The sequence below is a fragment of the Acinetobacter legionensis genome, from assembly GCF_057165765.1.
Window position 1 is genome coordinate 4,210,015 of sequence record NZ_CM169896.1, and the last position, 56,998, is coordinate 4,267,012.

Genomic DNA, 56,998 nt, shown 5'->3' on the forward strand with positions numbered 1-56,998 from the left:
ATTTGATTAAATTAGAAAGTATGCAAGGGATTGTTGAAACCTAATCGTAAAAAAGCAGATCTTCAATCCACTTTTTTTTCTGCTATTTCACTTCAATTTGATAAGACTTGTTCTGATGAGGATCAATCATGTCACCATATTCATCAAAGTTTGATTTTTCTGCACATTGTGTATCGATCAGTAAGCCTTGTTTTAATTCACAAGTCCAAGCTTTATTATAATTCTTTTGGCTAAGTTTTTTACCTGTTAAATCAAATTGCGTCACCTCAATGAGCGACTGGGCAAGCGTTCTAGCAGGATGGCTCTGTGATACGGACAATACGTAGTATCTGCCACCATGCAACTGACAGTCTTCAATTCGACTTGAAAAATAATCTGGATCGACAATAAATTTTTTAAATGGCTGAGCACCCAATTTTATATAGGAAATGTCGGCTGGGATAGTGTCATCAAATTCAGATTTAAACTGACAAGACACATCTTTACTGATCACAGTGACTAGCTTTGCAGAAACTTGTGCCGTTGACAAGCAGACTAGTATGCTGATCCCAGCTAAATTTATTTTATGATTTATGATTTTTCTTGATTTATACATCAATGAAGTTTATTTGAAAAAAAGGGCCAGTTTAGACTGGCTCTTGATGTTTTAAATTAGTACTTTCTAAACAACTGCCACAGACTGATCAATGCTAATACACTAAAAAACAATAATGACCAAACGGGTAAAGATTGTCCTAAAAAAGTCCAATCGACCATAGCACATTCGCCAGAACCCTTAAGGACATTTTCAAACACCGCTTTTAAAGGCAATGTATTTACCCAATAGTCTAGACCTGGCCCACAACTTGGAACCTGATCTTTAGGTAAGTTCTGTAGCCACACGTGGCGAGCGGCAACACCAACTGACCAAGAAATTGCAGCGAAACCCAAGAAGCTATAAATGCGTTTAAATACATTTGTTTTTGGGTTATGCAAAAAGGCAATCAGTGAAATTAGCCCTAGGCCAATCAATCCAATACGTTGAAATACGCATAGTGGACATGGCTCAAGCCCTTGTACATGCTCTAAATAGAGCGCAAATGACATACCAATCACACTTGCCAAAAATAAAAGACCACTTACGAAGCGATAACTACGCCATTGCATGGAACTTCCTCATTATCTAATCAATGCTTTATCTAAATTTACTCAGATAATCCTCGAAACTTATACTTGTATTTTGTTCAAGTTGCTGTTGTTCTGCGAGAGATGTTCGAGTAAGCCCCTCAAAATACGCTAAAGTTTCTGGACTTAATACATGTTGTTCGTAACTTTGGATATGCTGATTGGCCATATAGCCACCAAAATTCCATGTGCCACCTTGCTCTACAGTATCGGCAATCACATGCGCAGATAGTGTTTCATCCACATCATCAATACGTGTTTGCATCACTATCATCGCTTGGCGATATAAATCCGTTGAATAGGATTGATTTAATAAATCTGCAAGGGGTTGCATGGCGGTGACATGCTGTTGAATCCACTCAAGTAATGGATATTCAACACCGGCATCAATGATTTTCGCATTTGGTGCACGACCACGATTGACCACTTCAGCTTGGTTTTGCTCAATAATATCTTGTTCTTCATCCCATAGATCAGGGCTTTCTTTCAGTAAACAATACAACGCAACCACTTCCAAGAAGCCTGCTGTATCTTCATCAATACCTATTGCACTGTATGGATTTACATCTACCGCGCGTAATTCGACATAGCCGATCCCACGATTTGACAAGGCCTGAGAAGGAGTTTCCCCTTCTTGTGGCACTTGTTTTGGACGTACTAAGCTATAGTATTCATTTTCAATTTGTAAGACGTGATCATTAATTTGAATCGGCTTACCATTGGCATCGTTTAAACCTAAATGACTAAACTGTGCATAAGGGGAATTAACCGCTTTTTGTAATTCAGCCACATAACTTTCTAAATTGTTGTAATGAATACCCAATTGTTTTTGTGCGGAATTTTGATAACCAAAACGCCCCATGCGCAATGCTGTTGCATAAGGTAGAAATAATGTGCCTTTAATTAAAGGCAACAATTGATGTTCACGCCCTGTCATAAAGCATTTACAGACTGAAGGGCTTGCACCTACTAAATACATCACTAGAGGAGTTAAACGAATAAAGTTACGGATTAACCCAAGATAACGATGACTGCGATAATCTTGCAGGCTTAATGCTTTAAGTGCTTCATTGCTTTCGTGTTGTTGTAATTGTTCAAATAACGCATCTGGAAAAGACACATTATAGTGCACACCCGAGATTGTCTGCATACGGCGACCATAACGAATGCCTAGGCCATGACGATATAAGGTTTTAAATTGACCAATATTAGATGTGCCATATTGCGCCAAACGAATATTTTCTTCTTTGTCATCCAACATACATGGCATGGACAAAGTCCACAACTTTTCACCATTTTCTAAATGACGATGCACAACAGCATGTACATCTGTTAAAAAGTTTAAGGCTTCAGGAATGCTTTCTTTGGGAGGGGTAATAAACTCCATCAAAGCTTCTGAATAATCTGTGGTGATATGCGGATGTGTTAGGGCTGAGCCTAAAGACTGAGGATGATCAGCCTGTGATAAAAAGCCATTACTTTGCATACGCAGGCTTTCACGTTCGATGCCACGTAACATGCCTCTGAATAAGGTAGAATCCACCCAATTTGGTACTAATGATTGGGAAATCGTTTCGGGTTGACTCATACTTACTCGCTTATCTTAAAGAATTTTTTAAAATAAAATGTTTTGATGCCCGCAGTATAACGTTATTTATCGATATACACGTATAAGCATCGTTGTTTTAAATCAATTATTCATTTTATTTCGGAAAAGTTTTTAACACAAACTACCTCTACAAGACATTTAAAATTTGTGATTTTATAGAAAAATCATCACTAAAGAATTGTAACTACTATGAATTATCAAGAAATTATCGATTTTTGGTTTAGTGAAGAAACTCAGCCATTTTGGTTCGCAAAAAGTGACGCATTCGATCAAACTTTGCACCAGCGATTTGCACATACCTTGGATCAAGCCAAACATTGTGAACTATGGACTTGGCGCGCCACAGCAGAAGGTCGCTTGGCTGAAATTATTGTTTTGGATCAATTCTCGCGTAATTTGTATAGAGATCATGCTGAATCTTTTGCACAAGATGCCTTGGCACTTGCGTTATCACAAGAAGCCATTCAGCTAAATTTAGATCAGCAATTAAGCCCTGAACAGCGTTCATTCCTGTATATGCCATTTATGCACAGTGAATCAAAAATTATCCATATTCAAGCTTTACAACTTTTTGAAGAGTTGGGCAATCCACTCAATCTAGATTTTGAGAAAAAGCATAAAGTGATTATTGATCGTTTTGGGCGTTATCCTCACCGTAATCAAATTTTAGGGCGAAGCTCAACGGTAGAAGAAATTGAATTTTTAAAACAGCCAAATAGTCATTTTTAATCCTATTCATTTTCATCTAAACAGCTTATGCAGAAATATTTTGCATAATCTGTTTTAGTACCTTATCTAAATCATAATGACCCACAACAATCATCAACTTTTAGAAAACATAGCTGTGTTTAATAATGGTATTTTCAATCATTTCAGCATGTATGGACTTTAACTGCTGTTCACGCGAGTCAAAACTTGGAAAGAGCGGTATGCCCTTTCCAAGAAGAACAGGCATGATAAAAACTTCTAAGGTATTGAGTAGCTTCTGTTCAATAAAGGTATTCTGCAATTGTGTTCCACCGACAATCCAGACATTACCGTTATAATTCTGTTTAAGGTGCTCAACAAGTTCATCCACACCTAAGTTCCACCGCGAAAGCGAGGCATGAGTTAAAGCTAAATCAGGATTAGAAGTGACGATAAATCCTTTCTGGTCTGGATAAGGCCACGCCTCACCAAAAGAACAAATCACTTCATAGGTTTTACGCCCCATAATCACAATATCGATATCTTGGATAAAATCATCATATCCACAATCAATACTTTGAAATGGCGCTAAAAAATCTACAGAACCATCTAGTGTTGCAATATAGCCATCTGCGCTTGTTGCAATATAGCCTTTGATTTGAATACTCATTAATTTCTCTATAAACAAGGTCCATTTTTATTATGGATCAAATACGCATAATACTGGGCTTACTGTTTAAACTTTATGTGAACCACCATTTTCCATGATCGATATCATCTTGAATTAACAAAATTCTTCTTGAAATTCATTGTCAGTCCATCAATTTAGAACAATATACAGAGGATTAAAAATTCATTAAATTCCATCCAGAAGAATGGAAAGGAGAGACACATGAACAAAGTACTCATTGGTCTGGTTATTGCAGTGGCACTCACCTTCACAGGTTGTGCAACGACCCCTAGCAAACCGCGTACCTTTGACCAGCTTGGACAATACACCACGGTACCTCTCAATGATCATAGCTATCGCATCAGTTTCCAAGGTAATAGCAATATGAGTTTTGGAACAGCTGAAGAAATTAATCTTGTCAAAGCTGCACAAACAACGCTTTTAAATGGATTTACTTACTTCAAGGTTTTAGATGACCCAAGCAATCGAACTCAGCAACCGCCTCGTAAAGCAGTAGTTTATCCGTCATCAAACTACTATCCATATGGCTGGGGCTATCGTCGTCATCCTGTGTTCTGGAATGACCCATTTTATGATATGCCACAAGTCGTGACCATTGACCCTGTTCAAATTTCCTATACGATAGAATGTTATAAAGATAAAAAATCATCGCCGAATGATGCATTTGACGCTCGTCTGATTTTGCAATCTTTAGGACAAAAATATGGTGTTAGTCCGACAGGACAAGTACTGCAACCACAGCCTGATGCTGTAACATCAACGAAATAAAAATGCAGAAATCTATTTAGGAAAATGAATGAGCGGAATTGAACAAAGTGAAGTTCTTAATGAAATTCCAAACTTAGATCGAAGCAAACGCTTTGCGACCATCGCCTTGGTGGTGGCTGTTGTCGCATGGTTTGCTTTGATCATTTCCGCCAAACTGATGCCTGAGTACGCTTGGTTTATTCATATTCTCATGCTGGGCGCTGAAGCTGGCGTGGTCGGTGGCTTAGCCGATTGGTATGCGATTACCGTATTGTTCCGTAATCCCTTTGGGAAAATTCCCATTCCTAAATTTCTAAAAGATCACACCGAAATCATTCCACGTAATAAAGCACGTATTGCGGAATCGATGGGTAAATTTGTCCAAGAGAATTTTCTATCTCCACAAATTGTTGAACGTAGTTTAAAAAGTATTGATCTTAGTTTTGCTGTCGGTCAATGGCTGGCCAATCCTAAAAATAACGGTCAAGTGGTGGACGTAATTCAGCAAACGGTTCCGAAAATTTTTGAATTTGTGGGGCAAGACCAAATTGGACGCTTTATTCAAAACAACAGTGTTCAATGGGTTCGAAATACTCGAATGAACCAATTGGCAAGTGAAATGTTGCGCGCAGTTTTAGAAAATGATTTTCATCAAGATGTATTACAACGTGGACTGGATATTGCCCATGAATGGATGATGACCCATCCTGAAAAAACCCGTGAAATCACTCAAACTATGTTTAAAGAGCTTGGTGTTTCCCGTCTTGCTAAAGGTGCCAGCTGGATTGGGATTGATGTTGAGCAACGGACCATTGATTCAGTGATTGAAAAAGTGGAATCCATGCTTGCTGATCACGAGCATCCTATTCGTCAAAAAATTGAAGAAGCTGCACATGAGCTTATGTTGCAATTGGCGGATAACAATAGTCATGCCAGCATAAGTTTAAATGAAACCAAGAATGCTCTTTTAGACAGCGAACCGGTACTCAACTTTATTACTGGTGCCGTGGTGATTTTATGTGATGCGGTTAAATCTGACTTGCTTAAAGCAGACTCGGGTATTGCCATGAATTTACGTATCGCCATTCAACAGCTTGGTGAAAACTTGATGCAAAATCAGTCTGTACGAGAATTATTGAATGATCGAATCAGCGGAATTGCCATCAATTTAAGTGACCAATATAGTGAGAAAGTGATTAAATTTATTAGTCAACGTATCCATGAATGGGACTCTACCGAAATGATCGCCAAGATTGAAAATGAGGTAGGTGGTGATTTACATATGATCCGTGTCAATGGTGTTGTAGTAGGCGCATTTATTGGTCTAAGTTTAGGTGTGATTCGTGCTGTGATTGATTTTGCGATTTAAGAATACAATAAAATGGATTCTATCTTAGGTATTTGGCTAATCGTGATGAATCATATTTAAATCATAAAAAAATGGGAGTCTAGCTCCCATTTTTTAGCACTGGACTTTTTATCAACTGTATCAATCAATCGCATAATTGATGGTCACGACAACACGCGCAATTTTATTAATGGTGGCTTTGTCATAAGCACCGCCATAATCGCTATCATCATCAGAACCACTTTCAGGTAAAATATAAAACGCTCCCTGACTTGCAGAACGCATCGCACCGACTTTTACCCCTCCGACCTTTGCAAACTCATTGGCGCGACTATGCGCATTTTTAGTTGCATTGGCGATCAATGACATTTTTATTTCTTCTAGATTTGACACTAAATACTGCGGTTTCTGCTCGATGGATATGCCTTTTTCATCTAATAAATAAGCATCTTTTGCTGCTTTTTCAATCTTTTGAATATCACGACTATCAATCACCAACGACTGCATCGCAGTATAACCTCTAAACTCACGAGTAACTTTCCCATCTCCCTGATTAACTTCCTCATAATAGGGTTGAGAGCTTTTATTACCCAATTTCATTTCTGTTGCCTTAAATCCACGCTCAACAAAGAAATCTTGTAACGCTTTTATTTCTTGATCCAACAATTGATAGGCGGCTGAAACACTGTCTGAAGCATGACTGGTTTGCAGATGAATTTCCCAGCGTGCTAAATCCGCTTGTATGGGTTTTTCAGCCAACCCTTTGACGACTATTGAATTTTTTTCTCCATTAAACTGCTTAAGTGCATAGCCCAAGACACTTGCGGAGATAATGAATCCTAAACTTAGAATGAGTGCAAAGACCCATAAAGTTTTATATGTGATTGATTTATTTTCCATTATTGTAGTATCGCTAAAATTATTATAAATAAGTTATAGTCAGGATCCTACCGCAAGTCAACTTACTTTGACTCTAGAACAACATCGCTTTAATGAACTTCACCCAACATACTCTGTAACAACATATTACCCCTCTCAAATCTAATTTCTCTATCTTAAATTCCTACAGCACCTCTCCCCCTAACCAATAGATTACTTAATCCTATTCAGCTCCTTAAAACGACCTGCTAAACTGCCACTAATACATTTATAAAATCAGTCTGGTCATGATCGAAATCCACTCCAAACTCCCTGCTCAAGGTGTCACCATTTTTAGCATCATGACCGCTATGGCACATCGTCTTAACGCCCTTAACCTGTCACAAGGTTTTCCAGACTTTGATGCACCACCAGCGTTGCTACAAGCACTCAGCCAAGCTACATTAGATGGTTTTAACCAATACGCAGCAGGTGATGGTTTATTAGCCCTAAGAGAACAACTGGCTCAACTGTTTTTAAAACGTGATCAATTACAACTTGATCCAGTCACCGAAATCACCATCACTCCTGGGGCAACGATCGGGATTTTTAGTGCCATACAAGCTATCATTCATCAAGACGATGAAGTGATTATTTTTGATCCAAGCTATGACAGCTATGCTCCGAGCGTGCAATTGGTCGGTGGTAAAGCCATTCATATTCCACTCAATGCGCCTGAGTTTTCTGTGGATTGGAATCAAGTCAAATCTGCAATTACAGATAAAACCCGTATGGTCATTGTAAATACCCCACACAATCCAACTGGCGCGATTTGGTCTAAACAAGACTGGCTAAATTTAATTGAATTAATCCAAGATAAAAATATTATTGTGCTTTCAGACGAAGTCTATGAGCATTTGATTTATGACGGCGAAAAACATTATTCAGCATTGTCATTTCCTGAACTCAGAGAACGTAGTTTTGTGGTCGGTTCTTTTGGTAAAACTTTCCATGTAACAGGTTGGAAAACAGGTTATTGCATTGCGACACCCGAGCTCATGAAAGTATTCCGTCAAATTTATCAATTTGCCAACTTCTGTGGGGTAACACCCGTACAAATGGCGCTTGCCAATTTTATGCAACAGCATCCTGAACATATTGACGATCTATCAAGCTTCTATCAGCAAAAACGTGACCTGTTTATTTCAGGTATTGCGAATTCAAAATTCAGTTTAATTCCCTCTCAAGGCACATTCTTTCAAAATGTTGATTACAGCCAAATTCGCCCAGATTTAAATGATATCGATATGTGTAAATTCTTAGCGGAAGAACATAAAATTGTGGCGATTCCAGTTTCTGTTTTTTATAAGCAAGCCCCTGAAAATTTACGTTTAGTGCGTTTTTGTTTTGCCAAAAAGGAGCAAACTTTGATTCAGGCCTGTGAAATTTTAACCCAAATTTAATCCCAACCCATACAGATCATCTCTGTAAAATTAAAGCCTGAGTTACTCAAATACTCAGGCTTTTTTCTCAGCGTTTGTTATATTATCAATAAGATAAAGATACTCGAAATAGACAGTAGAATAAAAGATGCCAGCTCGTCCCGATATGCTTCACCAACCCAAATTCTGGAAGGTTTTTTTAATCTTCCTTGGTCCATTGATTCTAACCAATATTCTGCAAAACCTGTCTGGAACAATTAATACCATTTTTGTTGGGCAAATGCTGGGAGTAGAAGCGATTGCCGCAATTTCAGTATTTTTTCCGATCCTATTTTTATTGCTGGCTTTTGTGATTGGTCTATCTACAGGTGCGACTGTTCTAGTTGGACAAGCTTGGGGTGCTAAAGATATCGAAAAAGTGCGTACCATTGTTGGCGCATTGTTATTTATGACCCTCATTGGTGGATCAATCATTGCCTTTTTAGGGGTGTTTTTTGCCAAACAGATTCTATTGCTTTTGGGGATAGATCCCAAAATCATGCATCTTGCCCTGCCCTATGTTCAATGGATGTTAATGAGTAGTCCTTTTCTATTCATCTACATCACCTATACGTCTATTTTACGTGGTGTGGGTGACAGTACCACACCATTGATGGCTTCAAGTCTAACGATCATTGTTGGCGTCATTGTAACTCCAGCGTTGATTGGCGGTTATTTTGGGCTACCTAAGCTCGGCATTATTGCTCCAGCAATTGCCAGTGGCCTAGGCTTTATTTCAACTTTAGTTTTCCTTTATGTCTATTTGAATAAAAAAGATCATGCTTTAAGACCTGATGCAGCGTTAATCCAACATATCCGCTATCACCCTCAATTTAGTCGCAGTATCTTGCGCTTGGGTGTGCCGACAGGTATTCAAATGGTGACCAACTCGGTCGCAGGACTGGTGGTGATTGGACTGGTCAATCAACATGGCGCTCACGCAACAGCAGCATATGGTGCAGTCAACCAAGTCCTGAACTATATCCAATTCCCTGCTTTGTCGATTGCCATTGCTGGTTCTATCTTCGCAGCTCAAGCTATTGGTGCTGGGAAATCTGAACTACTGGCAAAAGTGACGCGAACAGCGCTGTTGAGTAATATCGTGATTACAGGTTCATTGGTACTCTTGGCCTATATTTGTTCAAAATATTTGATGGCATTGTTTATTACAGATCCGTCTGTAATTGAGTTGGGTCAGCAATTACTATTTATCGTGTTGTGGTCAATTATATTTTTTGGAGCAAGTGCAATTTTTGCTTCGATCATGCGGGCCAGCGGAACTGTGACTGTGCCTATGATTTTTAATATTTTATCCATTCTGCTCATTGAAGTTCCGTGTGCCTACTTATTTAGTCAATGGTTTGGTTTACAAGGCATTTGGTATGCGCTTGCCCTGACCTTTTTCAGTCTATGTCTTATGCAAGGTCTTTATTACCAATTTATCTGGAAAAAGAAAACCATTGAGATCTTAATTTAAACGAATGGATATTAAGTTGTTATTCAACCCATTATTTCTCAAAGTCTAAAATGAAAAAAACCGTCAGCTTGACGGTTTTTTAATATCAATCAACTATTTTGGTTCTAACTTTTTACTAAACTTAGTCGCAAAACCTGTAATTTTTTGATATCCAGTCGGTAAAATACGCTGAATTAAATCTAAGGTTTTTGCATCATTCCCAATAAGTAAACGGCGCTTGTCTTTCAATACAGCATCCAACATTTGTTGAGCAGCATCTTCTGGAGGCATACGCAATAATTTATTAAATGCTTTTGCTGATTTCTCAGGGTTCATCCCCAAAGAACGTAAGCTGTCATTCATACGCGCATCATTTGCAATATTGGTACGAATACCGCCAGGATGAACACATAGAGCAGATACGCCACACTTTTCAATGTCTAATTCTTGACGTAATGATTCAGTAAAACCACGTACCGCAAATTTAGATGCATTGTATGCAGACTGGGTCGGCTGAGCCGTTAAACCAAATAAGCTCGAAATGTTGATGATATGTCCATCACCTGTTTTCTTGATATAAGGCAAAAATTCTTTTGTTCCATAGACAACGCCCCAGAAATTGATATTCATAATCCATTCAAGTTCGTCATAAGATGCACCTTCTACGGTAGATCCTAAAGCTACACCAGCATTGTTAAAAATCATGTTTACAGAACCATGATTTTGCACAGTATCCTCAGCCCAAGCTCGCATTTCTTCAACTTTGGCAACATTCACTTTTTTTGAGGTCACACGGACATTATATGGTTTGACCAGTTCAACGGTTTCAGATAAACCTTTTTCATTCACATCACTAATGGATAAATGACAACCTGCTTTTGCCAATAAAATAGCAAGTTGTTGTCCCATACCAGAGCCAGCACCAGTAATTGCAGCGACTTTGTTTTTAAAATTTTTCATTGTCTATCCTTTTTTAAACCCGCACAAAGCATTCAGAGTGATGTGCAGCTCACTTGCTCAATATAATTTTGACAATCATTATTGTCAATATTATATTGTGATTTAACCGATGTTTTTTTATACAAAAATTCTAGAATAGGTTTCAATGGCTTTTATTGCTAAAATAAGCGCTTCTTTGTGACAATCAAATATGACACGAGTAATTTTTTACAATGAATGAACCACTTTCAACTGAAAAGAAAACTATAAATAAAGCAGTCAAAGAACGTCAATTTAAGGGTATGTCCTTATCTGAGCGAAAACTTGCACGTCGAGAAAAGTTGATCGAAGCAGGGATTGAAGCCTACGGCACGCATGGTTTTTTTTCTGTCACCGTTAAAGATATTTGTAATGAAGCGAAACTGACTGAACGTTATTTTTATGAGTCCTTCAAAAAAAGTGAAGAACTGTTCCAAGTCATCTTTCTACAACTGATTGAACAATTACAACAAACCGTGATGCAAGGGGTCATGCAAGCAGCACCTGATCCTAAAAATATGATCCGTGGTGGCTTAACTGCAATCTTTACCATGTTAAAAAATGATCCACGTGTGGCGCGTATTATTTATATTGACGCCATGCTGGTTCAAGAACTGCATAATCATGCCACAATCCATGAAACGATGGGCCGTTTTGACCGATTAATTCACTCCTTTGTTACCCTAATGATGCCGCATATTGAACGCAGTGAACAAGAAATTTCCTTGGTTGCCACAGGTTTAAATGGCTATGTGACTCAAATTGCGGTTCGCTGGGTCATGGGTGGATTTAAACAATCGCTTGAAGAAATTGTCTCAGCATGTGAAATTGTATTTGTATCGCTGATTGATTCATTTTCATCTCAATAAGATTGTTAGCTTAAATATTTTTGTCATCAAATCGTCATAAAAATGTCAAATATCTCATTTTTATTTTCAATTTAAATAAATTTCTTTTCATAAAATGGAAGATTTATTTAAAAATTTCATGGATTATTCATCATATCGACGATTATTTGTCACATTTTTTTGCAAAAATTCGTCAACATCTTCTTTTTGCAATGATACTGTCATAATTAATCTTTGTAATAAGCCTGTCATAAATAAAAGACGGTACACCGTTCATACATAGGATATTGCGTTGTGAAAGATGACTATATATTAATCGTCGATGACGAACTTCCGATTCGAGAAATGATTCATACCTCATTGGATATGGCAGGCTTTCAATGCTTGCAAGCTGAAGATGCAAAACAAGCCCATCAAATGATTGTTGACCAACGACCATCTTTGATTTTACTCGATTGGATGATGCCTGGCGGTGTGAGCGGTGTAGACTTATGTCGTCGCTTAAAACGTGATGAAAATTTGGCAGAAATTCCCGTCATCATGTTGACAGCACGCGGTGAAGAAGACCATAAAGTTCAAGGTCTTGATGCTGGTGCAGATGACTATATGACCAAACCATTCTCTACTCGTGAATTGGTTTCTCGTATCAAAGCAGTACTTCGTCGTGCCAATGCCCTGAGTGGCGAAAAAACCATTGATGCCAATGGATTAATTCTTGATCCAGTGAGCCAACGCGTCAGTTTTAGTGATAATATTTTGGAAATGGGTCCAACAGAATACCGATTATTGGCATTTTTTATGACTCATCCTGAACGTGCTTATACACGTGCCCAGTTACTCGATCAGGTCTGGGGTGGCAACGTGTATATTGAAGACCGTACGATTGACGTACACATCCGCCGCTTACGTAAAGTGCTTGAACCATATGGCGCCGATCGCTACGTACAAACTGTACGTGGAACGGGTTATCGTTTCTCTACCCGTGCAGATGTTGCCTTAGGTTAAGCATTCTCAAGGTAAATAATTTTCTATGTATGAACCCTACCCCGTCCCAGATCTTGCGCGAGAACATAAAAAATTTCGTTACAGTAGCTTGTGGGAATTTGCAAAACAAGATTTACGCCTGCTTGGTTTTTTACTCATCATTGGTGGATTTATTGGTTTAGGGATAGGGTATTTTTGGATTACTATTTCCATCGGTTTTGCGGTTTTTTTCCTATTTCAATTACGCTCTTTATACTTGGTGAATGAATGGATTTCGAATCGTCCTTACGATTCTCCGCCCAATTTAGAGGGTATTTGGGGAGCGCTATTGTTTAATGTTTATCGCGCACAACGCCAAGAACGTGTGGTTCAGGCTGAAATGGTCGGCTTGATTGACCGTGCCCAATCTTCACTGATTGCTTTGGCCGAAGCTGTTGTTTTAACGGATGAATTACATCAGATTGAATGGTGGAATCCTGCGGCAGAAAGACTGTTGGGCATTCAACCTCTAGATCGTGGGCGTAATATCTTGACCATTATCCGCCAGCCGAGCTTTATTGAATATTTTAATAATATCGACCAATCTCCAGATGGCATTAAAATAAAATCTTCTGTTTATGAAGAGCATTATGTACAGATTAAACTCACACGTTTTGGCAGTGAAAGCCGTTTGCTCGTCGCTTACGATGTGACACGTGTACATAATCTAGAACAGATGCGCAAAGACTTTGTCGACAATATTTCACATGAACTGCGTACACCACTCACTGTACTCAGTGGTTATATCGAAACATTTACCGACCAAGAGGATTTAAATCCGCGCTGGAAACGAGCATTTGAACAGATGCAATCGCAAACACGTCGTATGAATGCGTTGGTCAATGACTTACTCTTGCTTTCACGTTTGGAAGGTAATAAACAAGTCGCAAAAAATCAAATCATCGATATGCCGAATTTGATGAATCAGCTTTTTGATGATGCACAAGCCTACAATGTTGATTACGGACATACTTTAAACTTAGATATCGACAGCCATTGTGACCTGATTGGTTCCGATGCAGAACTTGCCAGTGCGTTTAGTAATTTAATTACCAATGCGATTAAATACACTCCAAAAGGTGGCACCGTTACAATCGGCTGGCATGATGACAGTGAACATGGTTATTTTACCGTTGAAGATACCGGGATCGGGATTGACCCAAAACATATTCCACGTTTAACTGAACGCTTTTATCGCGTAGACAGTGCACGAAGCCGTCAAACGGGTGGAACAGGTTTAGGGCTAGCTATTGTGAAGCATGTTTTAATGCAACATAATGCTTACTTAGAAATTGATTCTAAAGAAAATCAAGGGTCTATTTTTAGAGTGGTTTTTCCCAAAGAGCGCCTTGATTTTGCAGGTTAATATTTGTTTTTTGATTAATTCTAATGAAACTATTTTTAGATTGTGAATTTAATGGCTTTGGCGGTGAATTAATTTCACTGGCATTGGTTGACGAGAATAATCAGCATTTTTATGAAGTTTTAGAATGCTTAGACCCAATTACTTGGGTTAAAGACCATGTCATGCCTCGTTTAAATCGAAAACCGATTCCCTTAGCGCAATTTCAAAGTCGCTTACAGATTCATTTATCTCGATATACAAGTCTTGAAATTGTGGCAGATTGGCCTGAAGACTTTGCCTTATTTACCCGTAGTCTTATGCTTTCAGCTGGGAAATGTATCCAAACACCTCCGCTCACCATGCAGTTATGGATGCAGGATCCAATCGAAACCCATGTTGCCTCTGAAAATCCACACAATGCATTAGCAGATGCACACGCTTTAAAGCTGTCTTATTTCAATGCCTATCATCTTTGATTTATTCTAAAAATAAAACCAATTTATATAACGGGCTCTTTAAATTGCGACTTATACCGGAATTCTTACATTAATTTTCTAAGAAATTCTTCATTATATCGTTATATTCATGCACTTATTTAAGATGCTATAAGGCTTTAGACTCGGTGACTCTCTACAACAGAAAGTACACCTCATGATAGAATAAGCAAATTAAACGGTATGCCCTAAAGCTTCACCCATCACTACAATAGAATTAGCTTTAAACTGTTCATCCCAAGTAATTTTATTCTGTTCAAACAATATAACTGCGGTTGAACCTAAATAAAAACGTCCAAGCTCAGCACCCTTTTCTAAGGCCAAATCGTGCTGGTTTAACTCTAAACGCCCTGTTGGTTTTACTTTACCAGTTGCCACAGTTTCAATTCCTGCAACAATCATTGCCCCCACTAGAACAACGGCCATACGTCCTAATTCGGTATCAAACAAACATACCATACGCTCATTACGCGCAAATAAACCTGGAATATTCTCTGCTGTAGTTTGGTTTACAGAAAATAATTCACCGGGGATATACAAAGTTTCTGTCAACGTTCCTGCAAATGGCATATGAACACGGTGATAATCACGTGGTGATAAATAAACCGTGGCAAATTCACCATTGATAAATGGTGTAGCCAATTGTGGGTCGCCAATCAGTTTGTCTACAGAAAAACTTTGGCCTTTGGCCTGAAATACATCACCATCTTTAATTTTACCCAACTGAGAAATTGCACCATCTGCTGGAGAGACAATACTGGTCTGATCTACATCTATCTCTCGCACACCATCTTTTAAAGCACGGGTAAAAAATTCATTGAATGATTTATATTTTAAAGCATCACTTTGCTCAGCAATAGAAAGGTCTATCCCATACTGGGCTTTAAATGCTTGAATCGCTATATTTTTAACAATTGGATTTTCACTGGCTGCAACTTTACCAACAACTCGACTGAGTTGTTGTTGTGGAATGACTTTTTGTGCTTGGATAAAAATTTGTTTTTTTAACGCTGATGTAAGACTCACGCAGGTGATTCTCCAGTAATAATTGGACTATCGAGGCGATTGCCCCACTCGCTCCACGCACCATCATAGGCTTGAATATTCCAATTCAATAACCGCCCCAAGATATAAGCCAAACCAGAACGATGATGTGACTGACAGTACACCACCACAGGCTGGTCAAATTGAAAGCCTAATTGTTCTAGACGTTGTTGCGTGCGTTCAAGAGGATGCAATTTTAAATGATTTTGACGATTAATTGCAGTACTCCATTCAAAATGTTGTGCATTTGGAATGTGACCGCCGCGTCGCGCTGCCAACCGCTGTCCCGTATACTCTTCTGAAGTTCGACAATCCCAAACTTGAATCGCTTGCTGCTCAACCTTTTGCAACAATTGAGCATATTCAATCCGGTGCTGATCAAGATGTTGTAAATTGACCGTAACCAAGGCTTCAACTTTGCTAAAGCTTTCCGCTTCCGCCGAAGTCGGATAGCCTGCTGCTAGCCACGCATGAATTCCACCATTGAGTAAGCTGGTATTATAAAAACCAAGGCAATGTAAATTCCAGATCAAACGCCCAGCCCAAGCACCACCTTCATCATCATAGACCACGACATGATGTTCTGGAGAGATGTTCAAATAGCCAATCAGCGCTTTTAAACCATCCTCATCAGGCAATAACCCTGAAGCTTGTTCTTCCTGTCGCACCAGCAGTTGCGGTTTAACATGCAATGCATGTGGAATATGTAATTGATCATACACAGAGCTACGACTTAGATCGACAATACGAATTTTGTCATGCCCTAAAAATGGCACAAGTTGTTCTGCTTCTATGAGTAATTCGAAGTTAAAGGCTGATGTAGTCATACGTTTTTCTATTTTAAGACCTTGAGCACAAATGATCTTAGCACAGTGTTTTTTACCAATATGCTGATTTTTCACATTCTTTTAGCAAAAATTCAGATATCAATTTTCACTGCTTCGACAACTTCAGGTATTTCAAAGACCTGTCGTAAGTATGCTAAGAAAGTATCGTTGTCTGTCATGGTTTTTCCGGGACTATCTGAAATTTTTGCCACTGATTGACCGTTACATTCCACCAGTTTTAACACGATATTGAGTGGGGTTTGCCCCATATCATTGGTCAAATTCGTACCAATACCAAAACTGACTTGAAAGCGATCTTTAAAGTATTGATACAACGCCCACGCACGCTCTATATCTAATCCATCACTAAACGTCAGCATCTTGGTTTTGGTATCAATTTTTAGTTTTCGGTAGTGTTGATAAGCTTTATCACCCCATTCAAATGGGTCACCACTGTCATGACGTAAGCCATCAAATAGCTTGGCAAAATACAAATCAAAATCTTGTAAGAATGCATCCATACCAACCACATCGGTCAAGGCAATGCCCAAATCGCCACGATACTCTTGTACCCATGTTTCTAAAGCAGCTTTTTGAAAATCTCTTAAGCGGACATCTAGCGCTTGGAATGCTTGTAGAAACTCATGTGCCATGGTTCCAATTGGATGAATATTTAATTCTTTTGCCAAGAGGACATTACTGGTACCTCTAAATACATTGGGTACAGCTGCATGGAAGGTCTGGATCACATGTCTTTGCCAATCTAGACTATAGCGACGGCGAGTACCAAAATCTGAAACTAAAAAGGGAGGAGCTTGTGTGCCTTGTTGTTGTTCAAATTTCTTTAATAATTCAACTTTGGCTTGTAGACGACGTTCACCTTCAACATAAATGTCATCATTACGAATCCGGCTAAAATAAAGTTCATTGACAATCGCCAGAACAAAAATTTCAAACATCATCGCCTGAACCATTGGGCCTTCAACCCAAATGTCTAAACGACCTTGTTCATCAATACCCGCTTTAATAAAACGACGTTTCAGTTGGAATAATTCTAAATAGTCGACAAAATCACTTTTGATAAAACGCATACTGCGTAAATATTGCAATTCATCTTCTTGGAATTTGAGTAAGCAGAGATGATCGAGTTGCTCGTTCAAATCATCCAGAATATCCGTCAAGGGATAAACCGTAGCATCTAAATTACGACAGCGAAAATGATACACACTGTGCGTTTGTGGAAATTTATGTAGCACCACTTGTAACATGGTAAATTTATATAAATCTGTATCGAGCAAGGATTGGATGATTGGCGCCATATCTATTTTAATTTCGCTATGCTGTTTTTATTAAAGCATATTTTTCACTGAGATAACGTAATCATTTATAAGTGATGAACTATATTTTCAGTTAGGCTCAACATAAATCTCGGCATATTTGTTTTTTTAATTTATCTATTTATATTAGAATGCCATAAATTCTATTTTTATTCAAAAGCTTACCAATAGATTCAGCTCTACATCAATGACTTACTCACATCATCTTACTGAGTTTTCCCTGTTAGAATAGGCTTATCATATTTTAGTCTTATTGTTTATATGCGCGCATTATTACAAAGAGTGTTAGAAGCCAAAGTCGTTGTTGAGGGTGAAACCACTGGAGAAATTCAAAAAGGAATTTTGGTTTTTCTAGGCTTAGCTAAGGATGACAATTTTGAAAAAGGTCGAAAATTAATTGATAAAATTTTGAAATATCGTTTTTTTGATGATGAGCAAGGCAAAATGGGGTGGAACGTCAGCCAAGCCAATGGCGAGATTTTATTGGTTTCTCAATTCACATTAATGGCACAAACGCAAAAAGGCTTGCGTCCAGACTTTGGACCAGCCATGCCGCCCACTGAAGCTCAAGCGCTTTATCAACAATTGGTTGATTATGCTCGATCACAATTTAAAAACGTTGAAACAGGTATTTTCGCAGCAGATATGAAAGTTCATTTGGTCAATGATGGACCAGTGACCTTTAACTTGGAAGTTGAATAATCAAAATCTTGATCTTAATGGCAATGTTTAAATCTTAAAAAGCCCGATCAGATCGGACTTTTTAAGATTATCGATTCGCTTAGCGTCCAGTCTTCTCTTTTAAGAATTGACGTGCCAATTTAATTTTGTCTTTTACTGGTTTGGGAACTTTTGGTGGAATCAGCTTAGCAACTTGGTTAAACCAGACTAGCAAACTGAAATCTCCTTCCATTTTGATGCTGCCGTTTTGCATACCCGTCATAAAAGCTGTTGGATCGCCTTTTACTAAAGTTTTTACACCTTGCTCACTGTCAGCAAACTGTAAAACAAAATCAGCTTTTTGTTCAGCACCTGAAACGGTATCAATTTGACCATTGTTCACAATAATTTGGCGTGCCACGCCCAAGTCGGTACCAATCTGAATACGGAACTGACGATCATGAGTCAATTCAATAAATTTTGGACTGGTACGAGCCAATTGTTTCATACGAAGTGCTAAACCCAATACAAGCAAATCCAGTGGATCTGTACTTGCATCAACGATTGGTAACTTCACAACTGGAATTGCAGAAAGTTTCATGACATTTAAGCCTGTTGTTTTTTAAATTAGATTCGAATTTGCTCATCCTAACATAACTGTCATTGCGTAGACATGGCTTTCAGAGCAAAGTATAAACTGAAAAAAAGGTATACCATTATGATATACCTTGGAATGTCTAAATTGATTTTTTTCGTGTAATTAAAGTCACTATTGTTATCTTAGCGTTCATATTGACTGAAGTTTTCACTCAAAACTTATTCATCTTCATAGACTGGTGTATGTTCAATATATTGACGATTTGCCAATGCTTTTTGTGCACGGCTATCTTCACGTAATAAAAGTGCAATCAATGCAGACATCGCCAACATAATCGCGGTTAAATAGCTATATGCGACCGAAATATCAAAGATGTTCTGTACACTATAACGCATTGCTTCCAAGATGCCCCAGAAGATCATGCCTGCAAACATAAACCCTAACCAATGACGATAAGGGGAAAAGAAAACGGTAGCCAACGCTGCAGCAATTAGACCGAATCCAATCAATGTTGCAAATGTTGTTGATACCATAACAACCTCCGTCAAAATGATGCCTTTTAAAAAAACCGTTTAAATAGGTGTTTCACAACAATTTCAAGCTTTATAATTTTTCTTAAATCACCTTATAGAAGCTTATGCATTGCATTATGTATAGTTTTTATGAGAAGGAAAGAGCTGTTTTCTGGTTAAACGACACACTTTGTCGCCACATTCATTTGTCATTACATTTTTTAAGAATCCTGTTTTTCTCACAATCTAATTACCATCAATCATGCAGTGTCATTACAAAAAAATACATACAGCTTTTAATACTAGAAAATCTTTTTTTAAGTTCTAAAACCAATAGTTTGATCAAGTTGTTTTATTGACCACTAATCACAGCAAAGTAATTCATTTTCAAATAAAAAATAGCGACTTAAAGTCGCTATTTGTCATGATTCTGCAATATAATCCAAGTCATTTAAGCACGTGATAAATCTTTATCATGCACACCTAAAAGATAAAGCACACCATCTAGACCTACGCTTGAAATGGCTTGATTGGCATTTTGACGAACCACAGGTTTAGCACGGAAAGCCACACCGAGCCCAGCAATTGAAAGCATTGGTAAATCATTTGCACCATCTCCAACCGCAATCGCTTGCTCAGGTGAAATCCCCATTTTCCCAACCAACTCAGTCAATAAATACGCTTTGCGTGCACCATCAACGATATGCCCTTTAACCTCACCTGTCACAACACCATTTTCAACATCAAGAATATTGGCATGCACTTCATCAATGTCCAGTTTTTCTTGAAGAAATTCAGCAAAGTACTGAAATCCCCCAGATAAAATCGCAGTTTTATAACCCAATGATTTTAGTGTCGAGATTAAACGCTCAGCACCTTCTGTCACGGTTAATCGCTCAGCAATTTGTGGCAATACTTTGGCATCAAGGCCTTTCAGTAATGCAACCCGTGCACGGAAACTTTGTTGAAAATCTAACTCCCCTTGCATTGCACGTTCAGTGATTTCAGCGACTTTATCGCCCACCCCTGCTTCTTTGGCAAGTTCGTCAATTACTTCTTGCTCAATCAAAGTCGAGTCCATATCGAAACAAACTAAGCGGCGATTACGGCGATAGGCATTGTCTTCTTGTACAGCAACATCAATATTTAATTCAGCAGAAAGCCGTAAACATGCGGCACGCATCGCCTGTGCATCAAGCATTTGCCCACTCAAGCCAAATTGAACACATGAACGCTTCAGTCCATCTTGGTCTCCGTTACGCTCGGGACGACCCGATAAACGAGTTACGGTTTCAATGTTAAAACCTTGACTTGAAACAATATTGGTCACCGCTTGCAGATGTTCGGCTGTGAGCTCTGGTGCTAAAGCGGTCACGATATAACGTGTACGCCCACCCTCACTCACCCATTGGTCATATTCTGCGCCTGAAATCGGCTTAAAACGAACTGTTAAACCAATATCATGTGCTAAAATAAGGATGTCTTTCATGGCTAAAGCTGTTGCAGTTTGATCGTTGGACGACACTACAATACCTAAAGTCAATTGATTATGGATGACCGCCTGCCCTACATCTAATATTTGCAAAGAATGTACGGACAACACTTGCATTAATCGAGTAAACTGATTGGGTTGGTCAGGTCCTAAAAATGAAATAAGAATGATTTCTCGCATGAATTGACTCGGGTCTGAGCTACAACAATTGGAAGAATCATAATCGAAATCGAAATTTTTTGCTTTGGAAGTTTACGTTGAATGCGCCAAGACAAGGGCTATTTGCTAGCCTACTTATTGTAAGTTTTGCATTTCATACCTTTTTATTGGTAGTTGCAACAACACATCAATTAAATGAAAACCGTGCCAGCCAAGGCCAACTCATGACCAGTCAATTGGTCACGGACAGCCTGTCTGAACTCGAACCCGCAAATACTGTGTCATTGGCGCTGTTGGCAAATCGCTATGCGACCAATCCAAGTGTGGCTTCGATTCGAATACTTGATGCGAAAAAACAAGTGTTGGCAACCAGTGGTATGGCAAAAACTCGTCAAGGTGAAGTGTTTGTTCGTGATGCATTACAGAACGAGAAAAAAGTTGGCACAATTGAAATTACCTTGATCAAGCCAAGTATTGGTGAAATTTTACGTACCCAATGGCTGGCTATTTTAGTGTCATTATTGATTCATGCCTTTTTATGGCTGGCCTATCGTGCCATTGCTCGCCCAACACGTAGTGAATATTTGGCTCGTATCAACAATGAAGCCCGTTTAAAACACGAAATTCAACAATTGACAGAAGCTCTTGAAGCTGAGAAAGCCAATCGCACGATTGCGATTGCGCAAGCTCAACAACAAGCACAAGCCAAAGCAAAACCTGAACCCAAAACACCTGTAACCACGACACTGGAAAATGACCAAGAGATTTTGGCGCTGAATATTCAGTACTATGATCCAAAGCAACTGATGAATACGGTCAACCAATCGGTTTCACTGCCTTATTTTAATTTATGTCAGATTTTTCTTAATAAAAGTATTGAACTTTGCGCACAGCATTTCAAATTGAATGCAAAAGATTTCACCATTCATCAAGAATTTAATCAGAATGGTGCAATCCTGAGTATTGATGCTGAAAAACCCAATGCAGCACAATCTATATTAATGGTTGGTTCGGTATTTCAATTATTGTCAGAAGTTCTGTATAAACGTTACCGTGAAGATAAGCGCTTTGTTTTACAGACGCGTTGTGCGGTCACCACCTCAGTAGAGGCGATGCAACTTGATGCGTCTCAAGCGGCTGAGCGCTTGGTGAACCATTTAATTGCCAAAGAAATGGCATTGTATTTAAGTAATGATCAGCTCAAGCATATTGGTGATTGTTATCAATTGGTTGCCTTACCAAATCCAACCAATGTGTTGACTCGTCATTCATTTATGATCAATGGTATGAATAATGACTGTGCTGAAATTGCACAAAATATTCGTACTGAGATTTTAAAAGGAAAGAAAAATACACCAAACTCTGAAGTAATCTCAGAGAATTAAGTATTTACCATCTATCAAACCCTCCTCTTTTTTAAAGTGTGAGGGTTTTTCTTTTATTACGCTCAATTTCCGATAAGTTCATCTTATTTTTTTCGAAATGAGTGTCTGATCTTTATACTAAATCACGATAAATCATTTTTCTTCTCTTTTCATTGCCCTACAAGCTTGTGTATAACTATCTATCTCAAAGGAAGATGATAAGCATAGGCAAAATACGTAAAAACACGTTAGACTATGCTCCGAATATATTCAATGAAAATGTCATACGACAGAACAAAAAGGTGAAGGTTGATGCCGCTCAATACTGTTGAAGAGCTTGTAGCAGATATCCGTGCAGGTAAAATGGTTATCCTCATGGATGACGAGGATCGTGAAAATGAAGGCGATTTAGTCATTGCTGCAACACACGTACGCCCTGAAGACATCAACTTTATGATCACCCATGCTCGTGGTCTTGTATGCCTAACACTAAGTCGTGACCGCTGTAAGCAACTCGATCTACCATTAATGGTCGACCATAATGGCGCACAACACAGTACAAATTTCACGCTTTCTATTGAAGCTGCAAATGGTATTACCACGGGTATTTCTGCCGCAGAACGTGCCCATACCATACAAACTGCAGTTGCTGCTCATGCCAAACCTGCTGATATAGTACAACCTGGGCATATCTTCCCATTGATGGCACAACCAGGTGGTGTATTACACCGTGCTGGACATACTGAAGCTGGCTGTGACTTATCTCGTTTAGCGGGTTTAGAGCCGGCATCTGTGATTTGTGAAATTATCAATGAAGATGGCACGATGGCACGTCGTCCAGATCTTGAAGTATTTGCTGAAAAACATGGCTTAAAAATTGGTACAATTGCTGATCTGATTCATTATCGTATGACCAATGAACAAACAGTAGAACGATTGGATCAACAAAGCATAGATACTGAATACGGTACCTTTGATTTATACCGTTACCGTGAAATTGGTAATCCAGACATTCATTTGGCTTTGGTTAAAGGTGAACCGCAACAAGGTGTGACAACTGTCCGCGTACATGGTTTCAACCCTGTACGTGATTTATTGAAACTTAATAAAAAAGATGGTGAGCCTGCTTGGAACCTAGATAAAGCACTCAAAACAATTGCTGAGAGTGATCGAGGGGTTTTGGTCTGGATTGGTCAACGTCATCTATCTGACTTAGGCCCTGCTTTAGCAGAACTTGGTAAGCCAAAACCAACAAAATCAAATGCCGCACTTTCACAGCAATATCAAACGATTGGTGTTGGTGCACAAATTTTACGTGATCTCGGTGTTGAAAAGATGAAACTTCTTAGCTCACCATTACGTTTTAATGCATTATCAGGTTTTAATTTAGAAGTGGTGGAATACATCACTGCTGACCAAAAAACCGGTCAATAATTTTTAATCAGATGGCTTGTATTACTCAATTAGGTTTCTAGTTGGGAAATAAAAGCAGTCTGTACAACCACTTATCTGTTAAATTATCGAGGTTGCCATGGCGATTCGCCGAATTGAAGGTTTATTACATCTCGCGAGCGAAGACCGTTACGCGATTTTAGTTGGTCGTTTTAACAGCTTTGTTGTTGAACATTTATTAGAAGGTGCAATTGATACATTGCATCGTCATGGTGTAAGCGACGATAATATCACTGTCGTTCATGCGCCGGGCGCATGGGAACTTCCAGTTGTGGCTAAAAAATTAGCAGCTTCTGGTAAATTCGATGCAGTGATCGCACTTGGCGCAGTGATTCGTGGTAGTACGCCACATTTCGACTTCGTTGCAGGTGAATGTGCCAAAGGTTTAGGTGTAGTTGGTTTAGATACTGGCCTACCTGTGATCAATGGTGTATTGACTACGGACAGTATTGAACAGGCGATTGAACGCTCTGGTACAAAAGCAGGTAATAAAGGTGGTGAAGCTGCCCTTACTGCTATTGAAATGGTTAACCTGTTAAAGGCAATTTAAAGCATGTCGCAAACACTCCAAGCTACTTATGCAGCAAAACGTAAAGCACGTCGCTTTGCTGTACAAGGGATTTATGAATGGCAAATGAGCCACAACCCAGTGCATGAAATTGAAGCACGTACACGTGTTGAAAACGCAATGCATAAAGTGGATCTCGGCTATTATCATGAGTTGCTCACAGCCGTGATCGCAAACCATGAAGCATTGGATGCTTTACTTGTTCCTGTTCTAGATCGTGAACTGAGTGCATTAGACGGTGTAGAACTTGCTACATTACGTTTGGGTGCATACGAACTCAAAGACCATCTTGAAGTCCCTTATCGAGTTGTACTCGATGAAGCCATTGAGCTGGCAAAACACTTTGGTGGTGCTGACAGTCATAAATACATCAATGGTGTATTAGATCGTTTAGCAACAAGCCTGCGTGAAGCAGAAAAGCAACAAAGCAAATAAGTTGTTTTTACATGGCTGAGTTTTCAATTATTGAGACCTATTTCAATCGTCAGCAGCAAACTGATGTTGATTTAGGCGTCGGTGACGACTCAGCGCTGCTTTCCCCACCTTTAAATCATCAATTGGTGATTTGCACAGATACGCTTGTCGCTGGTCGACATTTTCCGCTAGAAGCCTCTCCACATGCCATTGGCTGGAAATCTGTTGCTGTTAATCTTTCAGATATTGCTGCAATGGGTGCAAAACCCCACAGTATTTTACTCGCATTGAGCCTATCCCAAATTGATCATGACTGGCTAAAACAATTTAGTCAGGGTTTATATGATTGTTGCGATCAATTTGGCGTACGTTTAATTGGCGGTGATACCACGCAAAGTCCACATCTTACCATTACCGTCACGGCACTGGGCTGGATTGAAACAGGCAAAGCCATTACCCGTTCTGGCGCGCAAGTCGATGATTTAATTGTAGTCAGTGGCTCGATTGGTGATGCCGCTTTTGGATTAAAGCATTTAGGACATCCCCTACAACAACGTCTAGATTACCCAACACCGCGCTGCGAATTAGGCGCTATGTTGAAAGACTTGGCATCCAGTATGATTGATGTTTCAGATGGGCTTGCTCAAGATCTGGGGCATATATTAGATGCCTCGGGTGTCGGTGCAAAAATAGATTTAAATCAACTCCCAATTCATCCAGCTTTAAAGCAGCTCAGCAACAATGAGCAATGGAAATATGCTTTAGCGGGCGGAGATGATTATGAGTTATGCTTTACAATAACTATGCAAAATTATGCTAAACTTTTGCAATTAAAACCAAATGTAACCACTACAATCATCGGCCAAGTTACACAAAAATCTGGGATTGTATTTGAGAAAGATGGCTTAGACCATCCACTTCAACTTCAAGGGTACCAACACTTTGCATAAACCTCCGATTGTCTTTAAAAGTATGACATGGGCTGAACGCTTTATTGTGTTCTGTGGTGTAGGCTTTGGTTCAGGCCTAGCGCCTAAAGCACCAGGTACATTTGGCTCAGCATTTGCGCTTTTGTTTATTCCGATTTGGCTTGCAATTGGTTTTTATGGCTCCATATTGGCCATCATAATCATGTCATTGGTCGGTATTTGGATTTGTGGGAAAACCGCAGATATTATCCATGTGCATGATGATGGGCGTATTGTTTGGGATGAGTTTGCTGGGCAATCAATCACCTTCCTGCCTTTAATTTATTTAGGACAAATGAATTGGATTTGGGCACTGGTTGGATTTGCACTATTTCGTTTATTTGATGTCTGGAAACCATGGCCTATTCGTGTCATTGACCAAAAAGTCGATGGTGGCTTTGGAATCATGCTTGACGATATTATTGCAGGCCTCTGGGCAGCAATATGTATCGTGATTTATTTATATTTTAAAATGGCTTAAGCCAGATCTGTTAGGTGTGATATGTCTACAACTGTGATCATTCTTGCTGCAGGTAAAGGAACACGTATGCGTTCTAGTTTACCCAAGGTACTCCAACCTTTAGCAGGACGCCCACTACTCGGTCATGTGATTGAAACAGCAAAACAATTACAAGCAAAAAATATCATTACAATCTTTGGTCACGGTGGTGATCTGGTTAAAAATGCATTTGCAAATGAAAATATTCAATGGGTAGAGCAAACAGAACAACTCGGTACTGGTCATGCAGTTAAAGTGACTTTGCCGGTTTTGCCCCAAGACGGCATTTCTTTGATTCTTTCTGGTGATGTGCCTTGCGTACAACAAAGTACCCTACAACGTTTGGTTGATGTATCTAGTCAAACAGGTATTGGTTTAGTCACATTAACGCTTGAAGATTCTACAGGCTATGGTCGCATCGTACGTAAGGATGAAAAAATCCAAGCGATTGTTGAACATAAAGATGCTTCTGATGAACAACGTCAAATTAAAGAAATCAACACAGGTATTTACTGTGTAAGCAATGCCAAATTACATGAATGGTTACCGAAACTCAGCAATGACAATGCTCAAGGCGAGTACTATCTCACTGATATCGTGGCAATGGCTTTAGCTGATGGTATGGAAATCGCATCCATTCAACCAGAATTAGCTTTTGAGGTTGAAGGCGTGAATGATCGTATTCAACTTGCAGCATTAGAGCGAGAATTCCAAAACTATCAAGCTAAATCACTGATGCAGCAAGGCGTGCATCTGATTGACCCTTCACGCTTTGATTTACGTGGTCAACTCACGGCGGGTACGGATGTTCGTATTGATATTAATGTGATTATTGAAGGTCGATGTACTTTCGGAAATGGTGTTGAAATTGGTGCAGGATGTATTATTAAAAATACCCAAATTGCGGCAGGAACCAAAGTTCAACCTTATAGTGTTTTTGAAGATGCGATAATTGGTGCCGATGTACACATTGGTCCTTTTGCACGATTACGTCCAGGTGCAAAATTAGCAGATGAAGTTCATATCGGTAACTTTGTTGAAGTGAAAAACTCTTCTGTTGGTCTAGGTTCAAAAGCCAATCATTTCACCTATTTAGGCGATGCAGAAATTGGTGCGGGTTCAAATATCGGTGCAGGCACAATTACCTGTAATTATGATGGTGCCAATAAACACAAAACCATCATTGGTGATAATGCCTTTATTGGAACCAACAACTCACTGGTTGCACCGATTAAAATTGGTCATGGCGCAACCACAGGTGCGGGTTCAGTGATTACCCATGATGTAGCAGACAACAGTCTTGCATTTGAACGTGCAAAACAAATTTCGAAAGAAAATTATCAACGTCCCCAAAAGGTCAAGAAATAAGAGGATATTATTATGTGCGGTATTGTTGGTGGCGTTGCTGAACGAAGCATTACAAATATTTTAATTGAAGGCCTAAAACGTCTTGAATATCGTGGTTATGACTCTGCGGGTGTTGCACTGGTTGATCAAGGGCAAATCTTACGTGAACGTCGTGTCGGTAAAGTTGCAAATTTAGAAGGTGCGGTTGCAGAGTCTAATATTTTAGGTTCTGTGGGTATCGCACACACACGTTGGGCAACCCATGGTAAACCAACTGAAAACAATGCCCATCCGCATATTTCTGGGCATGTTGCAGTGGTACATAACGGTATTATTGAAAATTACCAAGAGCTTAAAGATGATCTTGAAGCTTTGGGTTATGTGTTTACATCTCAAACAGATACTGAAGTCGTTGCTCACTTAATTACTGAAGCACTGAAATCATCACCCAATCTATTAAAAGCTGTTGAAGAAATCGTACCTCAACTGAAAGGTGCTTATGCACTGGGGATTGTGCATACCGATTACCCAAACGAATTAATTGCTGTTCGTGAAGGTTCACCTTTAGTCATTGGTGTCGGTATTGGTGAGAACTTTATTAGTTCAGACCAATTGGCACTGTTACCTGTGACCAACCGTTTTATCTATCTTGAAGAAGGTGATATTGCGCGTTTAACTCGTGAAACGATTGAAGTTTTTGTCAATGACCAATTGGTTGATCGTCCGGTGAAAGAGCTGGATGCAACCGTGAGTAATGCCTCTAAAGGTGAGTATAAACACTACATGCTCAAAGAAATTTTTGAGCAACCTGAAGCAATTCAACAAACGATCTCTCAAGCTTTAAATGGCAATACACTACGAGAAGACTTTTTACAAAATGCTGAAATAGATTTTAAAAATGTTCAGCAAGTTCAAGTGCTTGCATGTGGTACCAGCTACCATGCTGGAATGATTGCAAAATATTGGTTTGAACAACTGATTGATCTGCCTTGCCAAGTCGAAATTGCCAGTGAATTCCGTTATCGCTCGCCTGTGATTGTAGATAACACCTTGTATGTTTGTATTTCCCAATCAGGTGAAACTGCGGATACCTTGGCTGCATTACGTGATACACAAAAGCGTGCTAAAGCAAAAGGCTCAAATATCTATACTATGACGATTTGTAATGTCGCGACCTCATCTATGGTTCGTGAAACAAATCATCATTTATTAACCCTAGCTGGTCCTGAAATTGGGGTGGCATCAACCAAAGCGTTTACCACACAGCTTGCGGCTTTAATGTTATTGACCCTTAAACTTGGTCAGGTTAAGCAAACCATTTCAGCTGAACATATTGATGAAATCACTTCTGCGTTGTGGCATATTCCTAAAGTCATTTTAGATACCTTACAAAATGATGCAGAAATTTTACGTTTGTCTGTTCTGTTTAAAGAAAAACAGCATTGCTTGTTCTTGGGTCGCGGTACAGAATTCCCAATTGCGCTTGAAGGTGCATTAAAACTTAAAGAAATTTCATATATTCATGCCGAAGGTTATGCTGCGGGTGAATTGAAACATGGCCCATTGGCTTTGGTCGACAATGATATGCCTGTGGTGATTCTTGCACCGAATGATGAAATGCTGGATAAACTTAAATCCAATATGGAAGAAGTCCAAGCACGTGGTGGTGAACTGTTTGTTTTTGCAGATGAAAATAGCGGTATCGTGGCTAAAGATCGTCAACATGTTGTCTATGTTCCAACGGTCAATACTTGGTTAGCACCAATTGTTTATAGTGTACCTGTGCAGTTGTTGTCTTATCATGTTGCAGTATTACGTGGTACTGACGTAGACCAACCAAGAAACCTAGCAAAATCAGTTACGGTTGAATAATCACTTAGTTACTGGTTGTAGTGTTTGTATGAGAGTAATAAAGTACTCTCATACAAGTGTATGAAATAAGTTAAGTTCCATACACATATCAATAGCTCAAACAATCCACACAAGCTATGCTCTAAACAGCATGATGTGTGGATTTTTTGATGCCTAATTTTTATAGATCCATCAATTTAAAAATAACCAAAACAAAAACCATCCTCTTAAACTTAAACCAACAAGATCCCTTAGCGAGAAAAAGCCTCCTTTTTTTTACTTCGCATCAAAGTAAATAAGCTCAAAAGTGAATCAGTTCATTTTAAAAACTTTATTGTGTTTTATTAAACTTAAACACCTAGTGACATCAAATTTTAAAATTTTTGATTCATATTAGTAAAAAATTAACATGAAGCTATTTGACAAAACAAACATATGAACATATATTCATATGTAAATAATCCAATCCAGAGGTCCTTATGGGACACAATCACAATCATCCCCATAATAGCCATAGTGATCACAACCACACGCATGTACCTGAAGCAACTACAGGAAATGAAAGAAAAATTCTGATTTCCTTCTTCATTATTTTCAGTTTTATGCTTGTTGAAGCTGCAGGGGGAATCATATCTGGTTCACTGGCACTGTTAGCTGATGCAGGCCATATGATGACGGATGCATTGGCATTAGGATTAGCATATGTAGCGTTCCGCTTTGGTCGTCGTACTGCGGATAAATCACGGACTTTCGGCTATATGCGCTTTGAAGTGATTGCAGGTCTGATCAATTCTCTAACATTGTTTGGGATTGTTGGATGGATCATCTATGAAGCGATAGTACGCTTTCAATCACCACAACCCGTTCTTGCGGGACCGATGTTTATCGTCGCAATTGTTGGTATGTTGGTGAATATCTTTGTTTTATGGTATCTCACACGAGATGATACGGATCATGTAAATATCAAAGGTGCGATTCTGCATGTGATGGGTGACTTATTGGGTTCTGTTGCTGCAATTATTGCTGCAATCGTCATCTGGTATTCAGGTTGGACACCGATTGATCCGATTTTGTCTGTGCTTGTATCATTACTTGTATTGCGCAGTGCATGGTCTTTGTTTAAACAAACCATTCATATTTTATTAGAAGGTGCGCCTGCCAATGCCAATACCGCAGATATCACCACTCACTTATTAAAATCCGTTCAAGGCATTCAGAAGATTAGCCATATTCATGTATGGATGATCACTTCAGGAAGAGCAATGGCAACATTACATGTCCAACCTGAAGCAGATGTTGATATCAAGACACTCACCGAACAAATTGAGCATGAATTAAAAACCAAATTTGATATTGAACATCCAACTGTCGCGATTGATTGGCAAGGGGATAGTACCTGTAGCCTTGAAAAACCGACAAAAATTGATCCTCATGCTGGACATAATCATTAAGATTAATATGGATCAAGCACAAATCGCCACAAGGTCATTGATTGTTGCTTTGTGGCATCCACATTTTGAAATTCACTTTAGTTTTAAAATCGATTTGAAAAATAGAAAATTTAACCGCACTGCTCTTCTGCAATATGTTTTGCCATATCAGACAGAACATGACTGACATGCGTATCAGCGATTTCATATAAGACTTGTTTGGCCTGACGTTCACTTTTCACCAAGCGTGCTGAACGTAATAAACGTAAATGATGACTAACCAAAGATTGCGACAAATCGAGTGCTTCGCAGATATCGCCAACTGGACTAGGTCCACGCATACAGAATAAAAGAATTCTGAGACGTGAAGCATCTCCTAAAAGTCGAAAAGTTTCAGCCAGAATAATAATCTCGTCTTGCGATATTTCTGTTGAGCCGTCTTTAAAAGTCATATATTAATCACAATCGTTGTTCATAATTTTTCATCATAAAAGATTCTACTCTTGTGCTTCTCATAAGGACAAGACTTAATCGCGATAAAGTATTTTTCTGGAGATACGGTTTTATCAAGCTTAAATAAAAAACCAACTCTTTATTTCTAATGTTTAAAACACGAATCAAAAACATCTAAGTATGAAACAGGCATACTAAAAACATAAGAAATTGAATTTAATAAATATATTCATTCAGCCTATCAACACTTCATAAAGATTGATTGAGTTGCAACTTCAGTTTCTTTCCACAAGCAATAATGGTTTTTCGATCGGCATCAATTGCGCCATAAGCAATCGCCATTACCCGCATTTGCAGGGTAATATCATAATGCGGATAAGAGGCCGAGCGATGAAATAAACGGGCATCGATTTCCAGCATTTGCGCAAAGTGATGTAATTCCTCCAGTGTATCTGCCATCAAATGACACCATTCTTGGCCTTTAAACGGAACTTTTGCGCGATCGACATACACACTCATAACAAGATTCATTTTCCCTATTTCGGATTGATTATCCCATGAAATTCATCCATGATTGAATACAAATTCAAGGTATAGCAAAGCGTCATTTGATGACAAAATATAATGAAAATTTATCCAGCCACACCAATCCATCTCAAGCAACTCAATCAGCTTGCCTGCACCACATATCACCAACATTTTGCTGATCTTTGGTCAGAACAAGGCCTACAAAATTTTCTCAATCAAAATTTTAGTTTAGAAAATTTGTCCGAATCTCTGCGAGATCCTGATCAAGTTTGGCTATTGCTGGAAAATGAACAAGCGCAAATTATTGGATATGCCAAGTTAAATCTCAACCAATATGAACCACATTTAGATATTACTGGTGCAGAATTACAGAAAATTTACTTGCTTAAAGAGGCGGTTGGGAAAAATTTTGCATCTTCGCTTATGCAAAATGCGATTGATATTGCACGTGAATATCAACAAGCTTCTGTATTTTTGGAAGTATTAACAACCAACACCCGTGCAAAAAAATTCTATCAAAATTTTGCTTTTATAGAGAAATTAAGCATCGACTTTAAAACAGATTTATATGATATTGGTATGGATTTAATGCAACTCGAATTAACCTCAAGATAATGAAAAAATACCTGATTAGTGCATGTCTTGTGGGTGAAAATGTTCGCTACGATGCCAAGAACTGCCTACAACACAAGCTTAAACAACTGTTAGACAAGCAACAAGCCGTAGTGATTTGTCCTGAAGTTTCAGGCGGCTTGAGTACACCTCGGCAACCTGCTGAAATCGTAGGTGGTGATGGTTATCAAGTTTTAAAGGGGCAAGCCAAAGTAAAAGATGCCAATGGTGATGATGTTTCAGCTGAATTTATTCTAGGTGCAGAAAAAACCCTAAAACTCGCCCAATACCATCAAGTGACACATATTATTTTAAAAGCCAACAGTCCTTCTTGTGGTTCACAGATGATTTATGATGGATCATTTTCAGGGCATAAAATATCAGGCAAAGGGGTTACTGCAGCTCTACTCGAACAACATGGCTTTAGCGTACTCACTGAAGATGAGTTTTTAAAGCAGTTAGCGCAAGAATAAGTCAGTATAAATAAAAAGAGAGCCAAAGCTCTCTAAATGAAACGTAAATTTTAAAATAGTATTATTGTTTATTTTCAGCCATTTTATCTGCTTTTGCTGCCCAATACGTGGCTAAAATAGGTCCAGAAATATTATGCCATAAACTAAAAATAGCACTTGGTAGTGCGGTTATTGGAGATGCAGCAAAATGTATTGCCGCTAAGGTCACACCTAAACCAGAATTTTGCATCCCCACTTCAATCGCAACAGCTTTAGAGTCAGGATAAGATAAGTTGAATAGGCGACTTGCCCAATAGCCTAATAAAAAGCCTAAACCATTATGTAAAATCACCACACCCAAAATCAGTAAACCCGATTGTAAAATTGAAGCCTTACTGGCTGCAATAATTGCCGCCACGATCACCACAATGGCGACTACAGATATTAGAGGCATCACTTGAATATATTGCTCGGTCTTTTGTTTAAATAGGCTTCTTAAAATCACGCCCAAAATAATTGGAAAAATCACCACTTTAAGAATATCGATGAACATTGAACCCGCATCAATCGGAATCCACTGGCTGGCTAAAACATAGAATATCGCAGGTGTCAAAATAGGCGCTAAAAACGTTGAAACAGATGTACATGTGACGGATAGAGCTGTATTTCCTTTGGCCATATAGGTGATGACATTGGATGCTGTCCCTCCAGGGCAACAGCCGACAAGGATTACTCCTACCGCAATTTCGGGTGGTAAATTAAAAACTTTACAGAGCAAGAATGCCACACTGGGCATCACCACAAAATGTGCAACGACACCAATCACAACCGCTTTGGGATTTGACAAGACATTCTTAAACTCATCCACGGTCATGGTCATGCCCATTCCCAGCATGATAATCCCTAAAACCCAGGGAATATATGCTTTCATCCAGACAAATGCTGCTGGAAAACATAATGCAATAAAGGCAAACACCACAACCCACAAGGCAAAAGTTTTTTGTACAAACTGACTAAAACGTAAAATTGCTGACATTGTCCCTACCCAAGCAGATTGAGGATTTCGGCTTATCTTAAAGCAAGATATTTTAAAGCAGTAATATTTCTCAAATGATGCAAGTCTTGATGCTTATGCTGCGTTGAGAATCTCTTTTGAGATCAGGCGTTTTACACCCACAGCCAGCATTTCTTGCCATGCATGTTGTAAAGAACCATGTAAATCAATTGCTTTGGTAGCGTCCGAAATCACAAAGGCTTTAAAACCTAACTTGGCGGCATCCATGGCCGTCCATGCGACACAGAAGTCTGTCGCAATCCCCACAATATACACTGTATCTATACCGCGCTCTTTAAGATAGCCCGCCAAGCCTGTAGTGGTTTTATGATCGGCTTCCATAAAGGCTGAATAACTGTCAATTTGGGAACGAAAACCTTTACGAATGATCAGTTGAGCAGTTGGTATGTTTAGATCAGGATGGAATTCAGCATCTTGGGTCCCTTGTATGCAATGGGATGGCCACAATACTTGCGGGCCGTAATCTAAGCTGATCAGGTCATAAGCTTTACGGTTGGGATGATTCTCAACAAATGAAATATGGTTTTCAGGATGCCAATCTTGGGTCAGTACGATATTGTCAAAATGTAGTGCCAATTGATTAATGGTTGGAATGATTTGCTCAGCATAGGCAACTTCTAAATTTCCCCCTGAAGTGAAACCATTTTGTACATCAACAACGATCAAGGCGCTACGCTCAGATTGCAACATTTCCCTACCCTTATATTGGCCCAATGACTATTATTTTAATCGTAAAAATTTAAATATTCGATGACTCAACATACAATAAAAAAGCATACTTTTGCGAGCGTCTTATCAAAATCAATCGTGAAATCATCTAGAACGGTTAGCTAGATTCTAAACGGCGAGGCTCAGCCATCCAATAGAAACTTATTTTCTAGCGCGGATGGATTTCACCCTGTATTTGAATTAAAACTGCACGCTGTTCAATTTGGATAAAAAAATGAAAATTAAAAAAATTGCTTGGAAATGTGAGTGATTTGTTGCTTTTGTTAAAGAATTTCCAAGCTTTGACTAAAGCATATTGTTCTGACACGCTGAATCAGTCATAATTTGCGTAAGCATTAGGCAATCTTTAAGATGATTGTTTCTCGCTCAAATCAAAATACTGCAACCATCCCAATCCATGTTTACTCAAACGCATGTGGATGGAAAAATAGGATATTTTTTTAAAATGACTCAGCAAGCACAGACCATTCAAGGCTCAATTGTCGCAATCGTCACCCCTATGTTTGAAGATGGCAGCGTAGATTGGAAGGGTCTCGAGAAGCTCGTTGAGTGGCACATAGAACAAGGCACTAATAGTATTGTTGCTGTCGGAACAACTGGCGAAGCATCTACTCTTAGCATGGCAGAACACACAGAAGTAATTAAAGAAATTATCCGTGTTGCCAATAAACGTATTCCAATTATTGCCGGTACTGGTGCAAACTCGACACACGAAGCGATTGAACTCACCAAAGAAGCCAAACAACTCGGCGCAGATGCCGCACTTTTAGTCACCCCTTATTATAACAAACCAACGCAAGAAGGTTTATTTCAACACTATAAGGCAGTTGCTGAAGCTGTTGATTTACCTATCATTCTGTACAACGTGCCTGGCCGTACTGGTGTAGATCTGCACAACGACACCGCAATTCGTTTAGCAGATATTCCTCAAATCGTAGGAATTAAAGATGCGACTGGCGATGTTCCTCGTGGTAAAGAGCTGATTGATGGCTTAAAAGGCAAAAACATGGTGGTGTATTCAGGTGATGATGCGACTGCGAGTGAATTGATTCAGTTAGGCGCCCACGGCAATATTTCAGTAACAGCAAATATTGCACCAAAAATCATGAGTGAACTTTGTGCCGCTGCAATTGCAGGTGATACTACAACAGCGAAAAGCAAAGATGACCAAGTTGCAAAATTAAACAATATTCTATTTTGCGAATCGAACCCAATTCCAGTGAAATGGGCACTTCATGAAATGGAATTAATTGGTACTGGCATTCGCTTACCATTAACTCCCCTAGCAGAACAATACCGTGCACCACTGCGTGAAGAACTCAAAGCAGTGGGTCTCATTTAATAAGAGCTTAGTATTATGCAATTACGTTTAGGTTTAACTCTTGCCATTTCAGCTTTAAGCTTGGCGGGTTGTAGTTCCCTTGGAATCAACAATGGTTCTTTAGATTATAAAAACACGACCACCGTAGAGCCACTTAGCTACCCTGAAGGTTCGACAGTTAGACCTGCAACGCCAATGTATCCAGCTCCTATTGTTGACCCACTTGCTCTTCAGCATGCACCAAAATTTGAAAATAAACGAGGCAATCGTTACGAAGTTCCTCGTCCAGATGTTGCTCAAATCAGTGCACCTGCTGATGAAGTTTCTGCATCAGCTGAAAGTGTTGGTCGTCCTCAAATTTTAACTGATGGAAATGGCAATCCACTGATCAAAATTGATGGAAATTCTGCTACAATTTGGCAGTACGCACTTGCGACCCTCAGTAGCTTAAATCATAAGGTTATCGGCCAAAGCAAAAATGCCAATGAGGCAACTGTTAAAATCGATAATTCAACCTATGTATTGAAGCTTACCTCCGTAGGTTCAAGTAACACACTTGCTGTGTTTAACGCCGATAATAGCTTTGCAGACAAAGAAAAAGCTGCAGAACTATTAACCCAGATTTACCAAAACTGGCCAGCCTAGTCGTTCTAGGCAATTTTTTTTTGCAAAAGGTTCCCCCATGTTAAAACAAACCTTGCTCTATACTGGTAAAGCGAAATCTGTTTATGAAACAGATAGCGCGGATCATCTAATTCTAGTTTTCCGTGACGATGCTTCTGCATTTAATGGCGAAAAAATAGAGCAACTAGACCGTAAAGGTAAGGTGAACAACCGTTTTAATGCCTTTATCATGGAAAAACTGGCTGCAGCTGGTATTGAAACACACTTCGAAAAACTTCTTTCTCCAACTGAAGTTTTAGTGAAAAAATTGCAAATGATCCCTGTTGAATGCGTAATGCGTAACTATGCAGCAGGTTCACTATGTCGCCGTTTGGGTGTTGAAGAAGGTTTAGAACTTGTTCCACCAACGTTTGAATTGTTCTTCAAAGATGACGCTTTAGGCGATCCTATGGTGAACGAATCTCAAGCAATTGCATTGGGTTGGGCAAATGCTGAACAATTGGCACAAATGAAAGAATTGACTCAAAAAGTCAATGTTGTGCTTAAAGATTTATTCGCTCAAGGCAACATGCTTCTTGTTGATTTTAAACTTGAATTTGGCGTGTTCCATGACCGTATCGTATTGGGTGACGAATTCTCTCCAGATGGTTGCCGTCTATGGGATAAAGACACCAAGAAAAAACTCGACAAAGACCGTTTCCGTCAAGGTTTAGGTGGTGTTGTTGAGGCTTATGAAGAAGTGGCTACACGCATTGGTGTAGATCTTTCAGATATCTAATTTTAGATACTGATTCTTCAGAAACCGAGCTTTTTAGCTCGGTTTCTTATTTTAAAATGCTGATTTTTCTAATAGATAATCATATAAATTTTCACCAGCTTTTTTCTGAAAGCGGTTTTCAAATAAAGGTACCAAAAACTCAGGATTAATTTGTGGGAAGCTGGTGTCCTCAAAATCTTCATCGGATGAGTCTGCATATTGAATAATGACAATAATTTCTTCACCCTGTTGGTTTTTTAATTTTCCTTGTATTCTTAAATCTTGTAATGCTTGAATAATGGTCTTTTGATACTGCGCTTGTAATTCGCTATATTGCTCATTTGTATAATCCTCTCCCAAATCCTGATACAAAGCCGTGATTGCATTGTGAACACGATTATTGGCAGTACTTGAACAACTCCATTCTGAAATCCACCATGCTTCATAGACGTCTTCAAAGGTTTTTAATTGTTCTAATGTGCATCCTACATAAAAGAAACCACAGAAATCCTCAACCATTCCCAAACCAATAGCACATAAATGCTGATCTTGTGTAAGCTGCTGAATTTCAGCGAAAGCATCTTGGATATCTTGGTAAATCACTGAATATAAATGGTCTTTATTCATCATCATGTTCTTATCATTCACAATTTCAATACAGAGTTTACTATCAAAGCATAAATTCTGTATATAAACCATTCACCGAGGTTGGCATTTAGCATTCGTAAAAAATTGAGCAATCGACGACTTAAAAATACTGTAAATTATTTTTGAAAAAGCGTTGCGATGAAACTTTAAACATTAAAACTTGACCTTACAATTATGGTAAGGTTTATCTTAAGTTTAAGTCTTCTTAGAGCAGGGTGAGATATGGAATTTTATATTGAAAATATGACCTGTGGTGGTTGTGCACGTGGTGTAACCAAAGCAATTCAATCTGTAGATGAAAATGCTAAGGTGATTGCCGATCCACCAAGTCACAGTGTTAAAGTTGAAACAACAGCAACACAGCAACAAGTGGTTGATGCTTTATCAGAAGCGGGCTTTCCTCCACGCTAAGCTGATTGGATAAAGTTAAAAGGGCTATCAATTTAAGGTAGCCCTTTTGCATTAAAGCAAATATAAACTGATCAAACTGGGCTCTGTCAGGGGATTTATACGTCTGTATAGCATTGATCAAACCCAGCTTTTGCTGATGTAAATTGTTGATCATCACTCTATTTCATCAACTTGATTCAATATCATCGCCTCATCACTGAGCCATTCAAAATCATACGCTTTATCAATAATTTCAAAAGATTGTGTATCAAACTTCCCATAAAACATCGCATGATAAAATCTAGATTTCTAAACTGAGAACACTTTAAATAACCATACACTTTGCAGATTTTATTCTATTTATATTTTTAAAAGTTGTTTTCTAAATAATCTCAAGCTCACTATGATCACAACAAACCGTTACAAAAAGAGCTACAAAATAGAGTTATGCGTACATTATCAAAACGATATTCATTAAGCCTGACCGCCAGCTTAGTTTTTACATTTCTGTATCCACATGCATACGCTGCGGAACAGATTCCAGCCACCCAAGAAATTAAAACACTTGATACCATTGTTGTCACAGGTACACGTTCGCTAAAACGTTCTAAAACAGATTCCTTACAACCGATTGATGTGATTAGTGCAGCGGAATTGACAGAACGTACAGGTTCAAGTGAGTTAGGTACGGCGCTGGCTAAAATTATCCCCTCGATTAACTTTCCTCGTCCAACCGTTGTCGATGGAACAGAACTCGTTCGCCCAGTGCAACTAAAAGGGCTTTCTCCTGATCAAGTTTTGGTTTTAGTGAATGGCAAACGTCGCCATACTGGGGCATTTATTAACCTTGGGGGTACCATTGGACGTGGTTCAGCACCGACCGATTTAAATGCCATTCCAATTTCTGCCATCAGCCGTATTGAAGTACTTAGAGAAGGTGCATCTGCTCGCTATGGTTCAGATGCAATTGCGGGGGTCGTCAACATTATTTTAAAGTCTGATCCTAAAACAGGTGATGCTGGTATTCGCTACGGTATTTATAACAAAGGTGATGGTGAACAAAAACAATCCTATGTCTCGGGCGGTACTCAACTGGGCAATTATGGTTATGCCATTTTTTCCGGTGAATGGCAGGACAATGAAGCAACCAATCGTGCAGGTTTAGACTTTCGTGATCCAAATGCTACTACATACAGACAAAGAACCTTCCGTTTTGGTGATCCAAAATCTGATGAGGTAAAAGCTTCTGTTAATGCTGGTTTTGACCTCAGTGAGAGTGTTGAATTATATGGCTTTTCAACCTATAGCCATCGTAATGCAGAAACTGCTGGATTCTATCGTTTGAGTAATGCCTCGAACAATGTACCTGCATTATTTCCAAATGGTTATTTACCCCTGATTCGCGGTCAATTAGATGACTTTAGTGCTGTTGCAGGCTTACGTGGGGAAGTCGCAGACTGGCGCTATGATGTTTCAGCCAATTATGGCTTAAACCAATATGATGTAAATACAAAAACCATTAATGTCGATCTATACAAAGATACAGGTTCAACACCAAATTCATTCCATAATGGACAGTTAAAGAATACCCAAGCTGTTTATAATATTGATTTGTCAAAAGAATTTGAGATCGCTGCTTTTGCAAGTCCATTAAATGTCGCGTTTGGTACTCAATATTTAAACCAACAATATCAAATCAAAGCAGGCAATCCTGCCTCTTATTATAAAAGTGGTTCTTCAGGTTTATCAGGCTTTCGCCAAGCAGATGCCGGGAAATGGACACGTGACAGTTATGCAGGATATCTTGATTTAGAAACAGATATTACCCAAAAACTTTCAGCTTCTACAGCCTATCGTTATGAGAAATATGATGACTTTGGGGACACCAATAATGCATCTCTTTCATTACGTTATAAGCTTTTACCTCAAGTTGCGGTACGTGGCTCAGTTTCTACAGGCTTTCGCGCACCGAGTCTAGCACAACAATATTTCACTCAAACCTCTTCGCAATTGGTCAATGGACAGTTTGTTGAGGCAGGAACATTTCCAAGTTCTTCACAAGTTGCACAATTGCTCGGCGCAGAAGACTTAAAAGCTGAAAAATCAAAGAACTATAGTCTTGGCTTGGTATTTACCCCAACTAAAAACCTATATGTGACTTTGGATGCCTACCAAATTGATATTGATGACCGTATTAGCTTATCTTCAAATATCAATGCCAGCAGCCCCGCTGTTCGCGCTTATTTGGTGTCTAAAGGGATTACCGATACCAATTTCAGCACGGTACGTTTCTTTAATAATGCCAGTAATACTCGCACTCGTGGTGTAGATTTAGTTGCCAATTACCAATGGGAAAACCTGCCTTATGGCGAGTTAACCACATCTTTGGCTTATAATTTTAATCGTAATAAAGTCACCGATGTTGATAAAAACCCTGAAATTTTAAATGCTTTGGGTGTCAACCTTACCCGTTTAGACCGTCGTGAACAATATGGTCTATTGGCCGGAAGTACTCCTGAACATAAATTCAGTTTAGCCAATGATTATAAAATTGGAAATTTTGGTATCAATACCAATATCACGCGTTATGGAAGTTTTGAAACTTACAGTAACTCAGGTGCTGCCAGTGATCAGAAATTTTCTGCAAAATGGCTGTTGGATTTAGCACTAACATACCAATTAAACGATTGGAAATTTACTGTTGGGGGGGACAACATTACCAATGTTTACCCAGATAAAGATGTTTATGACATCAATAAGCCTACAGGCGGAAGTTTGCAATACAGCCAGTTCTCACCGTTTGGTTTTAATGGTGCATTCTATTACGGCAAAATTAATTATAAGTGGTAGAGATTAAAGTTAACTAAGGGCTTCCAACCGAGTTGAATGACTCGGTTTTTTATTCCTATAATTCGAACAATCATTGGCTCACAATTTTTTTCATTAAAATATCACCTCGGACACCTTCTCCAAAACTCCAATCTTCTAATTGGTTATACTGAATAACAATCATAATATCTTGCTTTGGAATCTGAAATTTTGCGTTGAGCTGATTGGTTAATTCATGTATAAACTCAGCTTTTTGCTCTGGGCTTCTTAGTTTACCCGCTGTGATATTAAATAAAATAAATTGAGAAGTCCTTTGCTTTTCCACCCAATAATTTGCATCAATAATTATATCTTCTGACTTTAATTGTTGAAAAAAATGGAAGCGATCATTTTTAGGCGTATTAAAGTAATTTTCCATACAGAATTGAGTTAAATCAGAAATCTGTGATTTCTGCTCTGCACTATAAGTATGTGCTGTTACAATACGAATCATGGGCATGTCCAAATCTCCTCAGGCATATGTTCCAATGCTGAAATAGCATTGGGTAAACCAATATAAAAAGCCAAATGTGTAACCATTTCCAAAATTTCTTCTTTGCTGATTCCCAGCTTTAAAGCATTTTGAATATGCCAATTTAATTGGCTATACCGTCCTAAAGTCATCAAAGCACTAATGGTCAGTACACAGCGGGTTTTAGTATCTAATGCTTCTCTTTTCCAGATATCTTCAAAGAGTACGTCTTTACTCAATTCATAAAGTTTGGGTGAAATTTGAGCCAAATTAGAAATATCAATGGGTCTAAACATTGTGTGAACCTCTACTATGTCCTTGCTTTACTATGTAGGTATTTTATAATTTAAAAAAGCAAAATATTTTTAATCAATACTTCAGGATTTATGAATTATGAAAAATCCAGTTAATCTTGATTTAGATGCTTTACGTTCTTTTGTTATAGGCATTGAACTTGGTAATTTTAATCTTGCAGCAAGTCAGCTTTATCGCTCTCCAGCCGCGGTAAGTGCGCATTTAAGAAAATTAGAAGAACAAACTCAATCTGTTTTAGTACAAAAGAAAGGACGTCATTTAGTCTTAACAAAACAAGGAGAAATGCTGTTTGAGTCTGCTAAAAAAATATTAGAGTGCAATGATAAAATACTTATTCAATTACAGCAAAATCAAAGTGATGGAGAAATTTATTTTGGTTTACAGGAAGATTTTGGGGATGGTTTGTTACAGTCTGTAATTGCTCAATTTATTCAACAATTTCCAAATGTTAAATTACATACTCAAGTAGATCGTAATGCGAATTTAATTCAAAAAATTGAAAAAAATAGTATTGATTTTGCCTTGATATGGCAACAAGATCATTTATCAAATCAATTTCAAACACTGCAATCAATTGCAACATTTTGGGTAAAGTATCCAGATTTTCAGTTGGGTCAATTGCTTCAAAACCAGCAATCTATACCATTAATTGTATTAAACCAACCTTGTATCCTACGTCAAATTGCAATTGATACACTCAATAAGCATCAATTACCTTGGCATATTGCTTATGAATGTAATTCCCTCAATGCTCTCTGGGCAGCTGTGCGTGCTGGGATTGGAATTTCGATTCGTTCTGATTTTTCTATTCCACAAGAGTTAGAGAAAGTTAGAAATCATTCACTTCCTCAGTTACCCGATTTTAATTTTGGTTTATATCATTCAGACAAAATGTTGAAGCAAATTGATCACTGTTTTATACAATGTATAAATAATTGTTTAAATTAACCGAGATTCATAAACCATCATTTCACCACCACTTTTATAGGTGCTGAAAAGATTTGATAGAAGTTTTGTGCATCGATCTGATATTTATAACCAGCCAAAACATATGCAGTGCCCTTTTCAGAGAAACTCAACTGACCATTTTTAATCTCATGTTTTGCAGAACCTGATAAAATGACAAAATTGCTGAGTTGCTGATTGAGTTTCGCTCCATCTTGCTGAACCAATTGCGCATTGAGTAATACTGGCTGTTCAGTTTTTACTTTGACATTCTTGGGTGCTTGAATATCAACGATATATTTCGCATAAAGTTGCGCAGAATTGGTGGTTATCCCGTAGGTCCCTGCAATATATAATTTTTTAAATGTTTCATCAGTCAATGCCCAAGGCCAAAAACTGATTCCACGGTGCTTGGTCGTTTCTAAAAGATTGATCAAATCAGCACGATAAGCAGGGTTATACGTTGAATTATATTTCTGAACATCGGCATTGATTTGTTTGGCGGCAATTAAAGTATTGCGACTATTGGGCATGCTTCCAACCAATAACCCTCGCGGTATCTCAGACAATTGTGACTGTGCACGTGCAACTTGATCTGCATTAAATGAGGTCGTGACGACTTGATTTTCAACTTGGTACTTTTTAATTTCATCCTGCATTTTTGCAACCAATGCTGGATTGGCACTTTTCATTTCGATCATCAATACAAAGTTTGGATTGTGCTTAAATGTAGTGAAATATTCTGCAAGGGTCGGTATTGGATAAGCTTTGTTTTTAGATTTTAATTGCTGAACCTGCGCAAGGCTCATTTCTTCAATTTTACCTGTTGAACGCGTAGTGCGATCCACTGTTGCATCATGCATCACCACAAGATGCTGGTCTTTGGTTAAATAAATATCGTTTTCAACAATATCTGCACCCAAAGCAACTGCATGTTTTGCACTTTCTAAGGTATTTTCATCTTCTAAACTTGGTACACCACGATGCCCAATAATAAAGGGTTTACGCAATAAAGTGTTTTTTGGAAATTGTTTTAAGACACTGGCAAATAGCGTACTTTGCGTTGTAATAATCCCATTCACACCTGAAGTCAAAATACTGGCAACATCCTGCGGATCATGTGCTGGTGTATCAACCCACACTGTCATTAAATGACGTTGAATAAAGCTGACACTGGGTTTGTTGGCAAGGCTATGCGGAAGAACCACGATGCGTGCATAGGCCTGATTAGTACGACGCATAATTTCAGAAAGACCAACATGACTCTCCTTTAAATTTTCGCGACTTAAATCTAATGCTGTTCGAAGCCTAGGTACAATTTGATGCGCAGACTTGAGTAAATCATCACTTTTGGACAATACAGTAATATCGCTCATATCGTGAGATTTAGAGAGTAATTTTAAGGCTTCAATGCTTTTGGGATCTTTGATTTCTAAAACAGGAATGGTATTGCGCTGTGGATTGGATAAATATTGTTGTAATGTTTCAACCACCTGCCCTGTCTGATCAAGCAAGTTTAAATTGGCATCTAATTGATAATATAACTGATTGGTTGAATTTAATGGACTGCTGGTAGTTTTAACTTTTTGAATCAGCGTCGGTGCCAAACCAACATTAGTTTGAATTTCTTGCACTTGAGTGACTTTATTGGCTAAGTCTGGCAACGCACTGGTTTGTTCAGAGACTTGAATATTTTTAACTTTTAAGACTAGGCCTGTTGCTGAAAGGCCGATGCCACCTTTGGCAGATCCTTGGTCAAGTTCTACATCTTGCATCAACTGGTGGTTTAAATAGTGTTGTACCCGTTGTCCAGACACCACAATGCTGGCTTTATACCATTGATTTGCTTTGATGTTCTCCGAAAATGCTTTCGTTTCAGAGACTTCCCATTGCCCGTTACTTTTATGCCGACCAAACTCCGTACCATTTTTTGCAGTGGTGTCTGTTCTGAGGGTAAATTGATAATAACTGCTTGGAATCACCCCCTGTGTTTCTGTGACATCATAAATCACACTGCCCCAACGCGAGTTATTGACAGCTTGGTCTAAAGTAAATTCGAGATCAATGCGATAGTTTTGTTGTTTCTCAAGATTTTGCGGTAATAAAATTGAGGTCGGACTGACTGAATTTGCTCGACCATCAATATGAAGCATCCCATTTTCAACATAGACGTTGCCGGCATTGTTGCCAGGAATACGCCAGCCTTGAGGGATTGTTTTTTGCTGAACAAAACTTTGTTGATAAAGTGTTTTAAGCTGCTGCGAAGCAAGTTTAGGCTGATTTTGGGTCGAAATTTTACTTACAAGCTCAGCATGGCTCAACATCGGCAAAGAAATTAAAACAGCAAAAGATAAAACGGATAATTTCATAAAATTTCTAGAGCCTTTAAAATGTATTTTTAGCAAGCTACATTTCAAAAACATTAGCCTAATTTAAATTTTGCCGATATTTTAAACCTTTATATGACACAGAACATCTATTTAAAAGATGCCTAAGCAAATAAACTTCACAACTACTGTTGCTGCTGTTCTTGTTGCCAACGACGTTGCTGTAAACGCTCACCTTCAACTTCACGCTTATTACGAGCAGACTCATATAATTTTGTGCCTTTCAATTCAGGTGGTAAATATTCCTGTAGCACAAAATTTTCAGGATAGTTATGAGGATAAAGATATTCCACACCATAGCCTTGTTGTTTCATAAGCTTGGTCGGTGCATTACGTAAATGGAGTGGCACAGGTAGGTTGGAAGTTTTTTCTGCAAGTTCTAAGGCTTTATTGATCGCCAAATAAGTGCTGTTACTCTTTGCACTGGTTGCCAGATAAACTGCGCATTGGCCTAAAATAATTCGACACTCAGGCATGCCTATCGCTTGAACCGAGCGGAAACATTCTCCCGCTAAAAGCAATGCATTTGGATTTGAGTTACCAATATCTTCTGAAGCAGCAATCAACATACGACGAGCGATAAAAACCGGATCCTCACCGCCTTTAAGCATACGTGCCATCCAATACAACGTTGCATCAGGGTCACTACCCCGAATAGATTTAATAAATGCAGACACCAGATCATAATGCTGCTCACCTGATTTGTCATAGCGTGCAATGTTCTGTTGCGCAACTTTGACCACGATCGCATTGGTCACAATATTTTCTATATCGGACTCAAAGGTGCTAGCAATTAAATCGATTAAATTTAGTGCCTTACGTGCATCACCCGCAGCAAATTGAACCAACGCATCAAATTCTTCAATCTGGATATGCCGGTCTTGTAAAAATTTATCTTGTTGAATTGCGCGTAAAATGAGTTCTTGAATCGCCTCATTACTTAAGCCATTTAAGGTATAAACCTGACAACGTGACAACAAAGCACTGTTGACTTCAAATGAAGGGTTTTCGGTTGTTGCACCAATCAGGGTAATTTTGCCTTTTTCGACAGCATTTAATAAAGCATCTTGTTGAGACTTATTAAAACGATGAATTTCATCAATAAATACTACTGGTGTTAATAAATCACCACTTTCAGCAATCACCTCACGTAGCTCCTTTACCCCCGTATTTAAAGCAGATAAGCTGATAAATGGGCGATCAACCGCTTGCGCCAATAACAAAGCGATTGTCGTTTTTCCAACACCAGGAGGCCCCCAAAAAATAATTGAGGGTAAATGCCCTTGATCAATCATTTGACGGAGTGGTGCTGCGACACCGAGTAAATGATCTTGCCCAATAATTTCAGACAAATCACGTGGACGTAAACGTTCTGGAAGCGGAATTTGAGTGTCTGACATACTGCTTTTTTAATTGATGAATGCTGCCCTTAGTCTACTATGGAAAATCATCAATATTACACTTTTAGCTTTAAAATAATCGATTCTGTAAAACATCCATTAATGATGCCTGAAATACTTGGCCATGACTGAGATGTGGATAAAGCATCAATTTTGCATCTACACCTTTGCTGGCCAAATCTAAAACCAATTGACGGTTATTTTGAATCATCTCCCGATCTGCATTTGGGCTGATTGGTCTAGTTGTAGACTGAATTATGTCACCTTCCATTACCCACAATTTTTTATTTTTTAGTTGTTCAGGCTTGGCTTTTCCAACAGCTTTAAGCAGTCGCGAATCTGCCCATGTGAGAGATGGACTGGCTGAAAAATAGTGTGAAAACTTATTATCTGTGCTTTGACTATTTAAAAGGGTATCTAAAACAAACAAACCACCATAAGAATGTCCCCACAAAGCGGTACGTTGCTCATCCAGTTTTACTTGCGTATTGACCCACGGCATAATTTTTTCAAACAATACCTGTCTAAATTGCGCACTTCCCCCTGCCATACGTTCAGGATTGCGTGGATCAACAGTTACTTTTCCAGATTCATCCGCAGGTGTGTAGTCTACAGATCTTGAAGCAGACTCAAACGGTAATTGGGTTTGATAGCCGATTGCCACCAACACTGGGCTGTCTTGTTCTGAGAATTTTTTCAACAGTGACTCATCTAAACGCGCCATAGCAGAGTTGCCATCTAACATAAAAACAGCAGGTAAAATCTTATTTTTATTGATATGTTTAGGAATACCGACCCAAACTTTATAATAACGTTGTTGATCTGCGGATTTAAAATTTTTTACTTGGAATTGATAATAACTGGAGCCTTGCTCCGCAATATTTGGCCCTAAAGCTTGCAAAGCTGGCTTTGCATAAACATTGGAGTGAATACCAAAACTCAGGCTGATAGCACATAGACAAAAGGTACTTTTTTTCAACAGCGAAGATAAAGCAAACATTTTAAAACACATCAAACTGGAGGGCTTAGTTATCATATTACTATTTGATAATGATTATCAATTCATAAATGAATTAACGCACCCATCTTACAATGTACTCATCAATTTCTTCTTCATTGACTTCGGTTTCGGAGATACAACGCCCTGCAGCAGATTTTCTCGCTTTAATCACATTGCTTCTTGAGCCTGTGATCAGATAGTGCCATGCCGGTAAATTTTTACCTTCATGCACACGGCGATAAGCACAACTTGAAGGCAACCAATGAATATTGGCTAATTTTTCAGGGCTTAATTGAATACAGTCGGGTACATAATTTAAACGGTTGGGATAGTCAGAACACTGAGCGGTCGTACAATCGAGGAGTTTACAAGACACTTTAGTATAGGCAATTTCATGTGTGTCATCATCTTCTAATTTCACCAAACAGCACAGCCCACAACCATCACACAATGCTTCCCACTCAGTCGGATTTAACTCAGACAGCGTATAATTCTTCCAAAACTGGGGACGTATCTCAAAGGTCATGGCATAACATTAAAGTCATATAAGGCGGAATAATTATACCAGTATAAAAGCAGAAATTAGAAAAATTAAAACAGAACAAACCTTTACATATTTCTTTATTAATCACACTTTCTAAACACAACTTCACAAGTAAGTCAGGTTTTTCTGCATATACTGAAAATACATAACAAAAATATGGAGATGAATATTATGTTCCGTTGGGCAATTATTTTCGCTGTGATCGCCTTAATCGCAAGTTTATTCGGTTTTGGTGGTGTTGCGGGAATGTCTAAAGACTTCGCAGTCATTCTTCTCGTTGTCGCTGTAATCCTCGCGATTGTTGGATTTATTTCGAGAGGAAAAGTTTAACTTTTCCTGATCAATTTTCAATAAAAAGAGAAGAACCCCGGTTCTTCTCTTTTTCATTTGAAAACTATCTTTTCTATTCATAAATTTTCACATTTCAATTGTAAATATTCCAAATTTAGTCATTTGAATCTTATATATTTATGCTTTAATCAATCTCATTCTCGCCAATAGACAAGGATTAACCGATGGCTCTTGCAATCAAAACTCGTGAAATTCAATACCAAGCAAAAGATGGAACAACTTTAATCGGTTATTTTGCTGCGCCTGAATCCGCACAACAAGTTGCAGGCGTGATTGTTGGTCCTGAATGGTGGGGCCGAAACGAGTATTCTGAACAACGTGCTCGAGAGTTAGCACAACATGGTTTTGCTGCGCTGGCAATTGATATGTATGGTGATAAAAAAACCACGACTGTTGCGACTCAAGCTCAAGAGTGGATGATGCAAACTTTCCAAAATGAAAATACCATTGTTGAGCGTGCGGCTTCGGCTCTCGCTGCTTTGGCAGAACAGCCAGAAGTAGATGCAAACCGACTGGCGGCAATTGGATTCTGTTATGGTGGTAAAGTGATATTAGATTTGGCACGCTCAGGTGCAGAATTAAAAGCTGCCATTACTTTCCATGCAAATTTATCCGCACAAAATGCAGCGGAATCAGGAAAATTTAAAGCGCAAGTTCTTGTCCTGCATGGTGAAAAAGACAGTATGGTGTCTTTGGCGGATGTAGAATCGTTTAAACAAGAAATGAATCATGCTCAGGTAAAATCTGAAGTGATCATCCTTAAAGATGCTAAACATGGCTTTAGTAATCCTCAAGCAGATGAAAAAGCAAAAGCAAATGGTGTAGATCTAGGTTATAACGCAAAAGCAGAGAAAGACGGATTAGCAGCAATGTATGATTTATTAGACCGTACCTTGGTTTAACCTACTCTGGCTTAATTAAAATACGTTCTACATTGATTGAGACAACAAAACGAGGAATTCGAAATGACTGAAAAAGTATGTCCTTATTGTGACTTTGACGAATTTGATATCATTGATAAAAATGAATTTGGTGCAATTTTGCCTGAACACCAGCCTTTGTCAAAAGGTCATTCAGTTATTATTCCTTTGCGCCATATTGATTCTTTTTTTGAAGTTTCAGAGAAAGAACGAAAAAGCCTTTCCTCTTTATTGGAACTCGCTCGTAACGAGCTTAAGATTCGCCATCAACCTGAAGGTTTCCATATTGCCTTTAATGATGGGCATGTATTTGGTGAAGATCAAAGTGGACACTTCCATATTCATATTATCCCACGTTATAAAAATGAACCGCTTAAACTCGATAAGCGCTGGGGTATCGTGAACGAAAGTTAAGTTGTGGATACAAACTCATTTGAAAGACGCTCTGGCGTCTTTTTTTATGCAAATTGAATGCTCAGGTTTAAGATAATTTTCCGCAATAAATTTATCTTGGTTATACTGACTATCTAATTTTTACGCTAGATTGTTATGTCGCAATTTTCATTTTCAGATGCGCTATTGACTTGGTTTGATCAACACGGGCGCCATGATTTACCTTGGCAAGTGGCTGATGATCCCTACAAAGTTTGGGTATCTGAAATTATGTTGCAACAAACTCAAGTCAAAACTGTACTGCAATATTTTGATAAATTTATCCAACGTTTTCCAACCGTCGATGACTTGGGTAAAGCCTCTTGGGACGATGTAGCCCCCTATTGGGCAGGATTAGGCTACTACGCCCGTGCAAGAAATTTGCATAAAGCAGCAGGCGTGGTCAGCCAGCAGGGGCATTTCCCACCAAGCTTAGAACAATGGGTGGAACTTCCAGGTATCGGTCGCTCTACTGGTGGCGCATTGATGTCACTTGGCTTACGCCAATACGGCGTCATTATGGATGGCAATGTAAAACGTGTTTTGGCCCGTTTTTTTGCCATTGAAGATGACCTGAGTAAACCCATCCATGAACGAGCCATGTGGCAACTGGCGGAAAGCATATGCCCAACTGAACGCAACCATGACTATACCCAAGCAATTATGGATTTGGGCGCAACCATTTGCACACCAAAAAAGCCACTCTGCTTATACTGTCCCATGCAACAACATTGCCAAGCCCATCAACAGGGGCTAGAAACCGAACTACCTTATAAGAAAGCTAAAAAGCCTGTTCCAGCTAGAACTGCCACAGTGTTATTAATTGAGTCAGATCAACAATGGTTATGGGAACAGCGTCCTAACAGTGGTTTATGGGGAGGCTTATGGAGTTTACCGATTTTTGAAAACGAGCTCGCGTTTCAACAGCTTTGTCAAAGTCTAAAGCTTATTTCAACTGTTGAATCTGTCCAAATCTCGCATAGCTTTACCCATTTCACTTGGATTTTGAATGCACATATTGTTCGAGTTGAATCAGACCAAAAAGAATACCTCCAGGCTGAACTTGGGGGCGAATGGTTAACACCACAAAAAGCTACACAAATGGGTATCCCGACAGCCATGAAAAAATTGATCTCAGCAGTAAAAATATGACATAGTCAGACACGGGTATTCTAAGCATATTTCAATTTTAATTTGCCCTTTTGAAACTTGAAAAAAAGGATTTCTCGTGTCACGTAGCATCCAATATTGCTTGATGGCTTTGCTTGCCATTATTTTAACTGCATGTACCACTGCACCTAAAAAACCAAGCTCATCTAAGCCACAGCTTCCACAAGCTCAAATTAACCGCCTAAAAGCAATGTCAATGCCAACCCGATTGGCAATTCCTGTAGATGGAGTAAAACCACAAAACCTCACAGATACTTGGGGTGCATCTCGCAGTGCTGGGCGAGCACATGAAGGAATTGACATCATGGCTTCACGTGGAACCAAAGTTTACAGTAGCACTGAAGGTGTAATTACCAGTTTAAAGAGCAATAATCTAGGTGGCAAAGTGATTTGGCTCATCGGGCCAGGCGGTGTTTATCACTATTATGCACATCTAAATGATCACAAACGTGGATTACAAGAAGGTGATTATATTAAAAAAGGCCAGCTAATTGGCTATGTGGGAAATACGGGAAATGCACGACATACTGCACCGCATTTGCACTATGGACTATACTTAAGAGGTAAAGGACAAGGTGCAGTCAACCCCTACCCTTATTTACGTTAATTTTAGATTGAATCAATTTAGGAATATTCCATGTCAGAAGCATTGCTTGAGCGTTTAGTTGAATTTGCAGAATCAGGCAATCAACAAAAAATTGCCCTCAATGGACAAAATCATCAAGGCTGGATTATGGAAATCACCGATGAAGCATTAATGATCAGTACTGGCTTTGCAGACAAAGCGGGTAAAGATATTTGGGTAAATTTTAAAGATTTAGAACATGCGCAACTTTCCTATTGGGACAACAAACAAGATCAATGGGTCGAATTTAAACTTTAGACAATTAAAACTTAAATCAATCAGAACAATGGTAGATCTTTTATGACAAATAAACGCTGTGGTTGGTGTTCAGATGATCCTATTTATATTGAATATCATGATCAAGAGTGGGGTAAATCCAATCGAGATGAACAGCATTTATTTGAAATGCTTTGCCTAGAGGGGCAACAAGCAGGTTTATCTTGGATTACTGTTTTAAAAAAACGTGAAAGCTATCGCGCCCAATTTTTTAACCACCCGATTCAAACCATTGCCAATTTTACTGAACAAGAGCTTGCACTAAAATGTCAGGATGCTGGGTTGATTCGCCATATCGGGAAATTAACAGCGATTCGTGACAATGCCATTGCATGGCAAAACATGAAAGCTCAAGACATTGATATGGTGAACTGGTTATGGGATTTCGTAGACCAGCAAGTACAGCTCAATGATGTCCCTGATTATAAATTAGCGCCTGCACAAACCGAAACCAGTCAAAAGCTTTCCAAAGCGTTAAAAAAGAAAGGTTTTAAATTTGTTGGTCCAACCACTTGCTATGCCTTTATGCAAGCAGTGGGCATGGTCAATGACCATGAAAATGATTGTATATCCCGCTAAAAGTTTAACTGAGCAAACAGGAAGGATTCACATGTCAAATAATACGTTTCATGCTTATGCTGCCTTAGAGGCAGGTGCAGCACTTGTGCCCTATCAATTTGATGCAGGTGAATTACAGCCTCATCAGGTCGAAGTCAAAGTTGAATATTGCGGTTTATGCCATTCCGATGTTTCAGTGATTAACAATGAATGGGGAAATTCAGTTTTTCCAGTGGTTGGCGGTCATGAAATTATCGGTACCATCATTCAACTGGGTTCAGAAGCGAAAGGATTAAAAGTCGGTCAACGTGTTGGTATCGGCTGGACTGCGGAAAGTTGTCAGCACTGTGATCCGTGTGTTAGTGGTCAACAAGTGCTTTGCACAGGAGGTTCAGTTGCAACCATCGTTGGTCATGCAGGCGGGTTTGCAGATAAGGTCCGTGCAGGTTGGCAGTGGATTATTCCTTTTCCTGAAGATTTAAACCCTGAAAGTGCTGGTCCTTTATTATGTGGTGGTATCACTGTTTTTGACCCAATTTTAAAACATCAAATTCAAGCAGTTCACCATGTCGGTGTGATTGGGATTGGTGGCTTAGGTCATATGGCCATTAAAATACTCAAAGCTTGGGGTTGTGAGATCACCGCTTTCACATCGAGTTTGGATAAAACAGATGAACTTAAAGCAATGGGAGCAGACCATGTGGTCAATAGTCGCGATGCCGATGCGTTAAAAGCGCAACGTGGCAAATTTGATTTATTGCTCTGTACGGTAAATGTGAGTTTGGACTGGAAAGCATATCTAAATACACTGGCACCAAATGGCACAATTCATATGCTAGGTTTAGTCCTCGAACCTATGCCGATTCCTGCGGGTGCACTGATTGGCGGTGCAAAATCAGTGACTGGTTCACCAACGGGCTCCCCTTTTGCATTGCGTCAATTATTACAATTTGCAGCACGCAAAAACATTGCACCGCAAATTGAAGTTTATCCAATGTCAAAAATTAATGAGGCTTTGGAGCGACTTCATTCTGGAAAAGCCCGTTATCGTATCGTATTAAAAGCGGATTTCTAATTTAAGTCTGACCATCCATCACGGTTTATCAAGAACCGTGAATGGAATAAGGCTGTCGTGGTATGCGTTTGCTCAAAGATCAGTTAAGCCACACTCTTGGCTAACAATTCACCCCTTATCCAATCTGCTAATAACATAATTGCATCCTGAATCTCTTCCGATAGTTCATGCCCTGCATTTAAGCGAATACAATTGTTATAACGGTGATCCTCACCAAAAATAATCCCTGGCACAATATTGATACTGTATTGCTGGGCATAATAATACAACGCCAAACTATCAATCTGCTCTGGGAACTGTAACCACAAGGCATAACTTCCCTGCGGTTGATTTAGACGAATCTCTACCCCATAAAAAGCATGTTGAATAAACTGTAGATATTGCGCAACTTGAGTCATCAACTTAGGGCGTAACTCACTCAAATGCTGACGATAGGCTCTGCTATAAATCAAATCAGCAAGTCCCAATTGCAATGGTGTATTGACCGAAACATTTTGTAAAATCAACTTGGCATGTAAGTGCTGTAAACGTTGTGGTAAACAGAACCAACCTACCCGATAAGAGGTCGACAACGACTTGGAAACCGATCCGCAATAAACCACATAGCCCTGTTGATCCCAATATTTAATCGGTAACGGGCGTTTGGCATTAAAGCTACATTCAGCATAAATATCATCTTCAATCACGTAACACTGATACTTCGCTGCCAGCTGTGCAATTTTTTCTTTCTCGGCATTAGTCAAACAGAAGCCTAAAGGATTTTGAAAATTGGCGGTTAATAAACAGACTTTTGCAGCTGAGTTTTGCATCTCTTGTTCTAAACGATCTAGATCAAAACCTTCGGTATTGGCAGGGATTTCAATAATTTTTCGTTTGAGCAACGCCAACAATTGCAACTGACCATTATAGTTTGGTGTGGGCACAATCACACTGTCACCGATTTGGCTAAGGCTTTGAATCATCACAGACAATGCTGGCATACAACCATTGCTGATATAAATATCTTCTTTGGCAATATAAAAACCATCTTCAGCCCAATGTGCTGACAAAGCCTCTCTTAGCTGAAGGTGCCCTTGGCGGTCATTATATAAAAAGTCTTCAGGTTTACTGTGCTTTAAAGCACGTTGTATTGAACGGCGTAATGCCTCTACAGGAACTAGATTAGGCGATAACTGAATCGAACCTAAATGGATCAGTTTATTGTTGATTGCTGCTTCATGAATTTGAATTTGTAAGTCTAGATTTGAAACCTCACGCGCTCTCGACTTAAAATCAGGATGGTCAGGTACAGCTATCTGCGGAATTTTTTGCTGTGATTGAACAAAATAGCCAGACTTTTCTTTGACATAAATCAAACCTTGTGCTTCAAGCAATTCATAACAACTTTTTGCTGTATTGAGACTAATATTTTGCAACGCAGCAAATTTTCGTAAAGAACTAAGTCGTTGCCCAACAACCAACTCACCGCAATAAATTTTCTGTGCAATTTGCTGTGCTAATGTTTGATATTGAAAAGCCATATCTGTACTCAAATTTTAATATTTGTTGTATCTGTATCTATAAAGTTAACAGATTTATGCTTGTTTCACAGCCAATTTTTACAAACAAATTGATTTGAAAGGAGAAAAAAATGAGAACGATCGCTTTAATCAGTATTGTCTTTGGATTAACTGCTTGCCAACCTCAACACGTAAATCAAGCTGCTCAGAAACAACATTTTGTATGTAAATCTTTGATTGAAGGCTTTTTAAAAACACAAAATTTAGGTGAATATCAACTTGATCATTTAGAGCCAACTTTACATCAGACCGCACCTATCCGAAACTACCGCTACCATGCCAGCAGTGATCAGCGGATGAAAATTAATATTCCTGTGCAAAAAGACTTGGCGTTTAAATGCCTTCAGACAGCAAATGATCATTTTGAAATCCAATTGGTTAATCCACACCAACCCCGTAGCCAAACTTTACTGAGTCTGGATTTACCGCCACAAAAGACTATCGAAACTTTGACAGCTTTTGCGTTAAAAACTCAATAAATAAACGAACACGCTTTGGTAAATGTTCCTGTTGATAATACACTGCATGGATGTGTTGCTCGTAAAGCTCTATTTGATCTTCAAATAGAGCGATCAAGCGTCCTTGCTTTATATCTTTTAAAATCTCAAACTCAGACAATCTCGCAATTCCATGCCCGCGTAAACACAATTGGCGGACAGTTTCACCACTAGATGCTTTGATTTTTGGTTTGACAGTAAGCCTTTCTCCATTGACTCGAATCGGCCAAGTATTTAAACGACTGACTTTGCTAAAGCCAATTTGCGTATGATTTAAAATATCTTGCGGTGTCTCTGGATAACCATGTGTTGCTAAATATTCAGGACTGGCAACGATATATAACCGGCTTTTACACAACAAACGCGCATGTAAACTCGAATCATTAAGATCCCCAAAACGTATCGCAACATCTGTTTTATGTTCTAATAAATCGATGATCTGATCGTTACTGTTTAACTCTATTTCAATCTCAGGATACAATCGAGAAAACTCTTGCATCAATGGTGCAATCACGTGCAATACAAAAGGTGTCGCAGAATCCACACGAATCAGCCCAGATGTATCACTGTCAGATTTTAATAAAGAATCTTCTGCTTCATTGAGATCATGAACAATTTTTCGGGCTTTTGCTAAAAATAATTGCCCCTCTTGGGTCAATTTAAGTTTACGTGTTGTCCGCTCTAATAAAGTGACATTCAGTTTAGATTCAAGTCGTTGCAAGGCTCGACTTACACCTGAAGTGGTTTGTTCAAGATGCGTTGCT

Annotated in this window: 62 protein-coding genes (2 of these 62 running past the window's edge); 37 read left to right on the plus strand and 25 right to left on the minus strand. The window is 38.8% G+C overall.

All coding sequences use genetic code 11. From position 1 onward, the window contains the following. On the plus strand, window positions 1-44 hold the final stretch of the coding sequence (locus tag AC2G3J_RS19310) for a PGAP1-like alpha/beta domain-containing protein (protein WP_419360603.1). It extends 1,288 nt beyond the left edge of the window; 44 of the gene's 1,332 nt are visible here — the last part of the coding sequence; its start codon lies beyond the left edge, outside the window; its stop codon occupies window positions 42-44. 38 nt (window positions 45-82) lie between these two features. On the opposite strand, the gene AC2G3J_RS19315 is transcribed toward AC2G3J_RS19310, so the two are convergent. The 3 genes from AC2G3J_RS19315 to gshA all read right to left on the minus strand — a co-directional run bounded on the left by AC2G3J_RS19315 (window position 83) and on the right by gshA (window position 2,752). Continuing rightward, window positions 83-529: a hypothetical protein gene (locus tag AC2G3J_RS19315; protein ID WP_419819764.1), complete on the minus strand. Its 447-nt coding sequence runs from the start codon at window positions 527-529 to the stop codon at window positions 83-85. A gap of 122 nt (window positions 530-651) precedes the next feature. Further along, entirely contained in the window at window positions 652-1,146 is a 495-nt protein-coding gene (locus AC2G3J_RS19320) for a disulfide bond formation protein B (protein ID WP_336952501.1), read from the minus strand. Window positions 1,147-1,174: 28 nt separating this feature from the next. Beyond that, complete coding sequence (gene gshA / locus AC2G3J_RS19325; protein ID WP_336952502.1) at window positions 1,175-2,752, minus strand: glutamate--cysteine ligase; 1,578 nt, start codon at window positions 2,750-2,752, stop codon at window positions 1,175-1,177. A 210-nt stretch (window positions 2,753-2,962) separates the two neighbouring features. On the opposite strand from gshA, the gene AC2G3J_RS19330 reads away from it, so the two are divergent. Beyond that, the gene (locus AC2G3J_RS19330) at window positions 2,963-3,502 is read left to right on the plus strand and encodes a DUF924 family protein (RefSeq protein WP_336952503.1); all 540 of its coding nucleotides are present in this window, start codon (window positions 2,963-2,965) and stop codon (window positions 3,500-3,502) included. A gap of 100 nt (window positions 3,503-3,602) precedes the next feature. On the opposite strand, the gene AC2G3J_RS19335 is transcribed toward AC2G3J_RS19330, so the two are convergent. Further along, a complete protein-coding gene (locus tag AC2G3J_RS19335; protein WP_336952504.1) occupies window positions 3,603-4,130 on the minus strand; it encodes a dihydrofolate reductase family protein in 528 nt (175 codons plus the stop codon). A gap of 222 nt (window positions 4,131-4,352) precedes the next feature. On the opposite strand from AC2G3J_RS19335, the gene AC2G3J_RS19340 reads away from it, so the two are divergent. Continuing rightward, window positions 4,353-4,919 (plus strand): CC0125/CC1285 family lipoprotein, encoded by a 567-nt coding sequence (locus AC2G3J_RS19340; RefSeq protein ID WP_336952505.1) that lies wholly within the window; start codon window positions 4,353-4,355, stop codon window positions 4,917-4,919. Between the two features lie 28 nt (window positions 4,920-4,947). After that, window positions 4,948-6,267, plus strand: coding sequence for a DUF445 domain-containing protein (locus AC2G3J_RS19345; RefSeq protein ID WP_336952506.1), 1,320 nt, complete (start codon window positions 4,948-4,950; stop codon window positions 6,265-6,267). A gap of 120 nt (window positions 6,268-6,387) precedes the next feature. Here AC2G3J_RS19345 and AC2G3J_RS19350 read toward each other — a convergent pair whose 3' ends face one another. Then, complete coding sequence (locus AC2G3J_RS19350; protein WP_336952507.1) at window positions 6,388-7,146, minus strand: SIMPL domain-containing protein; 759 nt, start codon at window positions 7,144-7,146, stop codon at window positions 6,388-6,390. A 266-nt stretch (window positions 7,147-7,412) separates the two neighbouring features. Between AC2G3J_RS19350 and AC2G3J_RS19355 the strand changes: the two genes are divergently transcribed. Both AC2G3J_RS19355 and AC2G3J_RS19360 read left to right on the plus strand, forming a co-directional pair. Further along, window positions 7,413-8,567: a methionine aminotransferase gene (locus AC2G3J_RS19355; RefSeq protein ID WP_419326929.1), complete on the plus strand. Its 1,155-nt coding sequence runs from the start codon at window positions 7,413-7,415 to the stop codon at window positions 8,565-8,567. A 127-nt stretch (window positions 8,568-8,694) separates the two neighbouring features. After that, complete coding sequence (locus tag AC2G3J_RS19360; protein ID WP_483770460.1) at window positions 8,695-10,062, plus strand: MATE family efflux transporter; 1,368 nt, start codon at window positions 8,695-8,697, stop codon at window positions 10,060-10,062. A 93-nt stretch (window positions 10,063-10,155) separates the two neighbouring features. On the opposite strand, the gene AC2G3J_RS19365 is transcribed toward AC2G3J_RS19360, so the two are convergent. Further along, window positions 10,156-11,001: an SDR family NAD(P)-dependent oxidoreductase gene (locus AC2G3J_RS19365; protein ID WP_336952510.1), complete on the minus strand. Its 846-nt coding sequence runs from the start codon at window positions 10,999-11,001 to the stop codon at window positions 10,156-10,158. A gap of 212 nt (window positions 11,002-11,213) precedes the next feature. Here AC2G3J_RS19365 and AC2G3J_RS19370 point away from each other — a divergent pair, with 212 nt between their 5' ends. The 4 genes from AC2G3J_RS19370 (at window position 11,214) to AC2G3J_RS19385 (ending at window position 14,711) form a co-directional block, all read left to right on the plus strand. Further along, entirely contained in the window at window positions 11,214-11,888 is a 675-nt protein-coding gene (locus AC2G3J_RS19370; protein ID WP_419360598.1) for a TetR/AcrR family transcriptional regulator, read from the plus strand. 273 nt (window positions 11,889-12,161) lie between these two features. Further along, a complete protein-coding gene (gene phoB, locus AC2G3J_RS19375) occupies window positions 12,162-12,872 on the plus strand; it encodes a phosphate regulon transcriptional regulator PhoB (protein ID WP_004718724.1) in 711 nt (236 codons plus the stop codon). A gap of 25 nt (window positions 12,873-12,897) precedes the next feature. Continuing rightward, complete coding sequence (gene phoR, locus AC2G3J_RS19380) at window positions 12,898-14,256, plus strand: phosphate regulon sensor histidine kinase PhoR (protein WP_419326927.1); 1,359 nt, start codon at window positions 12,898-12,900, stop codon at window positions 14,254-14,256. 23 nt (window positions 14,257-14,279) lie between these two features. Then, the gene (locus AC2G3J_RS19385) at window positions 14,280-14,711 is read left to right on the plus strand and encodes a hypothetical protein (protein WP_336952513.1); all 432 of its coding nucleotides are present in this window, start codon (window positions 14,280-14,282) and stop codon (window positions 14,709-14,711) included. Window positions 14,712-14,903: 192 nt separating this feature from the next. Here AC2G3J_RS19385 and asd read toward each other — a convergent pair whose 3' ends face one another. The 3 genes from asd to pncB form a co-directional block, all read right to left on the minus strand. After that, window positions 14,904-15,755 carry an archaetidylserine decarboxylase gene (gene asd / locus AC2G3J_RS19390; protein ID WP_483770461.1) on the minus strand — a complete coding sequence of 284 codons (852 nt, stop codon included), beginning with the start codon at window positions 15,753-15,755 and terminating at the stop codon, window positions 14,904-14,906. Beyond that, on the minus strand, window positions 15,752-16,600 hold the full coding sequence (locus tag AC2G3J_RS19395; protein ID WP_336952516.1) for a sulfurtransferase: 849 nt from the start codon (window positions 16,598-16,600) through the stop codon (window positions 15,752-15,754). Before AC2G3J_RS19395 ends, asd begins: the two co-directional genes overlap by 4 nt. Before the next feature lie 92 nt (window positions 16,601-16,692). Beyond that, on the minus strand, window positions 16,693-17,919 hold the full coding sequence (pncB, locus tag AC2G3J_RS19400) for a nicotinate phosphoribosyltransferase (RefSeq protein ID WP_004718736.1): 1,227 nt from the start codon (window positions 17,917-17,919) through the stop codon (window positions 16,693-16,695). 279 nt (window positions 17,920-18,198) lie between these two features. Between pncB and dtd the strand changes: the two genes are divergently transcribed. Continuing rightward, window positions 18,199-18,639, plus strand: coding sequence for a D-aminoacyl-tRNA deacylase (gene dtd / locus AC2G3J_RS19405; protein WP_483770462.1), 441 nt, complete (start codon window positions 18,199-18,201; stop codon window positions 18,637-18,639). 79 nt (window positions 18,640-18,718) lie between these two features. Here the strand turns inward: dtd and AC2G3J_RS19410 are convergent, their stop codons facing one another. From AC2G3J_RS19410 to serB, 3 genes are all read right to left on the minus strand, one after another. Further along, on the minus strand, window positions 18,719-19,198 hold the full coding sequence (locus AC2G3J_RS19410; RefSeq protein ID WP_336952518.1) for an SCP-2 sterol transfer family protein: 480 nt from the start codon (window positions 19,196-19,198) through the stop codon (window positions 18,719-18,721). Window positions 19,199-19,413: 215 nt separating this feature from the next. After that, a complete protein-coding gene (aciT, locus tag AC2G3J_RS19415) occupies window positions 19,414-19,728 on the minus strand; it encodes a ciprofloxacin tolerance protein AciT (protein ID WP_336952519.1) in 315 nt (104 codons plus the stop codon). Between the two features lie 430 nt (window positions 19,729-20,158). After that, window positions 20,159-21,379: a phosphoserine phosphatase SerB gene (serB, locus tag AC2G3J_RS19420; protein WP_483770463.1), complete on the minus strand. Its 1,221-nt coding sequence runs from the start codon at window positions 21,377-21,379 to the stop codon at window positions 20,159-20,161. A gap of 77 nt (window positions 21,380-21,456) precedes the next feature. Between serB and AC2G3J_RS19425 the strand changes: the two genes are divergently transcribed. The 9 genes from AC2G3J_RS19425 (at window position 21,457) to AC2G3J_RS19465 (ending at window position 31,272) form a co-directional block, all read left to right on the plus strand. After that, window positions 21,457-22,743 (plus strand): hypothetical protein, encoded by a 1,287-nt coding sequence (locus AC2G3J_RS19425; protein ID WP_336952521.1) that lies wholly within the window; start codon window positions 21,457-21,459, stop codon window positions 22,741-22,743. A 291-nt stretch (window positions 22,744-23,034) separates the two neighbouring features. After that, window positions 23,035-24,156: a bifunctional 3,4-dihydroxy-2-butanone-4-phosphate synthase/GTP cyclohydrolase II gene (ribBA, locus tag AC2G3J_RS19430; RefSeq protein WP_336952522.1), complete on the plus strand. Its 1,122-nt coding sequence runs from the start codon at window positions 23,035-23,037 to the stop codon at window positions 24,154-24,156. Between the two features lie 97 nt (window positions 24,157-24,253). Beyond that, on the plus strand, window positions 24,254-24,724 hold the full coding sequence (gene ribH / locus AC2G3J_RS19435) for a 6,7-dimethyl-8-ribityllumazine synthase (RefSeq protein WP_004718750.1): 471 nt from the start codon (window positions 24,254-24,256) through the stop codon (window positions 24,722-24,724). A gap of 3 nt (window positions 24,725-24,727) precedes the next feature. Next, on the plus strand, window positions 24,728-25,177 hold the full coding sequence (nusB, locus tag AC2G3J_RS19440) for a transcription antitermination factor NusB (RefSeq protein WP_004718751.1): 450 nt from the start codon (window positions 24,728-24,730) through the stop codon (window positions 25,175-25,177). Window positions 25,178-25,188: 11 nt separating this feature from the next. Beyond that, complete coding sequence (gene thiL, locus AC2G3J_RS19445) at window positions 25,189-26,106, plus strand: thiamine-phosphate kinase (RefSeq protein WP_419326924.1); 918 nt, start codon at window positions 25,189-25,191, stop codon at window positions 26,104-26,106. Between the two features lie 22 nt (window positions 26,107-26,128). Continuing rightward, window positions 26,129-26,605 carry a phosphatidylglycerophosphatase A family protein gene (locus AC2G3J_RS19450; protein WP_314337025.1) on the plus strand — a complete coding sequence of 159 codons (477 nt, stop codon included), beginning with the start codon at window positions 26,129-26,131 and terminating at the stop codon, window positions 26,603-26,605. Between the two features lie 21 nt (window positions 26,606-26,626). Then, complete coding sequence (gene glmU / locus AC2G3J_RS19455; RefSeq protein ID WP_483770464.1) at window positions 26,627-27,991, plus strand: bifunctional UDP-N-acetylglucosamine diphosphorylase/glucosamine-1-phosphate N-acetyltransferase GlmU; 1,365 nt, start codon at window positions 26,627-26,629, stop codon at window positions 27,989-27,991. Window positions 27,992-28,003: 12 nt separating this feature from the next. Beyond that, window positions 28,004-29,842, plus strand: coding sequence for a glutamine--fructose-6-phosphate transaminase (isomerizing) (gene glmS / locus AC2G3J_RS19460; RefSeq protein WP_419326923.1), 1,839 nt, complete (start codon window positions 28,004-28,006; stop codon window positions 29,840-29,842). 458 nt (window positions 29,843-30,300) lie between these two features. After that, window positions 30,301-31,272, plus strand: a complete 972-nt coding sequence (locus AC2G3J_RS19465) for a cation diffusion facilitator family transporter (protein WP_483770465.1) — start codon at window positions 30,301-30,303, stop codon at window positions 31,270-31,272. Window positions 31,273-31,382: 110 nt separating this feature from the next. On the opposite strand, the gene AC2G3J_RS19470 is transcribed toward AC2G3J_RS19465, so the two are convergent. Both AC2G3J_RS19470 and AC2G3J_RS19475 read right to left on the minus strand, forming a co-directional pair. After that, window positions 31,383-31,703 carry an ArsR/SmtB family transcription factor gene (locus AC2G3J_RS19470; protein ID WP_004718782.1) on the minus strand — a complete coding sequence of 107 codons (321 nt, stop codon included), beginning with the start codon at window positions 31,701-31,703 and terminating at the stop codon, window positions 31,383-31,385. A gap of 250 nt (window positions 31,704-31,953) precedes the next feature. Next, window positions 31,954-32,223, minus strand: a complete 270-nt coding sequence (locus tag AC2G3J_RS19475; RefSeq protein WP_004718783.1) for a DUF4031 domain-containing protein — start codon at window positions 32,221-32,223, stop codon at window positions 31,954-31,956. 105 nt (window positions 32,224-32,328) lie between these two features. On the opposite strand from AC2G3J_RS19475, the gene AC2G3J_RS19480 reads away from it, so the two are divergent. Both AC2G3J_RS19480 and AC2G3J_RS19485 read left to right on the plus strand, forming a co-directional pair. Beyond that, entirely contained in the window at window positions 32,329-32,847 is a 519-nt protein-coding gene (locus tag AC2G3J_RS19480) for a GNAT family N-acetyltransferase (RefSeq protein WP_483770466.1), read from the plus strand. Beyond that, on the plus strand, window positions 32,847-33,317 hold the full coding sequence (locus AC2G3J_RS19485; RefSeq protein ID WP_336952529.1) for a 2-thiouracil desulfurase family protein: 471 nt from the start codon (window positions 32,847-32,849) through the stop codon (window positions 33,315-33,317). The genes AC2G3J_RS19480 and AC2G3J_RS19485 overlap by 1 nt, the downstream gene beginning before the upstream one ends. Before the next feature lie 61 nt (window positions 33,318-33,378). On the opposite strand, the gene AC2G3J_RS19490 is transcribed toward AC2G3J_RS19485, so the two are convergent. Together AC2G3J_RS19490 and pncA are read right to left on the minus strand one after the other, a co-directional pair. Next, a complete protein-coding gene (locus AC2G3J_RS19490; protein ID WP_483770467.1) occupies window positions 33,379-34,332 on the minus strand; it encodes a bile acid:sodium symporter family protein in 954 nt (317 codons plus the stop codon). Window positions 34,333-34,425: 93 nt separating this feature from the next. Then, on the minus strand, window positions 34,426-35,061 hold the full coding sequence (gene pncA, locus AC2G3J_RS19495; protein ID WP_419326920.1) for a bifunctional nicotinamidase/pyrazinamidase: 636 nt from the start codon (window positions 35,059-35,061) through the stop codon (window positions 34,426-34,428). A 484-nt stretch (window positions 35,062-35,545) separates the two neighbouring features. On the opposite strand from pncA, the gene dapA reads away from it, so the two are divergent. From dapA to purC, 3 genes are read left to right on the plus strand one after another with little or no spacing between them, the layout of a single operon-like run. Continuing rightward, window positions 35,546-36,442 carry a 4-hydroxy-tetrahydrodipicolinate synthase gene (gene dapA / locus AC2G3J_RS19500; protein WP_336952533.1) on the plus strand — a complete coding sequence of 299 codons (897 nt, stop codon included), beginning with the start codon at window positions 35,546-35,548 and terminating at the stop codon, window positions 36,440-36,442. Between the two features lie 15 nt (window positions 36,443-36,457). Continuing rightward, window positions 36,458-37,066: a lipoprotein-34 precursor (NlpB) gene (locus tag AC2G3J_RS19505; RefSeq protein WP_336952534.1), complete on the plus strand. Its 609-nt coding sequence runs from the start codon at window positions 36,458-36,460 to the stop codon at window positions 37,064-37,066. Window positions 37,067-37,103: 37 nt separating this feature from the next. Then, complete coding sequence (gene purC / locus AC2G3J_RS19510) at window positions 37,104-37,823, plus strand: phosphoribosylaminoimidazolesuccinocarboxamide synthase (protein ID WP_004818291.1); 720 nt, start codon at window positions 37,104-37,106, stop codon at window positions 37,821-37,823. A gap of 51 nt (window positions 37,824-37,874) precedes the next feature. Here purC and AC2G3J_RS19515 read toward each other — a convergent pair whose 3' ends face one another. After that, window positions 37,875-38,435 (minus strand): DUF4303 domain-containing protein, encoded by a 561-nt coding sequence (locus AC2G3J_RS19515; RefSeq protein ID WP_419326919.1) that lies wholly within the window; start codon window positions 38,433-38,435, stop codon window positions 37,875-37,877. A gap of 237 nt (window positions 38,436-38,672) precedes the next feature. Between AC2G3J_RS19515 and AC2G3J_RS19520 the strand changes: the two genes are divergently transcribed. Both AC2G3J_RS19520 and AC2G3J_RS19525 read left to right on the plus strand, forming a co-directional pair. Next, window positions 38,673-38,861, plus strand: a complete 189-nt coding sequence (locus AC2G3J_RS19520; RefSeq protein WP_004818287.1) for a heavy-metal-associated domain-containing protein — start codon at window positions 38,673-38,675, stop codon at window positions 38,859-38,861. 426 nt (window positions 38,862-39,287) lie between these two features. Next, window positions 39,288-41,690 (plus strand): TonB-dependent receptor plug domain-containing protein, encoded by a 2,403-nt coding sequence (locus AC2G3J_RS19525; protein WP_483770468.1) that lies wholly within the window; start codon window positions 39,288-39,290, stop codon window positions 41,688-41,690. Between the two features lie 70 nt (window positions 41,691-41,760). Here the strand turns inward: AC2G3J_RS19525 and AC2G3J_RS19530 are convergent, their stop codons facing one another. Continuing rightward, entirely contained in the window at window positions 41,761-42,168 is a 408-nt protein-coding gene (locus tag AC2G3J_RS19530) for a tautomerase family protein (protein WP_483770469.1), read from the minus strand. After that, window positions 42,159-42,476 (minus strand): carboxymuconolactone decarboxylase family protein, encoded by a 318-nt coding sequence (locus AC2G3J_RS19535; RefSeq protein ID WP_336952540.1) that lies wholly within the window; start codon window positions 42,474-42,476, stop codon window positions 42,159-42,161. The genes AC2G3J_RS19530 and AC2G3J_RS19535 overlap by 10 nt, the downstream gene beginning before the upstream one ends. A 97-nt stretch (window positions 42,477-42,573) precedes the next feature. On the opposite strand from AC2G3J_RS19535, the gene AC2G3J_RS19540 reads away from it, so the two are divergent. After that, entirely contained in the window at window positions 42,574-43,443 is an 870-nt protein-coding gene (locus AC2G3J_RS19540; protein ID WP_336952541.1) for a LysR substrate-binding domain-containing protein, read from the plus strand. Between the two features lie 17 nt (window positions 43,444-43,460). Here the strand turns inward: AC2G3J_RS19540 and AC2G3J_RS19545 are convergent, their stop codons facing one another. From AC2G3J_RS19545 to AC2G3J_RS19560, 4 genes are all read right to left on the minus strand, one after another. Next, window positions 43,461-45,809 carry a glycerophosphodiester phosphodiesterase family protein gene (locus tag AC2G3J_RS19545; RefSeq protein WP_483770470.1) on the minus strand — a complete coding sequence of 783 codons (2,349 nt, stop codon included), beginning with the start codon at window positions 45,807-45,809 and terminating at the stop codon, window positions 43,461-43,463. 143 nt (window positions 45,810-45,952) lie between these two features. Beyond that, window positions 45,953-47,227, minus strand: a complete 1,275-nt coding sequence (locus AC2G3J_RS19550; protein WP_336952543.1) for a replication-associated recombination protein A — start codon at window positions 47,225-47,227, stop codon at window positions 45,953-45,955. Window positions 47,228-47,297: 70 nt separating this feature from the next. Further along, the gene (locus AC2G3J_RS19555; protein WP_419819777.1) at window positions 47,298-48,227 is read right to left on the minus strand and encodes an alpha/beta hydrolase; all 930 of its coding nucleotides are present in this window, start codon (window positions 48,225-48,227) and stop codon (window positions 47,298-47,300) included. Between the two features lie 73 nt (window positions 48,228-48,300). Further along, window positions 48,301-48,753 (minus strand): YcgN family cysteine cluster protein, encoded by a 453-nt coding sequence (locus tag AC2G3J_RS19560; protein WP_336952545.1) that lies wholly within the window; start codon window positions 48,751-48,753, stop codon window positions 48,301-48,303. 189 nt (window positions 48,754-48,942) lie between these two features. Here AC2G3J_RS19560 and AC2G3J_RS19565 point away from each other — a divergent pair, with 189 nt between their 5' ends. The 8 genes from AC2G3J_RS19565 (at window position 48,943) to ahr (ending at window position 54,178) form a co-directional block, all read left to right on the plus strand. Next, window positions 48,943-49,101: a DUF1328 domain-containing protein gene (locus AC2G3J_RS19565; RefSeq protein WP_004718815.1), complete on the plus strand. Its 159-nt coding sequence runs from the start codon at window positions 48,943-48,945 to the stop codon at window positions 49,099-49,101. A 185-nt stretch (window positions 49,102-49,286) separates the two neighbouring features. Continuing rightward, on the plus strand, window positions 49,287-50,024 hold the full coding sequence (locus tag AC2G3J_RS19570) for a dienelactone hydrolase family protein (RefSeq protein WP_336952546.1): 738 nt from the start codon (window positions 49,287-49,289) through the stop codon (window positions 50,022-50,024). A 63-nt stretch (window positions 50,025-50,087) separates the two neighbouring features. Beyond that, window positions 50,088-50,456, plus strand: a complete 369-nt coding sequence (locus AC2G3J_RS19575) for an HIT family protein (RefSeq protein WP_336952547.1) — start codon at window positions 50,088-50,090, stop codon at window positions 50,454-50,456. A gap of 135 nt (window positions 50,457-50,591) precedes the next feature. Further along, window positions 50,592-51,626, plus strand: coding sequence for an A/G-specific adenine glycosylase (gene mutY / locus AC2G3J_RS19580; protein WP_336952548.1), 1,035 nt, complete (start codon window positions 50,592-50,594; stop codon window positions 51,624-51,626). Window positions 51,627-51,702: 76 nt separating this feature from the next. Beyond that, window positions 51,703-52,251 carry a M23 family metallopeptidase gene (locus AC2G3J_RS19585; protein WP_336952549.1) on the plus strand — a complete coding sequence of 183 codons (549 nt, stop codon included), beginning with the start codon at window positions 51,703-51,705 and terminating at the stop codon, window positions 52,249-52,251. Window positions 52,252-52,281: 30 nt separating this feature from the next. Next, a complete protein-coding gene (locus tag AC2G3J_RS19590) occupies window positions 52,282-52,527 on the plus strand; it encodes a hypothetical protein (RefSeq protein ID WP_336952550.1) in 246 nt (81 codons plus the stop codon). A 42-nt stretch (window positions 52,528-52,569) separates the two neighbouring features. Beyond that, a complete protein-coding gene (locus AC2G3J_RS19595) occupies window positions 52,570-53,124 on the plus strand; it encodes a DNA-3-methyladenine glycosylase I (RefSeq protein WP_336952551.1) in 555 nt (184 codons plus the stop codon). A gap of 31 nt (window positions 53,125-53,155) precedes the next feature. Next, window positions 53,156-54,178, plus strand: coding sequence for an NADPH-dependent aldehyde reductase Ahr (gene ahr, locus AC2G3J_RS19600; protein ID WP_336952552.1), 1,023 nt, complete (start codon window positions 53,156-53,158; stop codon window positions 54,176-54,178). An 83-nt stretch (window positions 54,179-54,261) separates the two neighbouring features. Here the strand turns inward: ahr and AC2G3J_RS19605 are convergent, their stop codons facing one another. Continuing rightward, window positions 54,262-55,698 carry an aminotransferase-like domain-containing protein gene (locus tag AC2G3J_RS19605; protein WP_419326911.1) on the minus strand — a complete coding sequence of 479 codons (1,437 nt, stop codon included), beginning with the start codon at window positions 55,696-55,698 and terminating at the stop codon, window positions 54,262-54,264. 110 nt (window positions 55,699-55,808) lie between these two features. Between AC2G3J_RS19605 and AC2G3J_RS19610 the strand changes: the two genes are divergently transcribed. Further along, window positions 55,809-56,216: a hypothetical protein gene (locus tag AC2G3J_RS19610; RefSeq protein ID WP_336952554.1), complete on the plus strand. Its 408-nt coding sequence runs from the start codon at window positions 55,809-55,811 to the stop codon at window positions 56,214-56,216. On the opposite strand, the gene AC2G3J_RS19615 is transcribed toward AC2G3J_RS19610, so the two are convergent. Then, window positions 56,176-56,998: the 3' portion of a LysR family transcriptional regulator gene (locus AC2G3J_RS19615; RefSeq protein WP_483770471.1), read on the minus strand. 68 nt of this gene lie beyond the right edge of the window; the window shows 823 of its 891 coding nt (coding positions 69-891); its start codon lies off the right edge, out of view; its stop codon occupies window positions 56,176-56,178. The genes AC2G3J_RS19610 and AC2G3J_RS19615 overlap by 41 nt on opposite strands.

Excerpts from the sequence above, each read along its gene's own strand:
- AC2G3J_RS19525 (WP_483770468.1), top strand. The coding sequence starts at position 39,288 with ATGCGTACATTATCAAAACGATATTCATTAAGCCTGACCGCCAGCTTA.
- AC2G3J_RS19570 (WP_336952546.1), top strand. The coding sequence starts at position 49,287 with ATGGCTCTTGCAATCAAAACTCGTGAAATTCAATACCAAGCAAAAGAT.
- AC2G3J_RS19540 (WP_336952541.1), top strand. The coding sequence starts at position 42,574 with ATGAAAAATCCAGTTAATCTTGATTTAGATGCTTTACGTTCTTTTGTT.
- glmU (WP_483770464.1), top strand. The coding sequence starts at position 26,627 with ATGTCTACAACTGTGATCATTCTTGCTGCAGGTAAAGGAACACGTATG.
- AC2G3J_RS19535 (WP_336952540.1), bottom strand. The coding sequence starts at position 42,476 with ATGTTTAGACCCATTGATATTTCTAATTTGGCTCAAATTTCACCCAAA.
- gshA (WP_336952502.1), bottom strand. The coding sequence starts at position 2,752 with ATGAGTCAACCCGAAACGATTTCCCAATCATTAGTACCAAATTGGGTG.
- AC2G3J_RS19320 (WP_336952501.1), bottom strand. The coding sequence starts at position 1,146 with ATGCAATGGCGTAGTTATCGCTTCGTAAGTGGTCTTTTATTTTTGGCA.
- AC2G3J_RS19475 (WP_004718783.1), bottom strand. The coding sequence starts at position 32,223 with ATGAGTGTGTATGTCGATCGCGCAAAAGTTCCGTTTAAAGGCCAAGAA.
- AC2G3J_RS19485 (WP_336952529.1), top strand. The coding sequence starts at position 32,847 with ATGAAAAAATACCTGATTAGTGCATGTCTTGTGGGTGAAAATGTTCGC.
- AC2G3J_RS19530 (WP_483770469.1), bottom strand. The coding sequence starts at position 42,168 with ATGCCCATGATTCGTATTGTAACAGCACATACTTATAGTGCAGAGCAG.
- pncA (WP_419326920.1), bottom strand. The coding sequence starts at position 35,061 with ATGTTGCAATCTGAGCGTAGCGCCTTGATCGTTGTTGATGTACAAAAT.
- AC2G3J_RS19330 (WP_336952503.1), top strand. The coding sequence starts at position 2,963 with ATGAATTATCAAGAAATTATCGATTTTTGGTTTAGTGAAGAAACTCAG.
- ribBA (WP_336952522.1), top strand. The coding sequence starts at position 23,035 with ATGCCGCTCAATACTGTTGAAGAGCTTGTAGCAGATATCCGTGCAGGT.
- AC2G3J_RS19350 (WP_336952507.1), bottom strand. The coding sequence starts at position 7,146 with ATGGAAAATAAATCAATCACATATAAAACTTTATGGGTCTTTGCACTC.
- AC2G3J_RS19505 (WP_336952534.1), top strand. The coding sequence starts at position 36,458 with ATGCAATTACGTTTAGGTTTAACTCTTGCCATTTCAGCTTTAAGCTTG.
- ribH (WP_004718750.1), top strand. The coding sequence starts at position 24,254 with ATGGCGATTCGCCGAATTGAAGGTTTATTACATCTCGCGAGCGAAGAC.
- AC2G3J_RS19345 (WP_336952506.1), top strand. The coding sequence starts at position 4,948 with ATGAGCGGAATTGAACAAAGTGAAGTTCTTAATGAAATTCCAAACTTA.
- AC2G3J_RS19560 (WP_336952545.1), bottom strand. The coding sequence starts at position 48,753 with ATGACCTTTGAGATACGTCCCCAGTTTTGGAAGAATTATACGCTGTCT.
- AC2G3J_RS19515 (WP_419326919.1), bottom strand. The coding sequence starts at position 38,435 with ATGATGATGAATAAAGACCATTTATATTCAGTGATTTACCAAGATATC.
- AC2G3J_RS19605 (WP_419326911.1), bottom strand. The coding sequence starts at position 55,698 with ATGGCTTTTCAATATCAAACATTAGCACAGCAAATTGCACAGAAAATT.
- serB (WP_483770463.1), bottom strand. The coding sequence starts at position 21,379 with ATGCGAGAAATCATTCTTATTTCATTTTTAGGACCTGACCAACCCAAT.
- mutY (WP_336952548.1), top strand. The coding sequence starts at position 50,592 with ATGTCGCAATTTTCATTTTCAGATGCGCTATTGACTTGGTTTGATCAA.
- phoR (WP_419326927.1), top strand. The coding sequence starts at position 12,898 with ATGTATGAACCCTACCCCGTCCCAGATCTTGCGCGAGAACATAAAAAA.
- aciT (WP_336952519.1), bottom strand. The coding sequence starts at position 19,728 with ATGGTATCAACAACATTTGCAACATTGATTGGATTCGGTCTAATTGCT.
- AC2G3J_RS19365 (WP_336952510.1), bottom strand. The coding sequence starts at position 11,001 with ATGAAAAATTTTAAAAACAAAGTCGCTGCAATTACTGGTGCTGGCTCT.
- thiL (WP_419326924.1), top strand. The coding sequence starts at position 25,189 with ATGGCTGAGTTTTCAATTATTGAGACCTATTTCAATCGTCAGCAGCAA.
- AC2G3J_RS19465 (WP_483770465.1), top strand. The coding sequence starts at position 30,301 with ATGGGACACAATCACAATCATCCCCATAATAGCCATAGTGATCACAAC.
- AC2G3J_RS19545 (WP_483770470.1), bottom strand. The coding sequence starts at position 45,809 with ATGAAATTATCCGTTTTATCTTTTGCTGTTTTAATTTCTTTGCCGATG.
- pncB (WP_004718736.1), bottom strand. The coding sequence starts at position 17,919 with ATGGCGCCAATCATCCAATCCTTGCTCGATACAGATTTATATAAATTT.
- AC2G3J_RS19550 (WP_336952543.1), bottom strand. The coding sequence starts at position 47,227 with ATGTCAGACACTCAAATTCCGCTTCCAGAACGTTTACGTCCACGTGAT.
- AC2G3J_RS19490 (WP_483770467.1), bottom strand. The coding sequence starts at position 34,332 with ATGTCAGCAATTTTACGTTTTAGTCAGTTTGTACAAAAAACTTTTGCC.
- AC2G3J_RS19410 (WP_336952518.1), bottom strand. The coding sequence starts at position 19,198 with ATGAAACTTTCTGCAATTCCAGTTGTGAAGTTACCAATCGTTGATGCA.
- dtd (WP_483770462.1), top strand. The coding sequence starts at position 18,199 with ATGCGCGCATTATTACAAAGAGTGTTAGAAGCCAAAGTCGTTGTTGAG.
- AC2G3J_RS19450 (WP_314337025.1), top strand. The coding sequence starts at position 26,129 with ATGACATGGGCTGAACGCTTTATTGTGTTCTGTGGTGTAGGCTTTGGT.
- AC2G3J_RS19340 (WP_336952505.1), top strand. The coding sequence starts at position 4,353 with ATGAACAAAGTACTCATTGGTCTGGTTATTGCAGTGGCACTCACCTTC.
- AC2G3J_RS19370 (WP_419360598.1), top strand. The coding sequence starts at position 11,214 with ATGAATGAACCACTTTCAACTGAAAAGAAAACTATAAATAAAGCAGTC.
- AC2G3J_RS19395 (WP_336952516.1), bottom strand. The coding sequence starts at position 16,600 with ATGACTACATCAGCCTTTAACTTCGAATTACTCATAGAAGCAGAACAA.
- AC2G3J_RS19590 (WP_336952550.1), top strand. The coding sequence starts at position 52,282 with ATGTCAGAAGCATTGCTTGAGCGTTTAGTTGAATTTGCAGAATCAGGC.
- AC2G3J_RS19520 (WP_004818287.1), top strand. The coding sequence starts at position 38,673 with ATGGAATTTTATATTGAAAATATGACCTGTGGTGGTTGTGCACGTGGT.
- AC2G3J_RS19470 (WP_004718782.1), bottom strand. The coding sequence starts at position 31,703 with ATGACTTTTAAAGACGGCTCAACAGAAATATCGCAAGACGAGATTATT.
- AC2G3J_RS19360 (WP_483770460.1), top strand. The coding sequence starts at position 8,695 with ATGCCAGCTCGTCCCGATATGCTTCACCAACCCAAATTCTGGAAGGTT.
- glmS (WP_419326923.1), top strand. The coding sequence starts at position 28,004 with ATGTGCGGTATTGTTGGTGGCGTTGCTGAACGAAGCATTACAAATATT.
- AC2G3J_RS19355 (WP_419326929.1), top strand. The coding sequence starts at position 7,413 with ATGATCGAAATCCACTCCAAACTCCCTGCTCAAGGTGTCACCATTTTT.
- AC2G3J_RS19595 (WP_336952551.1), top strand. The coding sequence starts at position 52,570 with ATGACAAATAAACGCTGTGGTTGGTGTTCAGATGATCCTATTTATATT.
- AC2G3J_RS19610 (WP_336952554.1), top strand. The coding sequence starts at position 55,809 with ATGAGAACGATCGCTTTAATCAGTATTGTCTTTGGATTAACTGCTTGC.
- dapA (WP_336952533.1), top strand. The coding sequence starts at position 35,546 with ATGACTCAGCAAGCACAGACCATTCAAGGCTCAATTGTCGCAATCGTC.
- nusB (WP_004718751.1), top strand. The coding sequence starts at position 24,728 with ATGTCGCAAACACTCCAAGCTACTTATGCAGCAAAACGTAAAGCACGT.
- AC2G3J_RS19480 (WP_483770466.1), top strand. The coding sequence starts at position 32,329 with ATGAAAATTTATCCAGCCACACCAATCCATCTCAAGCAACTCAATCAG.
- AC2G3J_RS19555 (WP_419819777.1), bottom strand. The coding sequence starts at position 48,227 with ATGTTTGCTTTATCTTCGCTGTTGAAAAAAAGTACCTTTTGTCTATGT.
- AC2G3J_RS19385 (WP_336952513.1), top strand. The coding sequence starts at position 14,280 with ATGAAACTATTTTTAGATTGTGAATTTAATGGCTTTGGCGGTGAATTA.
- AC2G3J_RS19575 (WP_336952547.1), top strand. The coding sequence starts at position 50,088 with ATGACTGAAAAAGTATGTCCTTATTGTGACTTTGACGAATTTGATATC.
- purC (WP_004818291.1), top strand. The coding sequence starts at position 37,104 with ATGTTAAAACAAACCTTGCTCTATACTGGTAAAGCGAAATCTGTTTAT.
- AC2G3J_RS19565 (WP_004718815.1), top strand. The coding sequence starts at position 48,943 with ATGTTCCGTTGGGCAATTATTTTCGCTGTGATCGCCTTAATCGCAAGT.
- ahr (WP_336952552.1), top strand. The coding sequence starts at position 53,156 with ATGTCAAATAATACGTTTCATGCTTATGCTGCCTTAGAGGCAGGTGCA.
- AC2G3J_RS19335 (WP_336952504.1), bottom strand. The coding sequence starts at position 4,130 with ATGAGTATTCAAATCAAAGGCTATATTGCAACAAGCGCAGATGGCTAT.